This is a genomic window from Kocuria cellulosilytica, from assembly GCF_040981245.1.
GTDB lineage: Bacteria > Actinomycetota > Actinomycetes > Actinomycetales > Micrococcaceae > Kocuria > Kocuria cellulosilytica.
In genome coordinates, this window is the sequence record NZ_JAVFWZ010000005.1 from 111,563 (window position 1) to 168,532 (window position 56,970).

A 56,970-nucleotide genomic window follows, 5' to 3' on the forward strand; every position below is an offset into this window, starting at 1 on the left:
GAGAACGCGACCGGGTTCGAGCCGGAGGAGGACCCCGAGGCGGCCACCGACCCGGACGAGGACCCCGAGGCGGGGGAGGCGGCCCTGGGTCACTCCTGACGTGCCGGGCGGGGGCCGGGCAGACCCCGGTCCTCGAGCTGGGCGACGACGGCGAGCAGCTGCGCCTCCGCGCTCGGGCGGCCGACGAGCTGGACGCCCATGGGCACGACCGGACCGTCGTCGTCGCCCGCCGGACGGGTCCACAGCGTGGGCACGGTCACCGCGGGCAGGCCCACGACGTTGACGACCGACGTCCAGGGCGTGTACCCGCACTGGCGCCGGTAGTCCTGGTCCGCGCCCGCGGGGTCCGCGAGGTCGTAGCCCTCCCAGTACCAGCCCAGGGGGCGCGGGGTCATGGCCAGCGCCGGCGTCAGGACCAGGTCCCAGGCGCCGTAGGCCCGCACCACGTCCTGCTCGACGCGGCGCAGGACGGTCACGGCGCGCGCCAGCTCGACCGCCGACCGGCGCAGGGCGCGGGCCCGGAACTCGCCGGCGAGCCCGGTCAGCCTCCCGGCCTGGTCCTCGTCGAGGGGCGCGGTGCCCATCGCGGTGGTCCACACCTCGAAGAACGCGCCCGGGTACTCGGGGTCGTAGGACAGCTCGGCCTCCTCGACCTCGTGCCCGGCGTCCCGCAGCCGGGCGACGCCGGCCTCGAGGGCGGCACGCGCCTCCGGGGCGACCACGATGTCCTGGACGGTGTCGAACGGGGAGGCGGTGCTCACCCCGATCCGCAGCGGCCGGTCCCCCCAGGGGAGGTCGCCCCGCCGGGCCGCGCGCACGCCGTCGAGGAACGACTCCTGCGGTGCGGCGCGGACCGCCCGCCGCACCACGTTGCCGTGCGCCGGTCCCGGCGCGGGCGAGCACAGGACGTCGAGCAGCAGCGCCGCGTCCTCCGCCGTGCGGGCCAGGGGGCCGTTCACCACGAGCTGCGCGGCGTCCGACTGCGCGTCCGCGGTGGGCACCCGGCCGCGGTTGGGCTTGAGCCCGACCAGCCCGCACGCCGCCGCCGGGATCCGCACCGAGCCCCCGCCGTCGGAGCCCGGCGCCACCGGGAGCATCCCCGCCGCCACGGCCGCCGCCTGGCCGCCCGAGGACCCGCCGGCCCCCGCCGACAGGTCGTGCGGATTCCGGGCGGGCGGGGCCACGAGGTTCTCGGAGTAGCAGTTCAGGCCGAACTCGGGGACCTGGGTCTTGCCCAGGCACACGGCGCCGGAGGCGCCCAGCACGGCCGCGAGGTCGTCGTCGGCCTCCGCCACGGGCGCGCCCCCGGGCCGGCCGGCCACGGCGGCGGAGCCGTAGCCGGTGGGCATCCCCGCGACGTCGTGCAGGTCCTTCAGTGCGAGCGGCACGCCGTGCAGGGGCCCGCGCGCGGCCCCGGCCGGCAGGGCGTCGAGCGCGCGGGCCCGGGCGAGGGCGAGGTCCGCGGCCACGTGGACGAACGCGCCCAGGGCCGGGTTGCGCTCCTCGATCCTGGCCAGGAAGTGCTCGGCGGTCTCGGCCGCGCGCAGTTCTCCGCGCGCCAGCGCGTCCCGCAGCTGCACGGCGCTGAGGTCTCCGATCCGGGTCACGGCTGCTCCTGTCCGACGGCGGTGCGCTGCCCTCCGGGGTCCGCGGGGCGCTGGGCCCAGGCTAGTAGGCTGGCGGCTGCCGGGGCGTGCCCGCCCCCTCGTGTTCCTCGACCCCGCAGGAGATCCCCGTGCCGACAGCCCCTGCGCCCCGTTCCGCGGTGACCCGCGCGGCGACGGCGGCCGCCCTGGTCCTGGCCCTCACCGGCTGCTCCGCCGCCGGTCCCTCCGCTCCCTCCGCCGAGCGGGAGGCCGCGGAAGTCACAGGGCAGGACGGGCCCGCGCCCACCGCCACGAGCGCCCCCGCGGCCTCGGGCGACGCGTCGGAGGCCACCGTCCGGCAGACGTGCGACCGCGTGCTCGAGACCGTCCGCGCCGCCCCGCAGCAGCTGCGGGAGGATCCCGCGGGACTGTTCGCCGAGGTCGACGAGCTCGCCGCCACCGCCCCGGACGAGCTGACCGGGCAGCTGACCTCGGTCCGCGAGGCCGTCTCCGGCTTCCGGCAGGGCGAACGCTCCTTCATCGACGTGGTGCAGGAGGTCAGGGGCCTGCAGGAGCGCTGCTCGGGCTGACGCCGTGCCGGGGGCATCCGTCACCCGGCACGCACGCGGGGCTCCCCCGCCCGACGCGTCCGGCGGGCGGGAGAGCCCCGCGGGAGGTGCCGGTGCTACCGGGCCGCGGTGCGGACGGCCTGGGCGAGCACCCGCAGTCCGTCGCGCAGCAGCTCCTCGCCGATGACGAGCGGGGGCAGCAGGCGCACGACGTTGCCGAAGGTCCCGCAGGTCAGGATGATGACGCCCTGGGCGAGGCACTCCGCGGCGATCGCCCTGGCCGCGTCGGCGTCGGGCTCCGTGCCGCCGGGGCGGACGAACTCGAGCGCCATCATGGCCCCGCGGCCGCGGATCTCGCCGACGATGCCGGTCTCCTCGGCCACCGGGGCCAGCTCCTCGCGGATGATCTCCTCGATCCGGCGGGCGCGGGCGACGAGGTCCCACTCCTCGACGGTCTGCAGCGCGCCCAGGGCGGCGGCGCAGGCCACGGGGTTGCCGCCGTAGGTGCCGCCGAGGCCGCCGGCGTGCACGGAGTCCATGATCTCGGCGCGGCCGACCACGCCGGACAGCGGCATGCCGCCGGCCACGCCCTTGGCCACGGTGATCAGGTCCGGGACGACGTCCTCGTGGTCCACGGCGAACCACTCGCCGGTGCGCGCGATGCCGGACTGCACCTCGTCGACGACGAACACGGCGCCGTTGCCGGTGCACCACTCGGACAGCGCGGGCAGGAAGCCCTCGGCCGGCACGATGAACCCGCCCTCGCCCTGGACGGGCTCGATCACGACGGCGGCGACGTTCTCCGCGCCCACCTGCTTCTCCACCTGGAGCAGCGCGCGGCGGGCGGCCTCGGCGCCGGTCATGCCCTCCGGGTCCCGGAACGGGTAGGACACGGGCACGCGGTAGACCTCACCGGCGAACGGGCCGAAGCCCTGCTTGTAGGGCATCACCTTGGCCGTCATGGCGAGGGTCATGTTCGTGCGGCCGTGGTAGGCGTGGTCGAACACGACGACGGCCTGGCGGCCGGTGTGCACGCGGGCGATCTTCACGGCGTTCTCGACGGCCTCGGAGCCGGAGTTGAACAGCGCCGCCTTCTTCGGGTGGTCGCCGGGGGAGAGCTCGGCGAGCTTCTCCGCGACGGCCACGTAGCCCTCGTACGGGGTGACCATGAAGCAGGTGTGCGTGAAGTGCGCCACGGCCTCCTGCACCTTGGCGACCACGGCGGGGGCGGAGCCGCCCACGGTGGTCACGGCGATGCCGGAGCCGAGGTCGACGAGCTGGTTGCCGTCGACGTCGAGCACGATCCCGCCGTCGACGTCCGCGGCGTAGGCGGGCACGGACGAGGCGACTCCGGAGGCGACGGCCGCGGCACGCCGCTCGGCGAGCTCGCGGGACCTCGGGCCGGGGAGGGTCCCGTCGACGCGGCGGACCTGCTCGAGGCGGTACTGGATCTCGGTCACGGCGAGATCTCCTTTCGGTGGGGAGGGGGTGGGGACAGGGACGTCGAGCGGGCGTGCGCCGACGCGGGGCGGCGGTCGCCGCAGCTGACTGCGACGACCGCCGCCCCGGGGCAGGGAGCGCGGGTCAGGACCTCAGGCGGGGGTGCCGGTGCCGGGGGTCGGGACGGTGGCCCAGGGGTTCTCCACGCCGATGTACTGGGTGGTGGTGTACTCGTGCAGGCCCTCGGCCCCGCCCTCGCGGCCCAGACCGGACTGCTTGACCCCGCCGAAGGGGGCGGCGGCGTTGGAGATCACCCCGACGTTGAGGCCCATCAGGCCGAACTCGATGCGGTCGCCGATGCGCAGGCCGCGGGAGATGTTCTCGGTGAACACGTAGGAGGCCAGCCCGTACTCGGTGGCGTTGGCCAGGGCCACGGCCTCGTCCTCGTCCTTGAACGTCACGACGGGGGCGACGGGCCCGAAGATCTCCTCGGTCACCGCCCTCGCGTCCCGCGGGACGTCGCGCAGCAGGGTGGGGGCGAAGAAGTAGCCGGGCCCGTCCACCCGGGAACCGCCCACGACGACCTTCGCCCCGCGCTCAACGGCGTCGTCGACGAACTCCTCGACGGAGTCCCTCGCCTTGGCCTCGACCATCGGGCCCACGGTGACCCCGTCCTCCACACCGTTGCCCACGGTGAGTGCGGCCATCTTCTCGGCCAGCTTCGCCACGAACTCCTCGACGACGTCCTCGTGCACGAGCAGCCGGTTGGCCGCGGTGCAGGCCTCGCCCATGTTGCGCATCTTCGCGGCCATCGCACCGGCCACGGCCTTGTCGATGTCGGCGTCCTCGAAGACGATCAGCGGCCCGTTGCCGCCGAGCTCCATGGAGGTGCGCAGCACGTTGTCGGTGGCCAGCTTCATGAGCTGCTTGCCCACCGGGGTGGAGCCGGTGAAGGAGACCTTCCGCAGCCTGGGGTCGGCCATGATCGGCTCGGACACCGCCGAGGCGGACTTGGACGAGACCACGTTGAGCACCCCGGCCGGCAGCCCGGCGTCCAGCATGAGCTGGGCGAAGTACTGGGAGGTCAGCGGGGTCAGCCGGGCGGGCTTGAGCACCATGGTGCAGCCGGCGGCCACGGCCGGGGCGACCTTGCGGGTGGCCATCGCCAGCGGGAAGTTCCACGGGGTGATCAGCAGGCACGGGCCCACCGGCTTGTGCGTGACCAGCATCCGCAGGTTGCCCTCGGGGGTGTCGAGGTAGCGGCCGTAGTCGCGCACGGCCTCCTCGGCGAACCAGCGCAGGAACTCCCCGCCGTACTTGACCTCCCCGGCCGCCTCGGCCAGCGGCTTGCCCATCTCCAGGGTCATCAGCAGCGCGAGGTCCTCGGCGCGCTCCTGCACGAGGTCGAATCCACGGCGCAGGATCTCCGAGCGCTCCCGGGCCGGGGTGCGGGCCCAGGACTCCTGGGCGTCGGCGGCGGCGTCCATCGCGGCCTGGGAGTCCTCGCGGGTGGCCGAGGCCATGGTGGCCAGGACCTCGCCGGTGGCGGGGTTCTCGACCTCGAAGGTCCCCCCGTCCGACGCGTCGCGCCACTGGCCGCCGATCAGCAGCCCCGTGGGGGTGGCGGCCAGGACCGCCTCGATGCGCTCCTTCATGCCGGTGGCCGTGCGGGCCTTCTCCGTGATGCTCATGTGTTCAGCCTCTCTGGTCGACGCGCACCGCACCACCGGGCGCCGGTGGTGCCTGCGCTGCGTCAAGGGGTTCGTCGGACGGGCGGGCGACAGCACTGGGCCCGCCGGTCCATCGTAGGACTCCGGCCGGGCTCCTCCGCGGGGACGTCGTCACGGTGTGACGACGAGCCGGGGCGAGACCGGCGCCGGGCGGCCGCTCGACTGCACCCAGGCTAACGCCCGGACGCCCCAGCATGCTGCTGAATCATCGCCGGCAATCTGTGCACTGTGCACACTCGGGCGGAGCACGGTGACCGACTACGGCGCCGACGGATCCGGCCGGTCGGCGAGGCGCAGGGCGAGCCACAGCTCCGCGCGCAGCTGCGGGTCGTCCACGGACCGGCCGAGCGCCGTCTCGATCTCCTGCAGCCGCTGCTGCAGGGTGTTGCGGTGGATGCCCAGGGCGTCGGCCGCTGCGCTCCGGTTGCCGTTGTGCGCGAGGAACGTGCGCAGCAGGCCCGACCGACCGCCCCGTTCCAGGGGCTGCAGCAGCTGCTGCGCCCAGGCCCGGGCGGTCTCGCGCGGCAGGAGGTCGGCGACGCCGCCCGCCACGAGGTCGTCCCACGTGCCGACGGGCCGGCGGTCCGTGGTGCGCTCCAGGGCCTCGCGGGCCCCGCGGTCGCTCGCGTCCGTCCCCCGGACGGTCGACGGTCCGCCGATGCCCGCCCGCAGGCCCGAGGCCTCCGCGGCGGCACGCACCTCGGCCAGCCGCTCCGGGAGGTCCTCCAGCAGCAGCGCGGCCGTCTGCTCGCCGGAGGGCTCCGTGGCCGGTGCGCCGACGAGCACGGGCCGCTCGCCCGGGCCGGTGGCCGCCTCGAGGCGTCGCACGCCGTCCCGGAGCGCCTCGGCGCCGCCGCGCAGGCGGGCCACCCGCACCCGGGGCACCGCCGACCACGTCGTGTCGTCCGCCACCCCCAGCAGCGCGTCCGCCGACCGCGCCTCGCCGTTGAGCAGGAGGGCGAGGGCCCCCGCGCGGACCCGGCGGCGGAACAGCGCCTGCTCCGCCGCGCGCTCCGCGTGCAGGGAGAGCAGGGCCACGGCGGTGGCGATGACGCCCGTCCGGACGGGGTCCGCCGGGCCGGGCAGGGCCACGACGAGGTAGCTCTGGGGGACGCCGTCCACCCCGAGGGGATGGACGACCACCGCGCCCTCCGGGCCGGACTCGCTCAGGGACCCGCGGAGCCCGGCCGGACGCAGCCGGTCGAGGAGCTCGGGGAGCGTCCGGCCCGAGGGGAGCGCGGGCAGGCCGGGCCCGGAGCGCTCCACGATTCGGGCGTCGGCCGCGCAGACGCCCGCCCATCCGCCGCCGAGCACCGCCACCAGCGTGCGCACCACGCGGGCCGGGCCGTTGCGCCCCACGGCCGCCCGGGTCAGGCTCCGCTGCTCGGAGAGCATCGCCTCGAGCGCGGTGCGGGCCTCGGCCGCGCGCATCTCGGCCGCGGCGCGGATGATGCCCAGGAAGGGAGTGCGCTCGGGCACCCGGAACAGGGTCAGCCCGGCGTCCCGGCACGCGGCGGCGAGCGCGTCCGGCACGTCGGGGTAGGACAGGCGCTCGCCCACGCCCAGCCCCAGCGCCACGACGCCACGGTCCGTGAGCCGGCGGACGTACTCCGTCCAGGAGTGCGCCCGGGCGGAGGTGTGGATGCCGGTCAGCAGGAGGACCTCGCCGCCCTCCAGGTACGGGGTGGGGTCGGCGAGCTCGCTGGTCACCACCCAGCTCACCGGCAGGTCGGTGGCCGCCCCGACGACGGGCTCCAGTCCGAGTCCGGGCAGGCCGAGCACCTGGGCGACCGTGACCATGGGCAGTCCTCCTCCTCGTCGGCGCGCCGGGGACAGCCTAGGGCAGCCGTCCCCGGCGCGCGGGGGTCTCAGGCCTGCTGCCGGCGGCGCTCGACCTCGGCGACGAGCCGGTGCTCGGCGTCGGGCCCCGGCCGGATCCCGGTGGGGATGCGCAGCAGGAAGACGAGCCCGAGCAGCCACCACAGGCCGAAGATGGTCCAGGCGGGCGCGCTCAGGAACGCGGGCATGCCGGGCAGGTACAGGCTGATCAGGGCGAGGCACAGGACCACGGAGAGCACGCCGATCGCCGTGCCGCCGTGGCGGCGGCCGCCGATCCGGAAGGGGCGCTCCATGCCGGGCTCGCGCCGGCGCAGGATCACGAAGACCACGGAGACCAGGGCGTAGGCGATCACGATGGACGGGGAGCCGGAGTCCACGAGCCAGCCGAGCATCTCCGCGCCGAAGAACGGCGCCACGAAGGACACGGCGCCCACGAAGAGCAGGGCGTTGGCCGGGGTGCCGTACTTCGGGTGCAGACGGCCGAACCACCGCGGCACCATCCGGGAGTTGCCGAGCGCCCACAGCAGGCGGGACGCGCCCATGAGCAGGGAGTTCCAGGAGGTGAGGATGCCGGCGAGACCGCCCGCGATGAGCAGGTTGGCCACGACCGGGCTGTCGAAGGCGGAGCCCATGGCGTCGGCCACCGCGATGTCCGCGCCGGAGAGCTCCTCGGCGGACATGGACGCGGAGGTGGTGAGCACGACCATCACGTACCAGGCGGCGGCGAGCAGCACGGAGACGATGATGGTGCCGCCGAGCTTCTTCGGCGGGAGGTGCATCTCCTCGGAGACCTGGGGGATGACGTCGAAGCCGACGAACAGGAACGGGACGGTCACGAGCACGAGGAAGAAGCCGGCCGTCCCGGGCGTGAAGAACGGTTCCATGGTGGCGGCGGAGCCCTCGGTGAACGCGCCGAAGAGCATCATGAGGCCCACGATCAGCAGGAAGAGGATCACGAAGATCTGCACCACGGAGGCGTGCTTGACGCCGCGGATGTTGATCCCGGTGATGAGGACGGCGGTCAGCGCCCCCACCAGCGCCCAGGTCAGGTTCACCTCGAAGCCGGCCACCGTCCACAGCGGGATCTGGCTCAGGCCCGGGAAGATGTACTGCGCGGTGCGCGGCACCGCGACGGCCTCGAAGGCCACGATGGTGATGTAGCCGCCCGTGATGGCCCAGGAGCCCACGAACGCCCAGCGCGCGCCCATGCCGCGCAGCAGGTAGTTGTGCTCCCCGCCCGCGTACGGCATGGCGGCGACGAGCTCGCCGTAGACGAGCCCCACGACGGCCATGATGAGCCCCCCGGTGACCAGGGCCAGCACGGCGCCCATGGTCCCGGCCTCGGCGAGCCACTCGCCGGTGAGGATGACCCAGCCGAAGCCGATCATCGCGCCGAAGCCCAGCGCGATCGCGTCGAGGCGGCCGAGGACCTTCTTGAAGCCGTGGTCCTCGCGGTCCGGGGCGAGCGGTGTCGCGCCCCGGGGTTCGGTGGTGCTCATGGGCGTGGTTCCTTCTGTCGAGGGCGCCGGGCAGGGGTGCCCGGTCGGACCGGCCGCGCGGCACTCCCGGCGGCGAGGGCACAATTTATACAGGCAATGTTTCGGCTCTGTGTGCTCCCTGACAGGAACGGGCCGCCCGGGCCGCTCGCGGCGCCGCGTCCCGGCACCGGCGCGCCCCGCTCGCCGCCCGCCGGGGGCGCCACGACCGGGTGCCGAGCCGCCCCGGCCCGGCGGCGCAGGCACGGTGCGCACTAGGCTGGTGCCGAGAGAACCGCCGGTCGCAGGACGGCCGCAAGAGAGAGGACCCGGACGATGGAGAACCTGGACAGCCTGCCCAGCGCCTCGGTGGAGGAGATCCCCGAGGGTGCCCGCATCCTGGACGTGCGCGAGGACGAGGAGTGGGACGCCGGGCACATCGACGGCGCCCAGCACATCCCGCTCCGGCAGCTCCCGGAGCGCTACGGCGAGGTGCCGGTGGACGAGGACGTGTACGTGATCTGCCGCTCGGGCGGCCGCTCGCTGAAGGCGACGGCGTACCTCCAGCAGTACGGCTTCGACCCCGTCAACGTCCTGGGCGGCATGGGGGCGTGGATGGACGCCGAGAAGCCCATGGTGTCCGAGACGGGCGAGACCCCGACCGTCCGTTGAGGTACGCCTACCTGGGTCCCGCCGGAACCTTCACCGAGGCCGCGCTGCTGGGCGTGGAGGGCGCCCGGGACGCGGAGCGCGTCCCCGTGTCCTCCGTGCCCGTCGCCCTCGCGGCCGTCCGCGCCGGCGAGGTCGACGCGGCCATGGTGCCCATCGAGAACTCCGTGGAGGGCGGGGTGACCGCGACCCTCGACACCGTGGCCACCGGCAGCGAGCTGCGCATCGTCCGGGAGGCGCTGGTGCCCATCAGCTTCGTCCTGGTGGCCCCGCCGGGCACGGCGCTCGCCGACGTCCGCACCGTCTCCACGCACTCCCACGCCTGGGCGCAGGTGCGCGGCTGGATGGACGCGCGGCTGCCGGACGTCGACTACGTCCCGGCGTCCTCCACGGCCGCGGCGGCCCTCGCGCTGCTCCCGGGCGGTCCGGGGCGCGGGGCGCCCGCCCGGGACGCCGGCTTCGACGCCGCCGTCTGCTCGCCCGTGGTCGTCGAGCAGCACCCCGAGCTCGAGGTGCTGGCGGAGGACATCGGGGACAACAGGGCCGCCGTCACCCGGTTCGTGCTCGTGGCCCGGCCCGGGGCGCCGCTGCCGCCGCGCACGGGCGCGGACCGGACCACGCTCGTCATCCCGCTGTGGGAGGACCGGGCCGGGGCGCTGATGGAGATCCTCGAGCAGTTCGCGACCCGGGGGGTCAACCTCTCCCGGATCGAGTCCCGGCCCACGGGCAACTTCCTCGGCGAGTACTTCTTCAGCGTGGACGTGGACGGCCACATCCTCGACGCCCGGGTGGCCGAGGCCCTCGAGGGGCTGCGCCGGATCTGTCCCAGCACGCGCTTCCTCGGGTCCTATCCCCGGGCCGACCACAAGGTCGCGACCGTCGCCCGGCAGCACTCCGACGGCGCCTTCCGCGAGGCGGAGGCCTGGGTCGCGGCCCTGCAGGGCCGCGAGGACCGGGCCCCGGCCGCCCCGTCAGCACCGTCCGCGCCGGGCTCCGCGTAACGGGAGGACGCGCCCCGCACCCCCGCTTGTTAGCAATTGCGAATTCATGCACCATGGGGAGTGCGGGCGCGTCCGTGCCCGCGATCTTCAGCCGGTGTCGATCGACCCCCCGGGTCGGGACCGAGCCCGACCGGAGGTGCCACCATGCCTGTCCCCGCCGCCCGCCGACTCGCCCTCGCCGCGGCCCCCGCCCTCCTGGCCTGCGCGCTCGCCGCGCCGCCCGCGGCGGCGGCCGCGCCGCCCGGGCCCACCGAGGTGGTCCGCGTCGAGGCGGGCCCGGGACCCGTCGTCGGCGACCCGACGGCCGCCGACGCGCTCGAGCTCGTGCCGGCCTCCCGGGTGGTCCCGGAGCCGGGCGCCTCCCTTCCGGACCGCGGCCGGGGCCCGCTCGTGGCCACGGGCCTGGCCGTGCTCGCCCTCGTGGGCGCGTTCGTGGCGGGCCTGAGCCGCAGGCCCGACCCGGCCGGATGACCCGCGCCGGCAACGGCGCGGGCGTCAGTCGCCCTGCGTGGGCGGCACCCGCACGGAGAGCGCGCCCGGGAGGATCTCGGACTCGAACCCGGTGATCACCCCGGTGCCGTCCCCGTCCATCTGGGACTCGATGGGCTCGTGGAACTCCACGCGCACCTTCTTCGCGGCGAAGAACTCGATCACGGGCAGGTCGCGCCGCTGCCGGAACACGACCTTGGCGGCCATCAGCGCCCACTCGAGCGTGCTGCGCGGGGACATCACCACGAGGTCCAGCAGGCCGTCGTTGATCTTCGCCTGCGGGACCAGGATCAGGCCCGCGGTCAGGATCCCGCAGTTGGCCGCCATCACGGAGCGGATCCGGCGGCTCTGCCACTCGCCCCCGTCGATCCGGAAGCGGGCCCACCGCGGGGGCGCGAGCAGGTGCCGGACCCCGGCCTCCCCGTAGGCCGCCCAGCCGACCAGCTTCTTCAGCTCGTCCCGGGTGTCCGTCATGATCTGGGCGTCGAAGCCGGCCCCGCCCATGACGCAGAACGCGTGGTCCCGCACCGTCCCGTCCTGGAGCTCCACGCGGAACGAGGCCATGTCGATGGCGCGCTCCGCGCCGAAGAGCGCGATGTCGACGTTGCGGTGCGGATCGCCGAGGTCGGCCCCCAGGTTGCGGGCCAGCAGGTTGCCGGTGCCCAGCGGGATGAGGCCCAGCGGGGTGTCGTGGCCGATCAGGGCCTCCGCCACGGCGCGGACCGTGCCGTCGCCCCCGGCGGCGATGATCAGGTCGGCGTCCTGCTCGAGCGCCCGCCGGGTCATGGCGGCGCCCGGGTCGTCCTCCGCCGTCTCGAAGAACACGGGGTCCGGGAAACCGCCCTTGCGGCAGCCGATGATGACGGCGTCGCGGGCGACGTCCGCGTCGGCCTTGATGGGGTTGATGACGACGGCGACCCGTTTGCGGGCCACTGGAGTGGCGGTCACGGAAGGACTCCTCGGTTCTGCGGCGCCGGGGGACCGGTGCCGCCGTGCGATGGGGGCGGTGGTCCGCGGCGCGGTGCCGCGGGCCCGGGGCGCCGGGCGGATCGCGGCGGGCCTCCACCCTAACCCGGTCGCGCCCCGGAGGACTTGGGTACCCTGTCAGGGTGATCGACATCAACCAGCTCCGTGAGAACCCCGACGTCTTCCGCGCCTCCCAGCGTGCCCGAGGGGCGGACGTCTCCCTGATCGACCGGATCCTGGAGGCCGACGTCGAGCGCCGCCGGCTGATCACCGAGTACGAGTCGCTGCGGGCCGAGCAGAACGCCTTCGGCAAGCAGGTGGCCCGCGCCCGGGGCGAGGAGAAGCAGGCCCTGCTCGCCGAGGTGAAGGACCTGGCGGCCCGGGTCAAGGAGGCGCAGGCGGCGTCGGAGGCCGCCCGGGCCCGGCAGGACGAGCTCGTCGCGGTCGTGGACAACCTCGTCCTCGAGGGCGTCCCCGCCGGCGGCGAGGACGACTTCGTCCTGCTCCGGACGGTCGGGCAGCCCCGCGACTTCGCCGCCGAGGGGCTCGAGCCGAAGGACCACCTCGAGATCGGCGAGCTCGTGGACGGCATCGACATGGAGCGGGGGTCCAAGGTCTCGGGCGCCCGGTTCTACTTCCTCAAGCGGGACGTCGCCCGGCTCGAGACCGCGCTGCTGCTCATGGGCCAGGACCAGGCCGTGGACAACGGGTTCGTCCCCATGACCACCCCGAACCTCGTGCGCCCCGAGATCATGAGCGGCACGGGCTTCGACGTCGCGCACTCCGACGAGATCTACCACGTGGGCAAGGACGAGCTCTACCTCGTGGGCACCTCGGAGGTGCCCCTCGCCGGGTTCCACGCCGACGAGATCCTCGACCTCTCGGAGGGACCGCTGCGCTACGCCGGCTGGTCCTCCTGCTACCGCCGCGAGGCCGGCTCCGGGGGCAGGGACACGCGGGGCATCATCCGCGTGCACCAGTTCAACAAGCTCGAGATGTTCGTCTACTGCTCCCCGGAGGACGCGGAGGCCGAGCACGCGCGGATGCTCGCGTGGGAGGAGGAGATGCTCGCCAAGTGCGAGCTCGCCTACCGGGTGATCGACACCGCCGCCGGGGACCTCGGCACCTCCGCCGCCCGCAAGTTCGACTGCGAGGCCTGGGTGCCCACCCAGGGCAAGTACCGGGAGCTGACCTCGACGTCGAACTGCACCACCTACCAGGCGCGGCGGCTCAACATCCGGGAGCGGCTGCCGGAGACCACGGACGCCGCCGGCGCGGTCCGCAAGGGCGGCACCCGCACCGTGGCCACCCTCAACGGGACCCTGGCCACCACCCGGTGGCTGGCGGCCATCCTCGAGACCCACCAGCAGGCCGACGGCTCGGTGCGCGTGCCCGAGGCGCTGCGGCCCTACCTGCGCGGCCAGGAGGTCATCCCGGTCCGCCGCTGAACCGTCGGACGGCGTTCGGCTCCCGTTCAGCTCACGTCGAAATCTCGGCCATCCTGTCGGTGTGATGTGGCACCATGTCCCGCATGACAAAAGAAAAGACCGCTGGCACCGAGGACCAGCACGAACTCGTCGGCATCAACTCCACCGTCCCGCTGAAGGTCGATCACTCGGAGGACCTCAGCGACTCCGTCGGCGGCACCACCGCCCCCGCGCGCTCCGCCGCCGACGTCCGGATCCCCCTCAAGGTCCAGCCTCCCCGCTCGAACGGGTGGAAGAAGGAGGCGGGCGTCCAGTACCTGGTGGCCCTCGACGTCGACGGGACGCTCGTCGACCACGACGGCCACATGTCCCGCCCGGTGCGCGAGGCGGCCCGGGCCGTGCTCGAGGCCGGCCACCACGTGGTCATCTCCACCGGCCGCTCCAAGGGGGCGACCCTGCCCGTGGTCGAGCTGATCGGCCAGGAGCGCGGCTACGCCGTGTGCTCCAACGGGGGCATGACGCTCGAGCTGGACCCGGAGCTGCCGGAGTACCACCGGGTGCTCGAGTGCGTCTCCTTCGACCCCGGCCAGGCCCTCGACGCCCTCGAGCAGCGCCTGCCCACGGCGAAGTTCGCCCTCGAGACCGAGGACGGGTCCTTCTACTCCACGGAGCGCTTCCAGGACGCGTCCTTCGGCATCGAGGCCATCGGCGTGGACCTGCACGAGCTGGCGCGGATGAAGGCCGTGCGCATGGTGGTGTACAGCACCGAGCACACCCCGGAGGAGTTCGCCCTGGCGATCGACGAGGCCGGGCTGCACGGCGTCACCTACTCGGTCGGCTGGAGCGCCTGGCTCGACATCGCCGCCAACGGCGTCTCCAAGGCCAGCGCCCTGGAGCAGGTCCGCCGCCGGCTCGGCGTGGACCCGTCCCACACGGTGGCGGTCGGCGACGGCCGCAACGACATCGAGATGCTCGACTGGGCGGCCCGCGGTGTGGCCATGGGCCAGTCCCCGGACGAGGTCGCGGCCGCGTGCCACGAGGTGACGCACACGGTCTACGAGGACGGTGTCGCCCGCATCCTGCGCTCGCTGCTCTGAGGCCGCACGACCGTCACGCACCCCCGTTCCTGTGATCTGGATCACATTCATGCGGATGGGATGATAGGGTTTCGGCAGACCGGGTGACGACGTCATCGACGACGACCGAGAGGTGTGCCGTGATCGAGTACGTGTCCGACCGGTGGGAGCAGATCCTCTTCTCCAGCTGGCAGCACTTCTCCCTGGTGGTCCAGTGCCTGATCCTGGCCACCGTCCTCGCCGTGGGCATCGCGGCGCTGTGCTACCGCTCGCCGCGGCTCACGACCGCGGCCAACAACGTCTCCGCCGTGGGGCTGACCATCCCGTCCTTCGCGCTCATCGGCCTGCTGATCGCCCCGCTCGGCTTCGGGGTGACCCCCGCGGTCGTGGTCGTCACCTTCTTCGCCGCCCTCCCCGTGCTCCGCAACGCGGTCGTCGGGCTGGCCGGCGTCCCGCAGGCCACCGTCGAGGCCGCGCGCGGGCTCGGCATGGGGAGGGCGGCGACCTTCCTGCGGGTGGAGCTGCCGATGGCCTGGCCGGTCATCCAGGCCGGCATGCGGGTCTCGGCGCAGATGGTGATGGGCGTGGCCGCCATCGCCGCCTACGTGCTCGGCCCCGGTCTGGGCGGGTTCATCTTCTCGGGGCTCTCGCGGCTCGGGGGCGCCAACTCCTTCGCGTCGGTCGTCACCGGCGTCGTCGCCGTCATCGTCGTCGCACTCATCCTGGACGGGCTGCTCGTGCTGCTCGGCCGACTCACCACATCGCGAGGTATCCGTGTCTGACTCCGTGACCACCACCAGCACCGACTCCTCCGTCACCGGGGCCCGGATCCTCCTGGAGAACGTCTCCAAGCGCTATCCCGGGCAGGCCAAGGCCGCGGTCGACGGCCTCACCCTGGAGATCCCCGCCGGCAGCATCGTGATGCTGGTGGGCCCCTCCGGCTGCGGGAAGACCACCACGCTGAAGATGATCAACCGGCTCATCGAACCCACCGACGGGCGGATCGTCATCGACGGCCAGGACGTGACCTCGATGAACGGCGACGAGCTGCGCCGCGGCATCGGCTACGTGATCCAGGCCGGCGGGCTGTTCCCGCACATGAGCGTGGCCACCAACATCGGCATGGTCCCGAAGATGCTCGGCTGGGACCGGAAGCGCATCGCCGCGCGGGTGGACGAGCTCCTCGAGCTCGTCTCCCTCGACCCCGCCGTCTACCGCGACCGGTACCCCCGGGAGCTCTCCGGCGGGCAGCAGCAGCGCGTCGGCGTGGCCCGGGCGCTGGCCGCGGACCCGCCCGTGCTGCTCATGGACGAGCCGTTCGGCGCCGTGGACCCCATCACCCGCCAGCGGCTCCAGGACGAGCTCATCAACATCCAGCACGAGCTGCAGAAGACCATCGTGTGCGTGACCCACGACTTCGACGAGGCGGTCAAGCTCGGCGACTGGATCGCGGTCTTCGACGAGGGCGCCCGGATCGTCCAGTACGACGCCCCCGAACGGATCCTGGCCGAGCCGGCCGACGAGTTCGTGGAGGACTTCATCGGCTCGGGCGCGGGCCTCAAGCAGCTCACCCTCACCCGGGTCCGGGAGGTCGACCTCGTCCCCGCCGTGACCACCCGTCCCGGTGAGGACGTCCGGGCGGTGCTCGGGCGGATCGAGGAGGCGGGCACCCGGGACGTGGTCGTCGTCGACGACCGGGACAGGCCGCTGTCCTGGCCCTCCCGCCGGCAGCTGGAGCGCTTCGACACCGTTCCGGGGGAGCGCAACGAGCGCCTTCCGCTGGTCGGCACGAGCTCCACGCTCAACGACGCGCTGGACACGATGCTCGTCTCCAGCACGGGGGCCGCCCTCGTGGTGGGGGCGCGGGACCGGTTCGAGGGCGTCATCTACGTGGAGACCGTCATGGCCGCGATCACCGAGGCCCGCCGGGCCGTGGCCGCGGAGGACGCCCCGCTCGGCCACAACACGGGCGAGATGCCCGCGGTGAGCGCGACCTCGGAGGGCGGGGACCGATGAGCACGCAGACCGAGCGTCCCGCCGCCGCGGAGCAGGACCCCGGCGACGCCCCGGAGTCCCGCCCGTCCCCGGCCGACCCGGACCAGCGCACCTGGAAGGGCCTGCTGCTGCAGCCGCTCGCGATCCTCGGCGCGCTGGGCCTGCTCGTGCTGTGGCTGTCCACGGCGGAGCTGACGGAGACGGAGGCCGTGACCCTGAGCCCCGGGTCGCTGTGGAGCTACACCGTGGAGCACCTGCAGCTCACGGTCGTGGCCACGGTGGTGGTCCTGCTCATCGCGATCCCCGTGGGCGTCCTCCTGACCCGCAAGCCGCTGCGCTTCCTCACCGGCCCCGTGATCGCGCTGGCGAACATCGGCCAGGCCGCTCCGGCGGTGGGCCTCATCGTCCTGTTCGCCTTCTGGTTCGGCTTCGGCTTCCAGGCGGCCGTGGTGGCCCTGATCGTCTACGCGATCCTGCCCGTCCTGAAGAACACCATGGTCGGCCTCGACGGCGTGGACCGCAGCCTCGTCGAGGCCGGGCGCGGCATGGGAATGAGCGCCGCCTCGGTCCTGTTCCGCGTCGAGCTGCCCCTGGCCGTGCCCGTCATGCTGGCCGGCGTGCGCACCGCCCTGATCCTGGTGGTCGGCACCGCGACCCTGGCGACGTTCGTCAACGGCGGCGGACTCGGTCTGCTGATCACCACCGGGGTCAACCTCAACCTCGTGCGGGTGCTGATCGCCGGCTCGATCCTCGTGGCGCTGCTCGCGCTCGCCATCGACTGGATCGGCCGCGTGGTGGAGCACGTCGCACGCCCGAAGGGACTGCGATGAGAACCTCCCGTGCCGCCGGCGGCGCCCTGCTGCTCTCCTGCGCCGGCCTGCTCCTGACCGGGTGCGGGCTCGAGCCCTCCACCGCCTACGTCCCCGCCGCCGAGCCCGGATCCATCGAGCCCGTCGAGGGCGCCGAGGACACGGAGGTGCGGGTCACGTCCAAGAACTTCACCGAGCAGCTGATCCTCGGCAAGATCGCCGTGCTGGCCATGGAGGCCGCGGGCTTCGAGACCGAGGACATCACCAACGTGCCCGGCTCCCAGCCGGTGCGCGAGCTCATGCTCAGCGGGGACGCGGACCTCACCTACGAGTACACCGGCACGGCGTGGCTGACGTACCTGGGCAACGAGAGCGGCATCCCCGACCAGCAGGAGCAGTGGGAGGCCGTGCGGGAGGCGGACCTCGACAACGGGCTGACGTGGGGTGAGCCGGCCGCGCTGAACAACACCTACGCCATGGCCGTGCGCTCCGAGTACGCGCAGGCCAACGACCTGGAGACCGTCTCGGACATCGCGAGCCTGCCGAGGGAGGAGCGCACGTTCTGCGTCGAGTCCGAGTTCAACTCCCGCAGCGACGGGCTCACGCCCCTGCTCGCCCACTACGGCCTGGACCGCGGCAGCGAGGTGCCGGAGGACAACATCGGCATCTACGACACCGGCGCCATCTACTCGGCCACGGACGACGGGGAGTGCAACTTCGGGGAGGTCTTCTCGACGGACGGCCGGATCCCCGCCCTGGACCTGACCGTGCTCGAGGACGACCGGCAGTTCTTCCCCGCCTACAACGCCGCACCGGTGTACAACACCGAGCTGCTGGAGGAGTTCCCCGGGATGACGGAGGTCATGGAGCCCATCTCCGCGGCGCTCACCGACGACGTGATGCAGGAGCTCAACCGGCAGGTGGACGTCGAGGGGCGGGACCCGGCCGACGTCGCCTACGAGTGGATGATCTCCGAGGGGTTCATCGTCGAGCCCTGAGCCCCGCCGCCGGCCGGTGCGTCCCGGGCCGGCTCGCACAGGCCCAGCAGCCGGGCCGCCGCGGGGCGGGCGTCCCACTCCTCCTGCCACAGCGAGCGCGCCACCGCCTTGGAGACGGCCTGCGGGGAGATGCCGAGCTCCGCGGCCACGACCTTCTGCTGGCCGCGGGCCCCGGGCACGAGCAGGTCCACCACGCGCCACTCGGCGTCGCTGCGCTCCGCCACGATCCGGCCCAGCAGCCGCAGCACGGCCTGCGCCTGTGCCGCGGCCGGCCCGTCGTCGGCGGCCACGTGCACGGGCACCCGCCCGCCGGGACCCGTGGCGGCCTCCGCGGCGCGGCGGCCGTGCACGGTCCCGGGGCCGTCGGCGCGCAGGCCCGTCCGGCCCTCCGGGTCGGTCGCGGTCTCGAGGCGGACCGGCCCCACCCCGATCCCCGCGCTCCAGGCCCCGCCGCGCAGCCCGGCGAGCACGGCCTCGACCGCGGCGCCGGGATCGGCGGTGATGCCCTGGACCGCGTGCGCCCGGGCACGCTGGAACGGCACCACGGTCCCGAGGTCCGCGAGGCGGCGCAGGAGGCCCGGCACGAGGTCGCCCGCCTCGCGGCGGCGCTGCTCCAGGGTCACGACGTACACGGTCCCAGTATCGGGCACGGAGGCCGCCGGGGAGCGGGGGCGCGGCCGGGACTCACTCCCAGAACCGCGGTTCGATGTCGACGCCCTGCACGATGAGCTCGTCCTCGAGGGGCTCCCGGCACACCACGGGCAGGCGCAGGCAGCCGATCCGGTCGTCGGGGCCGAAGTAGGCGGTGAGCCGGTCGAAGCCCTGCCGGAACCCCGCCAGCTCCTTGGCCGTGGCGGCGACCTCGGCCAGGTCGGCGTCGGAGCCGAGCACCCAGAAGGAGTCCGGGTCGGTCAGCTGGAGCAGTCCCACGGGCGCCCCGGCGTCGTTGTTCTCGGTGCCCGCCCAGCCCGGCGCCCGCAGCCACCCGCCCGGGGCCGCCGCGCCCAGGGCCGGCGCCACGGGATCGTACTCCCACGCCCGGGCCCGCTGCAGCCACCCGGGCGGGACCGGGAGGTAGAGCGGGCCGTCGAGGTCCACGGGCCACCGGGCGGCGGCGAACGCCCCGGCGTCCACGCGGTCCCAGAACTGCCCGGCGGTGAGGTCGGTGCCCACGCTGTTGAGCGCCGCCCCGGGGTCCTCCTGCCGCATGCCGTGCCAGTAGGTCGGGCGGGTGGGGACGTCGGCGCGGCGCAGCAGGGCGTCCAGCTCCTCCAGGTGGGCCGGCTCCCCGAGCACCACCGTCCTGGACTCGAAGTGCAGGACGTAGGGCACGCGCTCGGGGCTCACGGCAGCCCCGCGGACCGTCCGCGGCGGCACAGCCGTGTGAAGCGGCCGAGCACCTGCAGGGCCTCCGGGGTGGCGGGCAGGTAGTCCGTCAGGGCGGGGGAGCGGACCAGGACGGCGCACCACTGCCCCCGGGAGACCGCCACGTTGAGCCGGTTGGGGGAGAGCAGGAACTCCATGCCGCGCGGGCCGTCGGCGGCGGAGGCGGCCATCGACACGATCACCACGGGGGCCTCCTGGCCCTGGAACCGGTCGACGGTGCCCACGCGGACCCCGCCGCCCTCCTCGTCCCGCAGCCCCGCGTCGGCGAGCGCGCGGCCGATCAGCTCGACCTGGGCGTTGTACGCGGCCACCACGAGCACGTCCTCGGGCGTCAGCGCCGCGGGGAGGGCGTCCGGGCCGGAGCGCCACGGGGTGCCGACGAACTCGTGGACCAGCTCCACGACGCGCCGGGCCTCCTCGGGCGAGGCCGTGCGGTTGCCGGCGTGCTCGACGTAGCAGGTGCGCAGGCCCGGGGCCACGCCGGTGAGCTCGCGCCGGCCGGCGGCCGGCGCGGAGCCGAGCCGGCCCGCGTAGGACAGCTCGGAGACCGGCTCGCACAGGGCCGGGTGCATCCGCCAGGTGCGGTCCAGGAAGTAGCCGTGCTCGGCGGGCAGGGTGGGCGACCCGCGGGAGAGCCAGCCCAGTGCCGACTCGTCCACGGGCAGGGGGTGGGTGCCCTGCGAGACCTGCGGCAGCTGCTGGGGGTCGCCCAGCAGCAGCAGGCGCCGCGCGGCGCGGGACACGGCCAGGGTGTTGGCGAGCGAGTACTGCCCGGCCTCGTCGACGACGAGCAGGTCCAGGGCCTCGTCCTCGAGGTTCCGGGCACTGGAGAAGTCCCACGCGGTACCGCCCAGCACGGCGCCGCCGTCCGCGAGGAACGTGGCGAAGTCCTTGCCCTGCACCTCGCGCCACGGCACCGCCCGGTCCGCGGGCCGGGCGGAGGACGGCTTCTTGCCGACGCGCTCCGGGGCGACCCCGCCCTTCTCGAGCACCCCGGTGAGGAGGTTCTCGACGACGGCGTGGGACTGCGCCACCACGCCGATCCGCCAGCCGGCCGCCACGAGCCGGCCGATGACGTGGGAGCCGAGGAACGTCTTGCCGCTGCCCGGCGGGCCCTGCACGGCCAGGAAGCTGCGGTCGAGGGAGTGCAGGGCCCGCACCACCGCGTCGATCGTGCCGTCGGGGCCCTCGTGCGGGCGGGGCAGGGGGCCGCCGTCCGCCGGCCGCGGCGCCCGGCGCCGGAGCAGCTCGAGGCCCGGCTGCCCGGGCAGGTCCGGCAGGGCGTCGGCCGTGCGCGCGGCGAGGTCCTGCAGGGACTCCTCGAGGGAGCGCGTGGCGATCGGCTGGGCCGGGCCCAGCGCCATCGGCAGCTCCGCCCAGGGCTCGGGGGCGGGGCCGTCCCTCGGCTTCCTCAGCCGCTCCCGCACCGTGAGCACGGCCGTGCCGTCCTCGTGCTCCTCGAGCTCCTCGAGCGCGGCGGTCCAGTCGCCGGCGCGGCCGCTGCCGCGCGCTCCGGCGTCCTCGGCCAGGTGCGCGGGGACGGGGGCCCCGTACATCAGGAACAGCCCGGCGGTGCCCGGTCTCGCCGTCGAGCCCTCCCCGAAGCGGCCCGCGAGCCGCAGGAGCCGGGTGGGGGCGGCGCTGCGGCGCTTGGCCGGGTCCTGCGCCCAGTCCTCGAGCACCTCCGCGCGCTGGACCACGAACACGTCGCGGGTGTCCTCCCAGTCCTCGACGGGGCCCTCGAGGCGGTCGAAGTGGGACCACCAGTACTGCTTGCGCTCGCGCCGGTGGTAGCCGGTGGCGGAGGCGACCATCGCGACGGCCGTGCGCTCCTCCTCCGTCAGGGCGTCCCGGGTCCCCGGGTCCGCCAGGTGCTCGTGCAGGCGCTGCTCGGCGCCGGTCGCTGCCGCGCCCGGCAGCTCCTCGGCCGGCCCGAGCCGGCCCTGGGCGGGGCGCGGCGGGTGGTCCGCCGGGTCCGGGGAGATCCCGGCGAGGCCCAGCAGCCAGTCCCGCAGCCGCAGGGTCGAGAGGCAGTCGTACTCGTTGTAGTCGGCGATCCCGGCCAGCAGCCGCTGCGCGGCGTCCTCCCGACCGGCCTCCCGGGCCGTGCACCAGTCGGCGTAGGCCACCACCGACGCCCCGGCGTCCACGACGTCCCCGGTGCGCAGGTGCTCGCCCATGTAGAGCGGCTCCAGCTTCTTGATGGAGTACGAGCTCTCCGACAGCCGCAGGCTGCCCCGCACGGTGTCGTAGAGGTCCACCAGGACGTTCTCGCGCAGCAGCTCGTCCACGGCGTCCTCGCCCACCGCGTGCACGAGCGAGAGCCGGCGCAGGGCCGCCTTCTCGTAGTCGGCGTAGTGGTACACGTGCATCCCGGGGAAGCGGGCGCGGCGCTCGGCCACGTAGTCCAGGAACGCCCGCAGCGCCTCCCGCTCCTCGGCCCGGGAGTGCGCCCAGAACGGCCGGAAGACGGGGGCGGCGCCGGGGGCGGGCGGCTGCTCGACGACGCCGAAGAGGTACTCGAGCCCCCAGGACGTCGGGTCCTGGGGGTCCTGCCACAGCGGGTCGCCCTCGAAGTCGAAGAACACGTCCCCCGGGTCGGGGGCGGGCAGCCGCCGCACCGGCTCCGTGGCCGTGACCCGGTAGGCGACCCGGCGGGTGCCCCCGTCCTTCGAGTACTCGACCGCGCCGTCCTCCCCGCCCCGGCCGGTCTGCATGGCGGCCTGGTCCCGCAGCCGCCGCACCGCGGCGGGGAGCCCCCGGTCCGGCAGCGCCGCGAGCTCGTCGACGGTGCGCACCCCGTGCCGGTCGCGCAGCGTGCGGCGCATCCGCACGGACAGGCCCGCCGTCAGCAGCAGGTCCCGGTGCCCGGCCACGGCCCGGGTGCAGTGCTCGCACCGGCCGCAGCGGGCGACGTCGTCGTCCTGCCAGTCCACGGGGCCCGTCCGCGCCCGGTGCGCGGCGGCGGCCGCGACGAACCGCTCCCGGCGCTCGCGGTAGACCGCCAGGTGCTCGGAGACGGGGAAGACCGCCTCCCGCTGGTCGCCGAGGACCAGGGTGACCTCGGGGGCCACGTCCACCCCGGCCCGTTCGAGCTGGTCGGCGTAGGCGGCGAGCTGGAGCAGGGCGGTGACCTTGGCGTGCCGGGCGAGCTTCGTGTCGTGCACCGCGTACGCGCCGTCCGGCCGGCGGACGAGGAAGTCGGCGCGGCCGTGGAAGGCGCCGTCGAAGAAGGAGGCCTGGAAGACCACGTCGGCGCCGGCGCGCAGGGCGCCCAGGGACTCGGCGTGCTTGGCCGTCAGCTCGTCCCGGTCCATGCGCCGGGCCGGTTCGACCTCGTGCACGCCCCGTCCGGTCGCCTCGTCCCAGGGGCCGAACGCCTCCAGGTGGCGGGCCAGGACCCGGAGCTCGTGGGCGTCGCCCAGCTCGGCCGTGCGGGCGAGCATCGCGTCCCGCTCCGGGGTCCGCCGGGGCGCCCGGCCGAGCTTCTCGTCCAGGACGCACAGGCTCGCGTAGGGGCACTCGGCCGCGCGCACCAGGTCGCTCGCGGAGAAGACGAGGTCCGCCTCGGGGCCCAGCAGGAACATGCGCATCCTTCCGACGGCGCCGGGTCCGTCCCGGCTCCGGGTCCATCGAACCACAGGGACCGGACGTCACAAGGAGGCGGGAAGGACAGCGGGAACGGACGAGGGGAAGGGCGGGGAAGGCAGCGGGAGCGGACGAGCGGGGAGGGGACGAGCGGGGAGGGGGTGAGGGGAAGGACAGTGAGCACAGCGGGTGCGAACGAGCGGGAGGGAACAAGGGGGAGGGGAGAGAGGGGGGGAGGGGGACGAGGATCGGCCGGCAGGTCCGGGGGACCTGCCGGCCGACTCCCGGCGGGCCGGCTTCCGGCCCGCCGGGATGGACCGGGAGAGATCGATGGGATGCGGCGCGGGTGGGGGGACCCCCGCCGCCACCGGGCACCTCGCGGGTGCGCTCCGGCGACCTCGATCCCGGTCGGCGGCCCGGATGCCGATGGGGGGATGCATCCCGGGGCCGTCGGGCCGGCTGAGCCGGCCGCCTCCAATATAACGAAAATCATGGATTCTCTGTAGGGTGCCCGTCACGTCCGCGCGCGCCGGGCACGCGCAGGGGCCGGGGACCGCCCGGTCCCCGGCCCCTGCCGTCGCGCCCGTCCGCTCAGTCGGTGGAAGGCGCCTTCTCCTCGGCCTCGGCGGCCGACTCGTACTGGGACTGCTCGAAGCGCTCGCGGGCCTCTTCGACGAGGCGCTCCGCGGTCTCCCGGCCCTCCCAGCCCTCGCCCTTGACCCACTTGTTGGGCTCCAGGTCCTTGTAGCGCTCGAAGAAGTGCTGAATCTCCTTGAGCTTGAACTCGTCGATGTCGTCCAGGCCCTGGATGTGGTCGTAGCGCTTGTCCGTGGACACGCAGAGGATCTTCGCGTCCCCCCCGGCCTCGTCGTTCATGTTGAACACGGCGATGGGGCGGGACTCCACGAGCACGCCCGGGACGATCTCGAAGTCCAGGAGCACGAGCGCGTCCAGCGGGTCGCCGTCCTCGCCCAGGCTGTCCTCGAAGTAGCCGTAGTGCGCGGGGTACTGCATCGACGTGAACAGGACGCGGTCCAGGCGGAGGCGGCCGGTCTCGTGGTCGATCTCGTACTTGACGCGCGATCCCCGGGGGATCTCGATGGTGACGTCCAACTCCATGGTGTTTCTCCTCGTGCTGGGAAGGCCTGGAAGGGCCGGAAAGGGCTGACAGCGGCCGAGCACGGCCGCACCACCCGGTGGGGTGGGCAGATCCGACACCCACGATAGCGGCGGCCCCGCGGGCGGCGGTAACCGCCCGGGCCGGGGCGGCACCGGCCCGGGTCCCGCGCAGGGGCGGCCGCGGGACCCGCGCGGGGGCCGCCACCGGGCCGCCACCGGGCGGCCGCTGCGCCGCCGCCGGGCCGGCGCGGGCCACAATGGGCGGCGTGAAGAGTTCCCGACGCCACGGTCCCCCCGCCGGGCAGCGGCGGCCGCGGTCCCGCGGCGACCGCGGCCGGCGCGCCCTGACGGCGCTGCTCGCCGCCGGCTGCGTGGGCGTGGCGGGCTGGCTGCACCCCCACTGGGTCCCCGCGCCGGGGCCGGGCGGCGACGACCTCCCGGCCGCCCGCGTCCTCCCGGCGGAGGCGCCCGCCCCGGCCGGAGCCGTGCGCCCCGACCCGGCCGCCCCCGTGCCCGGCGCCGCGGAGGTGGCCGCGGCCGTGGGCCCCGCGCTCGCCGGCGCGCCCGCCGGGCGGCGCTCCGTCCTGGTGGCCGACGCCCTCACGGGGACGCCGCTGCTCGAGCGGGACCCGGACGTGCCCCTGGTCCCCGCCTCCAACCAGAAGCTCGTCACGGCGCTGTCCCTGCTCACCCACGCCGATCCCCGGCAGCGGCTGCGCACCACGGTGGTGCAGGGGCAGGAGCCGGGCACGGTGGTGCTGGTGGCGGGCGGGGACACCCTGCTGGGCCCGGGCCGCTCCGACCCGGACGCCGTGCTGGGCCGTGCCGGCGTCGGGACCCTGGCGGAGGCCACGGCCCGGGCCCTCGCCGAGCGCGGGGCCGGCGGGCCCGGCACCGTGCGGTGGGACGCGAGCCTGTTCACCGGCCCGGCCCTCAACGGGGCCTGGGCCGCGGGCGACGTCGCGGCGGGGCAGATCGGGCCCGTCGCGCCCATGGCGTTCTGGTCCCACCGCGTGCCCGCGGGGGAGGGCCCCTCCGCCGCGCGGCCCGCCGACGCGGCGCGCGACGTCGCCGAGGTCTTCGCCGCCGAGCTCGCGGCCCGGCTCGCCGCGCACGGGGTGCCCGCGCCCGTCCCCGAGGTCGCGCCCGGCCGGGCGCCCGAGGGAGCGGCCGAGCTGGCCGCCGTCGAGTCCGCGCCGCTCGCCGAGCAGGCCGGGCTGATGCTGCGGGACTCCGACAACCACCTCGCCGAGGTCCTCTCGCGGCTGGCGGCCCGGGCCGCGGACCGGCCCGCGAGCATCGCCGGCGGCCGCGCCGCCGCGGCCGAGGCGCTCGAGGCGCACGGCGTCGGCACGGCCGGCGTGGAGCTCTCCGACGCGTCCGGGATGTCCCTGGGCAACCGGATCCCCGCCCGAGCGCTGGAGCAGGTCGTGCGGGCCATGGTCACCGACCCCACCGGAGCACTGGTCCCGGGGGCCCGGGCCCTTCCGGTGGCCGGGGGCAGCGGGACCCTCGCCGACCGGTTCGACGACGACGCCGAGCGCCCCGGGCGGGGCCTGGCGCGGGCGAAGACGGGCACGCTGAACTCCGTGGTCTCCCTCGGCGGCCACGTCACCACCGACGGGGGGCGGCTGCTGACGTTCTCCGTGCTGCTCAACGAGGTCACCGACCCGGCCGCGGCCCGGGACGCCGTGGACCGCGCGGTGGCGGCCCTGGCCCGACTGTGACGGGCCGCGGCGGGCGCTCCCAGGCGCGTGTGGTTGCATGAGGCCATGAGCGCAGCACAACGACCCCCGGTGACCCCGGAGACGGAGGCGCCCGGGATCGTCCGGTGGGACCTCGCGGCCTCCGCCGCCGCCCGGCTCACCCCGCCGGGGCCGCGGATGTCCGCCCGGGCCATGCAGGCGGCCGTGGCCTCCCTGCGCCGGCACGCCGAGGCGTCCGTGGACCACGTCCACCGGATCACCGGTCTGGAGGCCGCGCGGGACCTGCGGGACTCCACGGTCCTGGTCGTGGACCGGGCCGGCTGGTCCAAGGCCAACGCCCAGGCCTTCGAGGTGCTCATGGAGCCGGCGGTGGAGGCCCTGCGCCGGCGCCGCCCGGAGCAGTTCGGCGCGGCCGCCACCGCGCTCGGCGGCACGGCCACCGCCATGGAGATGGCCGCGGTGCTGGGGTTCCTCTCGGCGAAGGTCCTCGGCCAGTACGACCCGTACGCCGGGCTCGTCTCCGCCGTGGCCGCGCAGCGGCACCCCGGCGGACGGCTGATGCTCGTGGCGCCCAACATCCTGACGGTCGAGCGGGAGCTCAACGTCGAGCCCGAGGACTTCCGGCTGTGGGTCTGCCTGCACGAGCAGACCCACCGCGTCCAGTTCGCCGCGGCACCGTGGCTGCGGGAGCACATGATCGAGCAGATCAACGAGCTCGCGGACTCCCTCATGGGCCACGCCGAGACCCTCGGGGCGCGGCTCACGGAGGCGGTCCGGTCCCTGCCCGGGCGTGGCTCGGCGGGAGAGCCCAAGGCCTCCCTCGGCGTGGTGGGGCTGCTCATGGGGAGGCGGGAACGGGAGGTGCTCTCCCACCTCACCGCGGTGATGAGCCTGCTCGAGGGGCACGCGAACTTCGTGATGGACGGGGTGGACGCGTCCGTGGTGCCCTCCGTGAAGACGATCCGGCGGCGCTTCGAGCGGCGCTCCGAGCTGCAGGGCAGCCTCGACCGCTTCATCCGGCGCCTGCTCGGGATGGACGCGAAGATGCGCCAGTACAGCGACGGCCAGCAGTTCGTCTCGACCGTGGTGGAAGCCGTGGGGCTGGAGCGGTTCAACCGCATCTGGGAGGCCCCGGAGCACCTGCCGACGGAGGCGGAGATCCACGCCCCCGAACGCTGGATCGAGCGCGTGCTGGGCCCGGCCTGAGCGCGTCCCCGGACCGGTGCCGCCACACGGGCGCCGAAAGTGTGGTAGGGAAGACGCACCCCCGGTTGACATGCACATTCATTGAAAAAGTGACCGGAGTGACCCGCCCGTGAGGTCCCGGTCACAGCGCGACACGCGGTAGGCCGGATCACCATTGTGTGACAAAATCTTTACGTGAGCACAGAGAATATCGAACAGCAGGTCAAGCTGTACGGCCAGCCCCTGTCGGAGCGCTTCGGCACGGTCGTCCAGGCCTACGGCATCACCCAGCGGCGGCTGGCCGAGGTCCTCGGCCTCTCCGCCCCCATGCTGTCGCAGCTCAACAGCGGCCGCCGGATCAAGATCGGCAACCCGGCGGTCTACGAACGCCTGGTGATGCTGGAGCAGCGCATCGGCACCCCGGACATCGAGGAGACCCTCTCCGCGGTCGAGGCGTCGCAGCCCGTGCTGTCCACCACGCAGATCCAGGCCGGCATCCACAGCGAGACCAACGCCGTGGCGGCCCTGGCCCACGTGGTCCCGCGGCACGAGCTCGAGGCGGCCCTGGACCTGCTCGGCGAGACCGCCCCGACCCTGGCCAAGGTCGTGCGCCTGGCCGTGCGGGAGTCGCAGAACCAGCAGGCCGCGAGCGACCGCGAGGACGCCCGCCGGTGACCCAGTTCGCCCGCCGCGGCCGACTGTCCCCGGACGTCGCCGCGGGGCGGCGCCGTGTGCTCGACTCCGTCCGGCGGCACGTCCCCCGGGGCTCCGGGGAGCCGCCGCTCGTGCTGGTCGCCTGCAGCGGCGGGCCGGACTCCCTCGCGCTGGCCGCCGTGGCGGCCCACTTCGCCCGGCGCGGCACGCTGCGCGTGGGCGCGGTGGTGGTCGACCACGGCCTGCAGGAGGACTCCGCGGCGGTCGCGGCGCGCACCGCCCGCACGCTCGAGCGGACCGGGCTGGGGCCCGTCGTCGTCACCGCCGTGACCGTGCGCCGGGACGCCGGCGGACCCGAGATGGCCGCCCGCACCGCCCGCTACGCGGGCATCGCGGAGGCCGTGGCCCGCACGGGCGCCGACGCCGTCCTGCTCGGCCACACCCTGGACGACCAGGCGGAGTCCGTGCTGCTGGGCCTCGCCCGCGGCTCCGGCACCCGCTCGCTGGCAGGGATGCCGCCCGTGCGCGAGCTCGACGGCGTCACCTACCTCCGTCCGTTCCTGGACCTCTCCCGCGCGCAGACCCTGCAGATCTGCGCCGCCGAGCAGCTCGAGCCCTGGCACGACCCCACGAACCGGGACACCACCCTGATGCGCTCGCGGGTCCGCCACCGCGTGCTCCCGCTGCTGGAGGACGAGCTCGGCCCCGGCCTGGCCCGCGCCCTGGCCCGCTCCGCGGCGATCCTCGGCCCGGACGCGGACTACCTCGAGGGCGCGGCGGCCGAGCTGCTCGAGCGCGCCCGCGCCGCGGCCCCGGCGCTGCCCGGCTCCCTGGCCCTCGACCTCGCGACGCTCCGGGCCGCGCACCCCGCGCTGCGCCGCCGCGCCCTGTCGGCCGCCGTGGTCGCCGCCGGCGGGCAGACCCCCGCCTACGAGCGGCTCGGCGCGCTGGACGAGTTCGCCGCGGGGCACGGCGCCGCGGGGCCCGTGCAGATGGCGGGTAAGGTGTCCGTGTGGCGCCGCCGCCCGGCGGCGGGCACCCGTGGCCCGGGGCACCTGGAGCTCGTCCGCCCGCGGCCCGCGGTCCCCGCGAGCGCCACCCGACCCGCATCCGCATCGTACGAGGAGCGCCGTGAAGGCTGAGGACGTCCAGGGGGATCTCACCGAGGTCCTGTACACCAAGGAAGAGATCGACACGAGGATCGCCGAGCTCGCGGCGGCCGTGGACGCCGACTACCGGGACCGGGACGTCCTGCTCGTGGGCGTGCTCAAGGGCGCGGTGATGGTCATGGCGGACCTGTGCCGGGCGCTCCAGGGCCAGTACCCCATGGACTGGATGGCCGTGTCCTCCTACGGCTCCGGGACCAAGTCCTCGGGCGTGGTCCGCATCCTGAAGGACCTCGACACCGACCTCACGGGGCGGGACGTGCTCATCGTCGAGGACATCATCGACTCCGGGCTGACCCTGTCCTGGCTGCGGGCCAACCTGGAGTCCCGCGGCACCGCCTCGGTGGAGATCTGCGCGCTGCTGCGCAAGCCGGAGGCGGCGAAGACCTCCATCGACGTCAAGTACGTGGGCTGGGACATCCCCAACGAGTTCGTCGTGGGCTACGGGCTCGACTACGCGGAGAAGTACCGCAACCTCGACTGCATCGCGACCCTGGCCCCCCACGTCTACGAGTGAGCCGAGGCCCCGGCAGGCGTCCCGCGGCGGTTCCCGGGCGGGCTGTCCGCTGACAGGGAACTCCCGGCCCGTCCGGGGCGGGAGCCGGAGTCCGGGCTGTACATTGTAGGTCTGCGTCCCCTGGACCCCCGGCCCTGGGCGGGCCCCGGCTCGAGGGGGCCGGACAACCATCCACGGGAGGATCAGCGGCTTGGCCACGGCGAAAAAACCCAACAACTTCTTCAGAGGACCCTGGTTCTGGGTCCTGCTGGCCGCTCTGATCCTGTTCCCCCTGGTCGGGACGCTGACCACGGGCTCCTCCGGGCGCGTGGACACCAACGTCGGGCTGCAGCTGCTCCGGGACGGCCAGGTCTCCGAGGCCAAGATCTACGACGGCCAGCAGAAGGTCGAGCTCCAGCTGGAGGAGGACCTCTCCCTCGACGGCCGGGACCTCGGGCGCAGCGTGGAGTTCTACTACGTCACCCCGCGCGGGGAAGAGGTCGTCGACGCGATGAACGCGGCGGACCTCGAGGGGTTCACGGACCAGCCCGTCGAGTCGAACTGGTTCACGAACCTCCTCGGCTTCATGCTGCCGTTCCTGATCATCCTGGCCATCTTCTGGTTCGTGTTCTCCCGGATGCAGGGCGGCGGGTCCCAGGTGATGCGCTTCGGCCGCTCGAAGGCCAAGATGTTCGACAAGGACAACCCCACGGTGACCTTCGCCGACGTCGCCGGCGCCGACGAGGCCGTGCAGGAGCTCGACGAGATCAAGCAGTTCCTGGTGGAGCGCGAGCGCTTCACCGCCCTCGGCGCGAAGGTGCCCAAGGGCGTGCTGCTCTACGGCCCGCCCGGCACCGGCAAGACCCTGCTCGCGCGGGCGGTGGCCGGTGAGGCCGGTGTCCCGTTCTTCTCGATCTCCGGCTCCGACTTCGTGGAGATGTTCGTGGGCGTGGGCGCCTCGCGGGTGCGCGACCTGTTCCAGCAGGCCAAGGAGAACGCGCCCGCCATCATCTTCGTGGACGAGATCGACGCCGTGGGCCGCCAGCGCGGCGCGGGCATGGGCGGGGGCAACGACGAGCGCGAGCAGACCCTCAACCAGCTGCTCGTCGAGATGGACGGCTTCGACGCCACGACCAACGTCATCCTGATCGCCGCGACCAACCGGCCGGACGTGCTCGACCCCGCCCTGCTGCGCCCCGGGCGCTTCGACCGGCAGATCGGCGTGGACGCACCGGACATGAAGGGCCGCCTGCAGATCCTCCGGGTGCACTCCCAGGGCAAGCCGCTCGCGGACAACGTGGACCTCGCCGCCGTGGCCAAGCGCACCCCCGGCTTCACGGGCGCGGAGCTCGCCAACGTGATGAACGAGGCGGCCCTGCTGACCGCCCGCTCCCACGCCCAGCTCATCGACGACCGCGCCGTGGACGAGGCGATCGACCGCGTGATCGCCGGCCCGCAGAAGCGCAGCCGGATCATGAAGGAGCTCGAGCGCAAGGTCACCGCCTACCACGAGGGCGGGCACGCGCTCGTGGCCGCGGCCCTGCGCAACACGGACCCGGTCACGAAGATCACGATCCTGCCCCGCGGCCGGGCCCTGGGGTACACCATGGTCATGCCCATGGACGACAAGTACTCGACCACCCGCAACGAGCTGCTCGACCAGATGGCCTACGCCATGGGCGGGCGCGCGGCGGAGGAGATCGTGTTCCGGGACCCCTCCACCGGCGCGTCCAACGACATCCAGAAGGCCACCGACACGGCCCGCAAGATGGTCACCCAGTACGGCATGAGCGCCCGCGTGGGCTCGATCAAGCTCGGCGGGGACAGCTCCGAGCCGTTCCTCGGCCGGGACGCCGCCGGCTCCGGCCGGGAGTACTCCGAGCGCACCGCCGCGATCGTGGACGAGGAGGTGCGGGCCCTGCTCGAGCAGGCCCACGACGAGGCGCACGCGATCCTGATGGACAACCGTCCCGTCCTGGACCGGCTGGCCCTCGAGCTGCTCGAGAAGGAGACGCTCAACGAGGCGCAGATCGCCGACATCTTCCACGACATCCGCAAGCGGGACCTGCGGCCCGTGTGGCTGTCCAAGGACACCCGTCCGCTCTCCGAGGACCCGCCCGTGGTCACGCAGGCCGAGCGCGAGGAGGCCCGCCGGATCCACGCCCAGGACCCTGCCACGCTGGCCCCGCAGGACCAGGCGGCCGCCGCCAAGCCGGAGCACCCCCTCGAGGTCCCCGAGCGCGGGCACTCGGTGCCGCCGGAGGAGGGCACGGGCTCCTCGAGCGGCACCCGGACCACCCCGGCGCCGGGCACGGACTGAACCGGCCTAGGATGGAGCGACAGCCGGTCGCGTCCGCCGACCCCCGTTCCGCCCGGCAGACCCGGTCGACCCCGAAGGAGGGCGCGTTGCCCCACGAGGCCCGCACGAAGCAGACGACCGCGCACGACCCGCGCGCGGAGGCGTTCGAGCCGCCGTACCCCGACCCCGCCCCGGCGCTGGAGGCCGGCGCCGGCGCGGTGGACCAGCCCCGGGTGGCCGCGGCCGTGCGGGAGCTGCTGCTGGCGATCGGCGAGGACCCCGACCGGGACGGACTGCAGGGCACCCCGGGGCGCGTGGCGCGGGCGTACGCGGAGATGTTCGCGGGACTGCACCAGGACCCCGCCGAGGTGCTCGGGACCACCTTCGACATCGGCCACTCCGAGATGGTCCTCGTGAAGGACATCGCCTTCTACTCGACCTGCGAGCACCACCTCGTCCCGTTCCACGGCCACGCCCACGTGGGCTACATCCCCGGCCACGACGGGATGGTCACCGGTCTGAGCAAGCTCGCCCGCCTCGTGGACCTCTACGCGCGCCGGCCCCAGGTCCAGGAGCGGCTGACCACCCAGATCGTGGAGGCCATCGTGGAGCACCTCCAGCCGGCCGGGGTGATCGTGGTGATCGAGTGCGAGCACCTGTGCATGTCCATGCGGGGGGTGCGCAAGCCCGGCGCGATGACCGTGACCTCGGCCGTGCGCGGCCAGCTGCGCGAGACCGCCACCCGCGCCGAGGCGATGAGCCTCATCCTGGGGCGCTGAGCACGTGCCGACCCCCCGCCGCACCGACCCCGCGCACCGGCCCCCGGGCTGGGGCTCCTTCGAGGACCTGCCCACCGGGCGCACGCTGGTCATGGGCATCCTCAACGTCACCCCCGACTCCTTCAGCGACGGCGGGGAGCACGCCGGGCACGAGGCCGCGATCGCGCACGGGCTGCGCATGATGGCCGAGGGTGCCGACATCGTGGACGTCGGGGGCGAGTCCACGCGGCCCGGCTCCGAGCGGGTCGACCCCGCCGAGGAGCGGCGCCGGATCCTGCCCGTGGTCGAGGCCCTCGCCGCCGCGGGGGCGGTGCTCAGCGTCGACACGCTCCACGCAGCGACCGCCGAGGCCGTCCTGGACGCCGGCGCGCACATCGTCAACGACGTCTCGGGACTCGCCGCCGGCCAGGACATGATCGACCTGGTCGCCGAGCGGCAGGCGCCCTACGTGCTGATGCACGCCCGGGGGCTGCCCGACGTGCAGGACTCCCGGGCCGTCTACGACGACGTCGCCGGGGAGGTGCTCGGGGAGCTCGGGGCGCTGCGGGAGCGCTGCCTGGCCGCCGGCCTGGCCCCCGAGCGGCTGATCCTGGACCCCGGGCTGGGCTTCGACAAGCGGGGGGCGCAGAACTGGGAGCTGCTCCGGGCGCTGCCGCGCTTCACGGCGGGAGGCCACAAGGTGCTCGTGGCCGCGTCCCGCAAGCGCTTCCTCGGCACCCTGCTCGAGCAGGACGGGGTGCCGCGCCCGGCCGCCGGGCGGGACGCGGCCACGGCCGCGATCAGCGCGCTCTCCGCGCACGCGGGCGCGTGGTGCGTGCGCGTCCACGACGTGCGCGCGAGCGCCGACGCCGTGGCCGCCGCGCACGCCTGGCGCGGCGTTGAGCCGGCCCTGCTGCGCCCCGGGGCGGACACCGGCACGGACAGCGGCACGGGCACCGGCGCGCCGGCCGCGGGCTTCCCGGGAGGGCACCGGTGAACCGGGCGCCGCAGGAGGGCCCGGACGCCGCCCGGATGCGCGCCGGGGACCGGGCGGGCCGCCAGCACGTCCCGGCGTCCTCCACGCGGTCCCCGGACCGCCGCGACCGGATCAACCTCCTGGGGGTCGGCGCGGTGGGCTACCACGGGGTCTTCGACCAGGAGAAGCGCAGCGGGCAGCCCTTCTTCGTGGACCTGGTCATGTACCTGGACCTGTCCGCGGCGGGGGCCTCGGACGACGTCGCCCTGACCGCCCACTACGGCGAGGTCGCCGAGGAGGTGCGGGACATCGTCATCGGCCCCAGCGTGAACCTGCTCGAGACCCTGGCCGACCGCATCGCCCGGCGGCTGCTCGAGCGCTTCCCGCTCGAGGCGGTGGAGGTCACAGTGCACAAGCCCAAGGCGCCCATCGAGGTGACGTTCTCCGACGTGTTCGTCACGATCTACCGGGAGCGCTGAGATGGGCACCCTGGCCGTCCTCGCCCTCGGCGCCAATCTCGGCGACCGGGAGGCCACCCTGCGCCGGGCCGCCCTCGACCTGGCCGCCCACCCGCGGATCACCCTGACCCGCGCCTCGCCCATCGTGCGCTCCAAGCCGGTCGGCGGGCCGGCCGGGCAGGGGGACTACCTCAACGCCGTCGTGGAGGTGGAGACCGACCTGAGCCCCTTCGGGCTGCTCCGGGCCTGCCAGGAGGTGGAGGAGCGCCACCACCGGACCCGGACCCAGCGGTGGGGTCCGCGCACCCTCGACGTCGACATCGTGGTCTACGGCGAGCTCCGCCTGGACGAGCCCGACCTCACCGTGCCGCACCTGCGCGCCGCCACCCGCGCGTTCGTGCTCGTGCCGTGGGCCCTGATGGACCCCGGCGCGACGCTCGAGGGGCGCAGCGTCGCCGAGCTGGCCCGCCGGGCGGGCGACCTCGGGGGCCTGGGGCCGGACACGACCCCCCTGCTCGACGAGCTCCCCGCCCCCGGTGGGGACGAGGACTGAGGAGGAGCCGCCGTGCACGTGCTCACGGTCCCCGCGCTGCTGATGTGCGCGGCCGCCGCCGGCGCCGTCGGCTGGACCGCCAACCGGCTGTCCACCGGGGCGGGCGGACCGCTGCTGATCCTGCCCTGGGCCTCGCTCGCGGCCCTCGCCGCGGTCGCCGCGGCGCTGCTGGTGCTCGGCGTGCGGGTCAAGCGGCACCAGGAGGGGGAGCACCCGGAGCGCTTCGACCCCCTGGTCGCGGCCCGCACCGCGGCCGGCGCGCAGGCCGTGGCCTGGGCGGGGGCGATGCTGACGGGCTGGCACGCCGCCGTCGCCGTCGAGCAGGCGGCCCTCGTGGCCGTGCGCTCCGACCAGGGACCGCTCTGGGCCAGCCTGGTCCACGCCGGGGCCGGGCTCGTCCTCGTGCTGGTGGGCTGGGTCGTGGAGGGCTTCTGCAAACTGCCGCCCGACGATCCCGACGCGGAGGAGAGCGCCGAGTACGGTAGGGGACGGCAGAAGGAGCGCCCCGAGGGAGAAGGTGGTTATGCGCGAGAGATCCGCCCCCGGGCCCGTCGGCGGCCCCGGGGCCGCGACGTCCGGTGACCGGGTGCCCCTGCGCAACCCCGCGATCGACCCCGAGGGCCTGGCCTGGACCCGGGTCTCGCCCCGGCACCTCACCGTGGTGGTCCTCTCCACCCTCCTCTCCACCCTGTTCTGGCTCGTGGCCCTGGGCTGGCCGGCGGTGCTGGCGGTCACGGGCGTCTGGGGCGGCGCCCCCCTGGGGCTGCTGCTGCTCCCGCCCGGGGCCGCCCTCGCGGCCGGCCTGCTCTCCGTGCTCCTGGCCCCGCGCCGGGTCCGGGCGATCGGCTACGCCGAGCGCGGCGAGGACCTGCTCGTGCGGCGAGGCCTGCTCTACCAGCGGGTCACGATCATCCCCTACGGGCGGATGCAGTACGTGGACGTGTCGGTCTCCCCGCTGCAGCGCAGCTTCGGCCTGGCCACCGTGAAGCTGCACACCGCCGCCGTGGGCAGCCACGCCGAGATCCCCGGCGTGGAGCACGCCGAGGCGTCCCGGCTGCGCGAGCGGCTCACCGCGCGCGGCGAGGCCCTCCTGGCGGCCCTGTGAGCGCTGCGCCCGCCCCCGCGGCGGCTCCGCAGTGGCACCGTGTCCACCCGCTGACGCCGGTGGTCAAGGGGTGGCTCGCGATGCTCGTGATCGCGGGGGCCGTCGTCAACATCCTCCTCGACGACTTCCTCAACGCCGTCCTCGGCCGCGGGGCCGCCGGGCCGCCCCAGGACTTCGACCCCGCCCGGATGGGCGCCGTCTTCTGGTGGGCGCTGGCCGGGCTCGTGCTGGTCGTGCTCCTCGTGTTCGCGGCGGCCGTGCTGGTCTCCTGGTGGTTCACCCGCTACCAGGTGACCCCCGAGCACGTGCGGATCCGCTCCGGGGTGCTCTTCCGGCAGGAGCGCCAGGCCCGGCTGGACCGGGTGCAGGCCATCGACATCCACCGCCCGTTCCTGCCCCGGCTGCTGGGGCTGGCGGAGCTGAAGTTCGAGGTGGCGGACGCCGGGCAGTCGGCGGTGTCCCTGTCCTACCTCACCCACCCCCAGGCCCGTGCGCTGCGCGGTGAGCTGCTGGGCCGGCTCGGCCTGGCCGCCCCGCAGCGCGCCCCCGCACCCCCCGTGCCCGACGCGCCCGCCCGGCGGCCGGCGCCGTGGGCGGTGACGGGGGACCAGGAGCGCCCGGTGCTCGGGGTGCCGGTGCCGCGGCTGATCGGCTCCGTGCTCGCCTCGGGCTCCGCCGTCGCCCTGGCCGTGCTGCTGGCCGCCGCACCGGTCGCCCTCCTGGTCGACCCCCGCACCGGGCCGGCGATGCTGGCGGCCTGGCTGCCCGGTCTGCTCAGCTTCGGGGCCATCTCCTACCGCCGCGTGGAGCAGGGCTGGTCCTTCCGGCTGCTGCGCGTCCCCGAGGGCATGCGCGTGCGCTACGGCCTGTTCGACGTCCGCTCCCAGACCGTCCCCGCCGGGCGGATCCAGGCGGTGGGCGTGGACCAGCCGCTGCTCTGGCGGCCCTTCGGCTGGTACCGGGTGCGGGTCAACGTGGCCGGCTACGGCCCCGCGGCGGGGGAGAGCGACGCCATGCGCTCCACCCTGCTGCCCGTCGGCACCCTCCCGCAGGTGCACCAGGTCCTGCACCTGGCGCTGCCCGGCGCCCGGGACGGGGACCTCCCGGCCCTGCTGCGGGAGGGCCTGCACGGTTCGGGCGCGCAGGGCCGGTTCACCACCTCCCCGCGCCGGGCCCGGTGGCTCGACCCCCTCGTGCACCGCCGGACCGGCTTCGCCGCGACCGGCGACGTCCTCGCCGTGCGCTCCGGGCGGCTGAGCCGGCGCACCGCGGTGCTGCCCCACGAGAAGACGCAGTCGGTGGCCGTGAGCCAGGGGCCGCTGGAGCGGGCCCTGGGCCTCGCCGACGTCCACCTGCACTCCACGCCGGGGCCGGTGGCCGTGACGGTCCCGCACCTCGACACCGGGGACGCCCGGGCGCTCGCCGCCGCCCAGGCGGTGCACGCCGCCGGTGCCCGTAGACTGGCCGACGGCCCGAGCGACCCCCAGACCTCCCGGCAGGAGCGAGCATGACCCATCCGTCCGAGCGCCCCGGACGCCTCGGCGTCGGGGTCGTCAGCGCCGGGAAGGTGGGCGCCGTCCTGGGGGCCGCGCTGCGCGCCGCCGGCCACGCCGTGGTCGGCGTGAACGCCGTCTCCGAGGCCAGCCGGGACCGGGCCGAGGCCCTCCTGCCCGGGGTGCCCGTCCTCGACGTCCCGGCCGTGCTCGAGCGCGCGGAGCTCGTGCTGCTCGCGGTGCCCGACGACGAGCTGCCGGGGCTCGTGCAGGGCCTCGCCGACGCCGGGCTGTGGCAGGCCGGCCAGCTCGTGGTGCACACCGCGGGCCGCTGGGGCACCGGCGTGCTGGACCCGGCCCGCCGGCTCGGCGCGATCCCGCTGGCGATCCACCCGGCGATGACGTTCACGGGCATGAGCCTGGACCTGGCCCGGCTGAGCGACTGTTCGTTCGGGATCACGGCCCCGGCCCCGGTGCTGCCCATCGCCCAGGCGCTGGTGGTCGAGATGGGCGCCGAGCCCGTGGTGGTCGCGGAGGCCGACCGCGCGCTCTACCACGCCGCCCTCGCCCACGGCGCCAACCACCTGATGACCGTCGCGGGCCAGTCCATGCAGGTGCTCCGGGACATCGGGGTGGAGCACCCCGCCCGCACGGTCGGGCCCCTGCTGCGGGCGACCCTGGACAACGCCCTGGCCGCGGGGGAGTCGGCGCTGACCGGTCCCGTGTCCCGCGGCGACGCGGGGACCGTGGCCGCCCACCGGGACGCCCTCGACGAGTACGCGCACGGCCACGGCGGCGACGACGTCCTGCTGGCCTACCTGGACCTCGCCCGCGTCACCGCCCGCCGCGCCCTGGACCGCGGGCTGCTGGACCGTCCGCGCTACGACGCCGTGCTCGCCGCCCTCGAGCTCACCCGCGGCACCGACGGCACCGACGGAGAGGACACCCCATGAGCGAGCCCACCACCGTGCCCCGCGTCTGCCGGGGCATCGGCGAGTTCCGGGCGGCCCTCGCCGACCGGCTCGGCGCGGTGCCGCGGCAGCCGTCGCTGGGGCTCGTGCCCACCATGGGCGCCCTGCACGAGGGGCACGGCCACCTGGTGCGCCTCGCCCGGCAGGAGAACGCCGTGGTCGCGGTCTCGGTCTTCGTCAACCCGCTGCAGTTCGGCCCGGACGAGGACCTCGAGCGCTACCCGCGCACGCTCGAGGCCGACGTCGAGCTGCTCGCGCGGTTCGGGGCCGACCTCGTGTTCGCCCCGTCCGAGGCGGAGATGTACCCGGACGGGGAACCCCTCGTGCGCGTCACCTCCGGCCGGCTCGGCTCCGTGCTCGACGGCGCGAGCCGCCCCGGCCACTTCGACGGCGCCCTGACGGTGGTCAACAAGCTCCTGAACATCACCGCCCCGCCCGTGCCGGCCGCGTTCCGGGCGTACTTCGGGGAGAAGGACGCCCAGCAGCTGCTCCTCGTGCGCCGGATGGTCGCCGACTTCGACCTGCCCGTCACCGTGCGGGCCGTGCCCATCGTGCGCGACGACGACGGGCTCGCCCTGTCCTCCCGCAACCGCTACCTCGACGCCGCGCAGCGCCGGGCCGCGCTGGTGCTCCCGCGCACGCTCCGTGCCCTCGCCGCCGGGGAGCTGGACCTCGGGGCCGCCCGGCGGCGGATCGACGCCGAGGACCCGGTCCGGCTCGACTACCTCGTCGTCGTCGACCCCCGCACCCTGGCGCCGGTCGAGCCGGCGCCCGGCGCCCTCGCCCTCGTGGCGGCCCACGTGGGCAGCACCCGGCTGATCGACAACCTCGTGCTCTGAGCCGCCCGGCCGGGATTTGACCCCTCCCGTTATCCTGGACAACTGTGACCAACGCGCAGAACACCTCCCCGACCGCCCAGGACGAGGCCGAGCAGGCCGAGCTCTCGGACCAGATGCAGTTCCGGCTCGCCAAGCGCGCCCGGCTGCTCGACTCGGGCCGGGAGGCCTACCCCGTGGGCGTGGAGCGCACGCACACCCTCGCCGAGGTGCGAGAGGCCCACGGCCACCTCGAGCCCGGCGAGGAGACCGGCCGGTTCGTCGGCGTGGCCGGGCGCGTGGTCTTCGTGCGCAACACCGGCAAGCTGTGCTTCGCCACCCTCCAGGAGGGGGACGGCACCCGGCTGCAGGTCATGCTCTCCCTCGCGAAGGTGGGGGAGGAGTCCCTGGCCGAGTGGAAGTCCCTCGTGGACCTCGGCGACTTCGTGGCCGTGCACGGCGAGGTGATCGCCTCCCGCCGCGGCGAGCTCTCCGTCATGGCCGACACCTGGTCCATGGCCTCGAAGGCGATCCGGCCCCTGCCCACGCTGCACAACGAGCTCAGCGAGGAGACCCGGGTGCGCCGGCGCTACCTCGACCTCATCGTCCGGCCCGAGGCCCGCGAGGTGGTCGTGCAGCGGGCGCGGATCATCCAGACGGTGCGCAACGTCCTGGTGGCCCGCGGCTACGTGGAGATCGAGACGCCCATCCTGCAGCTCGTGCACGGCGGGGCCACGGCCCGGCCGTTCGAGACGCACCTCAACGCGTTCGACCAGGACATGACCCTGCGCATCGCCACGGAGCTCTACCTCAAGCGCGCCGTGGTCGGCGGGATCGAGCGGGTCTTCGAGATCGGGCGGGTCTTCCGCAACGAGGGCGTCGACTCCTCGCACAGCCCCGAGTTCACCACCCTGGAGGCCTACGAGGCCTACGCCGACCAGTTCACGATGGCCGAGCGGATCAAGGAGATCATCCTGGCGTGCGCCGACGCCCTGGGCGTCGACACCATCGAGACGGAGCGGGGCACGATCGACCTGCGCGGGGAGTGGCGCTGGCTGTCCGTCTATCCCGCCCTGTCCGAGGCCGTGGGCCAGGAGATCACCCCGCAGACGCCCGTGCCGGCCCTGCACCGGATCGCCGAGGAGCACGGGGTGGCCGTCGGCCCGATGTGGGACGCGGAGAAGTACGTGCTCGAGCTGTTCGGCGAGATCGTGGAGCCCACCCTGGTCCAGCCGACCTTCGTGTGCGACTACCCGCCCTCGGCGCAGCCCCTCGCCCGCCAGCACCGCTCCGAGCACGGGCTGATCGAAGCCTGGGACCTGATCATCGGCGGGATGGAGCGCGGCACGGCGTTCTCCGAGCTGATCGACCCCGTGGTCCAGCGCGAGCGGCTCACGGAGCAGTCCCACCGGGCCGCGGCCGGCGACGCCGAGGCCATGCGGCTCGACGAGGACTTCCTGCGCGCCCTCGAGCACGGCGCCCCGCCCATGGGCGGCCTGGGCCTCGGCCTGGACCGGCTCATCATGCTCTTCACCGACCTGGGGATCCGGGAGACCATCCTGTTCCCCCTCATGAAGCCGGAGCAGGACTGAGCCCGGGGTCGCGGCCGTGCCGCGGCCCCGCACCGTCCTCAGCCACCGCCCAGATCTCCCCGGGAGAATCGCACCCATGGAATACATCGCTGTCCTGCTGCCCTCGATCAGCATCGGCATCATCTTCTGGTTCGTCCTCCGCTGGATCTTCCGCGGCGACCGCACCGAGCGCGCCGTCGAGTCCCGCTCGCAGCAGGACGCCGAGCGCTGGTACGAGGAGCTCAAGCGGCGCGACGGCGAGGACCTGCCGTTCGGCCCCTCCCCGCGCCGCGACCGCGGGACGGAGCGCTGAGCTCCTCCGCCGGCGATACCCGGGTCTTTCCGATGAATTCGAATTGGCGCCGGATTGTCCGCTTTTTCGTGCTGTTGAATTCCGTTCCGGAATCGTAGGATAAACTCGACGGCGCCGGGAGTTCGTTCTCCCGGCGGTCGCCGGAATTCACGATCCGGATCAACCGGTCCGACACGGGGGAATCAGCACCGCCTCAGGACGCGCCGTTCACCGGCGCGCCCGGGGAAAGACGAGCGCCGAGAGGCGGAGGAGAGTTTCAGCTATGGCACAGACCGTGAAGATCATTCTCGAGGACGACCTCGACGGCGGACCCGCCGAGGAGACCGTGCGCTTCGGCCTCGACGGCGCGCAGTACGAGATCGATCTCTCCGAGGAGAACGCGGCCAAGCTGCGCGACGCCGTGCGGCCGTTCATCACCAAGGCCCGGCGCGCCCAGAGCAAGCAGACGGCGAAGCAGGCCCGCCCCACCGGGAAGTCCAACCCGGACACCGCGGCCATCCGGCAGTGGGCCCGGGAGAACGGCCACCCGGTCTCCGACCGCGGCCGCATTCACCAGGACGTGCAGAAGGCGTACTACGACGCGCACCAATAGGAACGCGCCCGGCGCCGTGGAACAGGCCGCCGGAGAATAGGAGGAGGGACCGGTCCGCCGGTCCCTCCTTTTCTCTTTCCGGCGCCCCTTTCCGGGTCCCCTTTTCGGGGCGGGGAGGACCCCTGTCGGTCCCGGGCGGGTCCCGGCGGGAATTCTCCGGCATTCTTTTGATGACCTGCGCTTTTGCCGGTGCGGAAGCGAACGGCGGAAATTGTCGGGTCCCGTTCCGGGGCCGTCCGCGCCCCGGTGCGCCGGTCTTCTCGCCGGTGGCGAACAGCCGCCCGTTCGTCGGTGCGGGTGCGTAGCATCGGGTGCAGACATCGACTGAGGAGTATCCATGTTCGAACGCTTCACCGACCGCGCCCGCCGGGTCGTGGTGCTGGCCCAGGAAGAGGCCAGGATGCTCAACCACAACTACATCGGCACCGAGCACCTGCTGCTCGGGCTGATCCACGAGGGCGAGGGAGTGGCCGCGAAGGCGCTCGACTCGATGGGCATCACCCTCACCGGCGCCCGCGAGCAGGTCCAGGACATCATCGGGCCGGGCCAGCAGGCCCCGTCCGGGCACATCCCCTTCACCCCGCGGGCCAAGAAGGTCCTCGAGCTCTCGTTGCGCGAGGCCCTGCAGCTCGGCCACAACTACATCGGCACCGAGCACATCCTGCTGGGCATCATCCGCGCGGGCGAGGGCGTGGCGGCGCAGGTGCTGACCAAGCTCGGCGCGGAGCCCCAGAAGGTGCGCTCCACCGTGCTGGAGCTGATCTCCGGCTACCAGGGCGGGGGCACTCCGGAGAAGGAGGGCGCCGGCGTGCGCTCGGCCGGCCAGTCCGAGGGCACCCCCGCCGGCTCGGCCGTGCTGGACCAGTTCGGCCGCAACCTCACCGCGGCGGCCCGCGAGGGCAAGCTGGACCCGGTCATCGGGCGGTTCCGCGAGATGGAGCGGGTCATGCAGATCCTCTCCCGGCGCACCAAGAACAACCCGGTGCTGATCGGCGAGCCCGGCGTGGGCAAGACCGCGGTGGTCGAGGGCCTCGCCCAGGCCATCGTGCGCGGGGACGTCCCGGAGACGCTCAAGGACAAGCACCTCTACACCCTGGACCTCGGGTCCCTCGTGGCGGGCTCCCGCTACCGCGGTGACTTCGAGGAGCGGCTCAAGAAGGTGCTCAAGGAGATCCGCACCCGCGGGGACATCATCCTGTTCATCGACGAGATCCACACCCTCGTGGGCGCCGGCGCGGCCGAGGGCGCGATCGACGCCGCCTCCATCCTGAAGCCCATGCTGGCCCGGGGCGAGCTGCAGACCATCGGCGCCACGACCCTCGACGAGTACCGCAAGCACATCGAGAAGGACGCGGCCCTCGAGCGCCGCTTCCAGCCGATCCAGGTGGACGAGCCCTCCGAGGCGCACGCCGTGGAGATCCTCAAGGGCCTGCGCGACAAGTACGAGGCGCACCACCGCGTGTCCATCTCGGACGACGCCCTCGAGGCCGCGGTGCACCTCGGCGCCCGCTACGTCTCCGACCGCTTCCTGCCGGACAAGGCGATCGACCTGATCGACGAGGCCGGCGCGCGCCTGCGGATCAAGCGGATGACCGCGCCGCCGGAGATCAAGGAGCTCGACGACCGCATCACCGAGGTGAAGCGGCTCAAGGAGGCCGCGATCGACGGCCAGGACTACGAGAAGGCCGCCTCGCTGCGCGACACCGAGCAGAAGCTCATCGCGGAGCGGGACGACAAGGACCGTGCCTGGCGCGAGGGCGGCGACGAGCTCGCCGAGGTGACCCCCGAGGTCATCTCCGACGTCCTCTCCGCCTCCACGGGGGTGCCCGTCTACAAGCTCACCGAGGAGGAGACGGGCCGCCTCCTGCACATGGAGGACGAGCTGCACAAGCGGATCATCGGCCAGGACGACGCCATCAAGGCCCTGTCCCGGTCGATGCGGCGCACGCGCGCGGGGCTGAAGGACCCCAAGCGCCCGGGCGGGTCGTTCATCTTCGCCGGGCCCACGGGCGTGGGCAAGACCGAGCTCGCGAAGGCCCTCGCGGAGTTCCTGTTCGGGGACGAGGACGCCCTCATCACCCTGGACATGTCCGAGTACCAGGAGAAGCACACCGTCTCCCGGCTCTTCGGTGCCCCTCCGGGCTACGTCGGCTACGAGGAGGGCGGCCAGCTCACCGAGAAGGTGCGCCGCAAGCCGTTCTCCGTGGTGCTCTTCGATGAGGTCGAGAAGGCGCACCAGGACCTGTTCAACTCGCTGCTGCAGATCCTCGAGGACGGCCGCCTGACCGACTCGCAGGGCCGCGTGGTGGACTTCAAGAACACCGTGATCATCATGACCACGAACCTGGGCACCAAGGACATCTCCCGTGCCGTCCCCGTCGGCTTCCAGACCGGCGTGGACCCCGCGTCCAACTACGAGCGCATGCAGGCGAAGGTGCAGGACGAGCTCAAGGAGCACTTCCGGCCCGAGTTCCTCAACCGCGTGGACGAGATCATCGTCTTCCCGCAGCTCACCGAGAACGAGATCGTGCAGATCGTGGACCTGTTCGTGGCCCGGCTGCAGGAGCGGCTGCGCGACCAGGGGATGTCGATCGAGCTCTCCGACTCCGCGAAGCGGTGGGTCAGCCGCAAGGGCTACGACCCGTCCATGGGCGCCCGCCCGCTGCGCCGCACCATGCAGCGGGAGATCGAGGACCAGCTGTCCGAGAAGATCCTCTTCGGGGAGATCAGCACCGGGGAGAAGATCTTCGTGGACACCGACGGCGAGGGGGACGAGCAGAAGCTGGTCTTCTCCTCCACCCCGATGTCCGACCTCACGGGCGACGGCATGGTCGACCCGATGGGCGGTCTGGAGGACGTCGACGTATCCCGCGGTGACGGCGAGAACCGTTCCGAGGGCTGAGCCCGTCCGACTCCGCCGAGGGGCCCGCCGCGCGTCCGCGCGGCGGGCCCCTCGGCGTCCACCCAAGTGGGGACGGACCCGGAGGGCAGCTCCCGCGGGGCGCCGGCGTTCGCAAGCGTACACTTGCGGCGTGACCGACCTGCGCCTGCGACCAGCCCGCACCTCCGACGTCCCCGCCATCAAGGACCTCGTGGCCCCGCTGGCGCGCGCCGGGGTGCTCATCAACAAGGACACGGTCGCCTACTACGAGGGCATCCAGGAGTTCCTGGTGGTGGAGGCGGTCGGCGACGAACAGGCCGGTCTCGTGGGCTGCGGCGCCCTGCACGTGATGTGGGAGGACCTGGGCGAGGTCCGCACGCTGGCCACCTCCGACGCGTGGCGGGGCCGCGGGGTGGGCCGCACCCTGCTGGCCGGGCTGATCGAACGGGCCCGCGCCGTGGGCGTCTCGCGGGTGTTCTGCCTGACCTTCGAGGTGGACTTCTTCAGCCGCTACGGCTTCGAGGTCATGCCCAACCAGAACCAGGTGGACCCCGACGTCTTCGCCGAGCTGCTGCGCTCGCACGACGAGGGCGTGGCCGAGTACCTCGACCTGGCCCGCGTGAAGCCCAACACCCTCGGCAACACCCGGATGCTGCTGGAGCTCAGCCCGGAAGACTGACCCCGGCGGGCCCGGCGACGGCCAGCCCGTCCCGCACCAGTCCGTCCAGCGCGCGCCGGCGCTGCTCCTCCGGGGCCTCCAGCCCGTGCAGCGCGTCCAAGGCCCGGAGGGCCTCCGGCGGCAGGCCCGCGCCCGTCGCGACGTCGACGGGGCCCGTGAGGTGGTGGGCCGGCACCGGCGCGGACCCGGCCCGTAGCACCGCCATGACCGCCCCGCGGACCTGGCGGTCCGTGCCGTGCCACCGCTGGCCCCGGGGGGCCTCCTGCGGCTCCGGCCGGCCCGCGGCGACCCACGCGCACGCCGTCCGCACCGGGCACTGCTCGCACCGGGGGGAGCGGGCCGTGCAGACGAGGGCGCCGAGCTCCATGACCGCCTGGTTCCAGCGCACGGCCAGGGCGTCGTCGGCCGGCATCAGCTCCTCCGCGAGCCGCAGCTCGGCGGCCGTCAGGGACCGGGCCGGCAGGGCCCGGCCCGTGACGACCCGGGCGTGCACGCGGCGGATGTTCGTGTCCACCACGGTCTGCCGGTCCCCGAAGGCGAAGACCGCGATCGCGGCAGCCGTGTAGGCGCCCACGCCGGGCAGGGCCAGCAGCGCGTCGTGCGCGGCCGGCACCCGGCCCCCGTGCTGCTCGGTGATCTCGACGGCGGCCGCGTGCAGGCGCAGGGCCCGCCGCGGATAGCCGAGCCGGCCCCACGCGCGCACGGCCTCCCCGGCGCTCTCGGCCGCGAGGTCGGCGGGCCGCGGCCAGCGCCGCAGCCACGCCTGCCACACGGGCAGCACGCGCGCCACCGGAGTCTGCTGGAGCATGAACTCGCTGACCATGACCCCCCACGGGGTGCAGGCCGGGTCCCGCCACGGGAGGTCCCGGGCGGCGCCGTCGAACCAGTCGGTCACGGCCCGGTGCAGGTCCGGCAGGCCGGCGGCCGGGACGGGGGGCGGGGCAGCGTGCGGGGAGCTCATCGGAGTCCACTGTAGCCTGGGAGCATGGCGCAGAAGGGTTCCGGGAGCATCCCCCACGGACGGTCGGGGAACGGTCACGACGACGACGGACGAGCTCCCCGCCACCCCGGATCCCGGCGCGAGAGCCCCGAGGTGTACCGGCGCCGCCGGCTCGTGGCGGCCCTCGCCGCGGGCGTGCTGCTCGTGCTCGTGGCCGTGGGGCTGGTCTCGGCCGTGGCGGGCATGCTGGGCCCCGAGGAGACGGAGGGCGTCCCGGCTCCGGACACGGCCACCGCGTCCGCCGCCGCGGCCTCGCAGGAGCCCTTCGCGGACTTCACGCCGCGGCCGGACGAGAGCGCGTCCGCGGCGGCGTCCGCGCCCGCCACGGAGGGCCCGGTCGAGGAGTGCGGTTCCGAGCTGGCCGTGCGGGCGTCCACGGACCGGGAGAGCTACGCCGAGGACGCGCAGCCGGTCCTCGTGCTGAGCCTCGAGAACACGGGGGAGGACCCCTGCCGCGTCAACGCGGGCACCTCGCAGATGGTGTACGAGGTGACCTCGGGGTCGGACACCGTCTTCGACAGCAGGCACTGCCAGGCCGGCTCCGAGGACGCGGAGGTGGTGCTCGAGCCCGGACAGGAGCAGAGCGCGCGGCTGGGCTGGAACCGGGTGCGCACCGCCGAGGGCTGCACGGAGGCGGGGGGCGAGGCCCAGCCCGGCTACTACCGGCTCGAGACCTCGCTCGGGGAGCGCACGTCGGACCCCGTGCCGTTCGTCCTGGAGTGAGCGCGCCGCGCGCGGCTCACATGAAGCGTTCGAGCAGGCTGGTCTCGGCCATCCGGGAGAGGGACTCGCGCACCGTGCGGGCCCGCTGCTCGCCGATGCCCTCGACCGCCTTGAGGTCCTCGAGGTTGGCGGCCATCAGGGACTGCAGGCCGTCGAACTGGCGCACCAGCCGGTTGGCCACCGCGCGCGGCATCGACTTGATGCCCTCCAGCAGCCGGTAGCCGTGCGGGTGCAGGTCCGTCTCGAGGCTGCCCTGGGGTTCGACGAGGCCCACCGACACCGCGATCCGCTGCAGGTCGATGAGCTCCGTGGGGGTGAGCTCGGCGAGGCGCGCCAGCCCCTCCTCGATGCCCTCCGCGGGGGTGCCGTCGGGCAGGTAGTCGCGCAGCACCACGTCCGGCCCGGGGCCGGTGCCCGCGGTGAGCTCCTCGAGCTGCAGGGCGATGAGCCGCCCGTCCACGCCGAGCTCGAGGACGTACCAGCCGATCTCGGAGGAGATCCGCCGGACCATCTCCATCCGCTGGAGGGTCAGGGCCACGTCCCGCGCCGTCACGGACGCCTCGATCTCGAGCGAGGACAGGTTCCCGAGCACCTGCTCCATCCGGTGGCTGTAGTGCTCGAGCGTCTGCAGGGCCTGGTTGGCGCGGGCCATGATCGACTGGGAGCCCTCGATGGCGTACCGGGTCTCGCCCACGTAGATCGTGATGACGCTCATGGACTGGCTCACGGAGATCACCGGCACCCCGGTCTCCTTGGCGGTGCGCTCCGCGGACCGGTGCCGGGTGCCGGACTCCGTGGTGCCGATGGAGGGGTCGGGCACGAGCTGCACCCCGGCCTTGAGGATCCGGGTGGCGTCCCGGTCGCAGATGATGGCGCCGTCCATCTTGGCCAGCTCCCGCAGCTTGGGCGCGGAGCAGTCGGTGTCGATGTCGAAGCCGCCGGAGCAGATGGTCTCGACGGAGCGGTCGAAGCCGAGGACGATCAGCCCGCCCGTGCGCCCGCGCAGGATCCGCTCGAGACCGGTGCGCAGCTCGGTGCCGGGCGCGATGCGGGCCAGCGTCTTGCGCAGTGCGTTCTCAGGGGTCTTCGCCACGGTCACATCATACGGCCGCGGCGGTCTGCCGCTTCCGGGCGGGAGCCGCGGCGGAGGCCGGGAAGAGCAGCTCCATGGCGTCGTTGATGGTGGTCACCTCCCGGACGGTGAACCCCGCCGGGACCGGGCCCGGCCCCGTGGGGCTCGCGGGCACCACCGCGTGCGTGAAGCCCAGCCGGGCGACCTCCTGGATGCGCCGCCCGATGCCCGGGACGGGCCGCACCTCGCCGGCCAGGCCCACCTCCCCGAAGCACACCAGGCGCTGCGGCAGGGGCCGGTCCTGCGCGGCCGAGGCCAGCGCCATGGCCACGGCGAGGTCGGTGGACGGCTCGGTGAGCTTCACGCCGCCGACCGTGGAGACGTAGCAGTCCAGGCCGGCCAGGTTCACGCCGGCCCGGCGCTGCAGGACGGCGAGCAGCATGGCGACCCTCGAGGAGTCGAGGCCGGCGGTGGCCCGCCGGGGCTGGGCGGTGGAGGAGCGGTCCAGCAGCGCCTGCACCTCGGCGAGCAGGGGCCGGCGGCCCTCGAGGGTCACCGTGAGGCACGTGCCGGACACCGGCATGGCCGTGCGGGAGACGAACAGGCCCGAGGGGTCCTCCACGCTCGTGATCCCGGTCTCGGTGAGGTCGAAGCAGCCGACCTCGTCCGTGGGGCCGTAGCGGTTCTTGACCGCCCGCAGCAGCCGGATCCGGGAGTGCTTCTCGCCCTCGAACTGGCACACGACGTCCACCAGGTGCTCGAGCAGCCGCGGCCCGGCGATGGAGCCGTCCTTCGTCACGTGCCCCACGAGCAGCGTGGTCATGTTCCGCTTCTTGGCCGCCGCGATCAGGGACGCGGCGACCTCGCGGACCTGCGTCACCCCGCCCGCGGAGCCCTCGACCTCGGCGCTGGCCAGCGTCTGCACGGAGTCGACCACCAGCAGGCGGGGGGAGATCGTCTCGATGTGGCCCAGGGCCGTGGCCAGGTCCGTCTCGGCGGTGAGGTACAGGGTGGGCGCCACGGCGTCGATCCGGTCCGCGCGCAGCTTCACCTGCGCGGCGGACTCCTCGCCCGTGACGTAGAGGACGTCGCGGGTCCCCGAGCCCGTGCCCTCCGCGAAGCGGGCGGCGACGTCGAGCAGCAGCGTCGACTTCCCGACCCCGGGCTCGCCCGCCATCAGCACGACCGCGCCGGGGACGAGACCGCCGCCGAGGACGCGGTCCAGCTCGGGCACCCCGGTGGGGGCAGAGGTCGCCACGGTGGCGTCCACCTGGGCGATGGGGCGGGCGGGCTCGGCGATGGACCGGGCGGCCGTGGTGCGGGCCCTGTGCTCGCCGATCTCCTCGACCGTGCCCCACGCCTGGCACTCCCCGCACCGGCCCACCCACTTGGCGGTGCTCCAGCCGCACTCGGTGCAGCGGTAGGCGGGGGAGTTGCGGCGGGTGCGGGTGCTCATGGCGTCCAGGCTAGCCGCCGGGTCGGACGGCCCAGGCCTGGAGAACTTGCGGACCGTGCTCAGGCGCGGTCCCAGCCCTCGAGCCGGGGGAGCTGGGCGCGCGCCTCCTCGTGGGTCATCCCGGCGGCCTCCAGGAGGTCCACGACCATGGGGCGCAGGTCCAGCACCAGGGTCTCGCCCTCCATGGTGCGCACCCCCATCCGTCCCGGGTGCAGGCGCCCGGCCACGTCGGCCAGCTCGTTGCGGGCCTGGCGCAGATAGCTCTCCCGGGAGCCGGGGGAGGCCACGGCGAGCGCGTTGCCCAGCGTGGTGACGGCGTCGGCGAGGTCGTCGAGGGCCGTGCCCATGGAGGCCACGGCCTCGTCCGAGAGCGTCACGTGGTTGAGCACGGAGGCGAGGCGGCGGGCGAGGACCCGCGCGTTGCGCACGGCGAGGTCCAGATAGCGGATGGAGTGCGCGATCCCCTCGATCTCCGCCCGGCGACCGCGGTACAGCGGTGAGGCCGTGGCGATCTCGAGGGAGGACTTCAGCCCGGACGTCACGGAGTCCACGAGCGGCTGGGTCTGGCGGGCGCGCACGAGCGCGTGCCAGGCGGCGGTGGCGTCGTAGTCCTCCATGGCCCGGCTCGCCTCCCGGAGGACCCCGGAGAACTCGTCGACGAGCGCCCGCAGCCCCTGGCGCGGCTGGCTCCGCGGGTCCGTGGGCACGAAGTACGCCATGGCCAGGGCGCAGAGCCCACCCACGACCGCGTCCGTGGAGCGGGCGAAGACCCCGTCCTGGGACGGCGGCAGCAGGACCACGAGCACGGACTGCAGCCCCATCTGGGTGGTGAACAGCGTGCCGTTGTCCAGGAAGCGGGCCAGCAGGATCGAGGTCATGAGCACCACGCAGGCCTGCCACACGCCCGTGCCCAGGACGTGGATCAGCGTGTCCCCCACGGCGATGCCGAGGGTGCAGCCGATGGAGACCTCCAGGACGCGCCGGTAGCGCAGCCCGTCCTTCGCGAAGCCCAGCGAGACCAGGGCCGCCGTGGCCGCGAAGATGGGCCCGGAGTGGCCCAGCAGCTGCTCGGCGATCACGTAGGCCCCGACGCTGGCCACCGTGATCTGGAAGCTCTGGAGCAGGCCCGTGCGGACCCGGGTGAGGCCGACCCGGGTGCGGCTGCGCACCGCGCGGGCCGCGGCTCGCGCACGGTTGCCTGGCTGCATGGGGCCATCCTAGGCGAGCGGCACGGGACCGCCGACGCGCGGGCGGGGCCACCGTGCCGGCCCGGGAACGGGCGGCCGCGGTGTGAGATCCGCAACTCCGGCACGGCCCCGGAGGCCGGTGTTCACCCTCCGTTCATCTTGCCGGGTCAATCTGGCCACCTGCGCTCCCTAGCGTCTTCCGGAGAGAGGTTCGCGGGTCGACCGCAGATCCACCTCTTGCACCGGCCCGGAGATCCCCCGGCGCCACGACGGACCACGGCCCCGTGACGGGCCACGACTGTGATTTGAGGGGCAACAAGTGAAGGCATCCCACCTCGGCCGTTCTGCGGCCGTCCTGGCCATCGGCACGCTCGCGCTCACTGCGTGCGGCTCGGACAACGCCACGGGCGGAGGCTCCGGCTCCGCCGAGACCTCCGCCGCCGGTGTCTCCGGCACGCTGACCGGCATCGGGTCCTCGGCCCAGAACGCCGCGATGACGGCGTGGCAGAACGGCTTCCAGGAGGCCAACCCCCAGGCCACGGTGCAGTACTCCCCGGACGGCTCCGGCGCGGGCCGCGAGGCCTTCACCGCCGGCGGCGCCGACTTCGCGGGCTCCGACGCCTACCTCGACGAGGAGGAGTACGAGGCCTCCAAGGAGGTCTGCGGGCCCGAGGGCGCGTTCCACGTGCCGGCCTACATCTCCCCGATCGCGGTGGCGTTCAACCTGCCGGGCGTCGACACCGTGAACATGGACGGCGCGACCATCGCCCAGGTCTTCACCGGGGAGATCACCGAGTGGAACGACCCCGCCATCGCCGAGCAGAACCCCGACGCGGAGCTGCCGGACACCCCGATCACCGTGGTGCACCGCAACGACGAGTCCGGCACCACCGAGAACTTCCAGGAGTACCTGGCCGCGGCCGCCCCCGAGGTGTGGACCGAGGAGGTCTCCGGCAACTGGCCCTCCCAGTGGGCCGCCGAGAACAACAAGGGCACCGCCGGCGTGGTGCAGTCCACCAACGCCACCGAGGGCGCCATCACCTACGCCGACGCCTCCGCCGTGGGCGACCTCGGCACCGTGGCCGTGGGGGTGGGCGAGGAGTACGTCGAGTACTCCTCCGAGGCCGCCGCGAAGGCCGTCGAGGCCTCGTCCCCGGTCGAGGGCCGGGCCGAGTACGACATGGCGATGGACCTCGAGCGCGACACCACCGAGTCCGGGAGCTACCCGATCGTGCTCGTGTCGTACGAGATCTTCTGCCCGCAGTACGATTCCCAGGAGACCGCTGACCTCGCGAAGGCGTTCGGCGAGTACGTCATCAGCGAGGAGGGGCAGCAGGCGGCGGCCGAGGCGGCCGGCTCCGCCCCCATGTCCGAGAACCTGCGCACCTCCGCGCAGGAGGCGATCGACCGGATCACGGTCGCCGGCTGATCCAGTTCTGCTGGTCCCGTTCGGTGCGGGCCCGGGCGCTCCCGCCCGCGCCCGCGCCGAACGGGACATTCGTGTGTGAGGCGACCTCCTCGTGAGCCGCGTCACCGGACCCACGCGCGGGGACACCACCGCGTCCCCGCACCACCCGTGTCAGGCAATCGAAGGGGCACCCGACATGTCCACCACCGTCACCACCAGGAAGACCGCCGCCGGCGGCAAGGCGGGCGACTCGATCTTCTCCGGGCTCAGCCTCGGGGCCGGCGTGCTGATCCTCGCCGTCCTGGCGGCCGTGGCGCTGTTCCTGTTCCTGCAGGCGCTGCCCACCTTCCAGGCCCCCGCCGAGGAGATCTCCGGCGGCGCCGGCTTCTGGTCCTACATCTGGCCGATGGTCATCGGCACGGTGATCGCCGCCGTGATCGCGCTGGTGATCGCCACCCCGATCGGCGTGCTGGTGGCCCTGTACATCTCCCACTACGCGCCGGCGCGGATCGCCAAGCCCGTGGGCTACGTCATCGACCTGCTGGCGGCGATCCCGTCGGTGATCTACGGAGCCTGGGGCACCACCGTCCTGGCCTCCTCCGTGGTGCCCTTCTACGACTGGCTGTCGACCAACCTCGGGTTCATCCCGATCTTCAGCGGCCCGGCGTCCCAGACCGGCAAGACCATGCTCACGGCCGGAGTGGTGCTGGCCATCATGATCCTGCCGATCATCACGGCGATGTCCCGGGAGCTGTTCGTCCAGACCCCGAAGCTCCACGAGGAGGCCGCCCTGGCCCTCGGGGCGACCCGGTGGGAGATGATCCGGATGACGGTGCTGCCCTTCGCCCGCCCGGGGATCATCTCCGCGGTGATGCTCGCCCTGGGCCGCGCGCTGGGCGAGACCATGGCGGTGGCCCTGGTGCTCTCGAGCGGGCCGCTCACCTCGTCCCTCGTGCAGTCCGGGAACCAGACCATCGCGGCGGAGATCGCCCTCAACTTCCCGGAGGCCTACGGCCTGCGGCTGTCCGAGCTCATCGCCGCGGGCCTGATCCTCTTCGTGATCACCCTCGTGGTGAACATCATCGCCCGCGCCATCGTCGCCCGCTACAAGGAATTCTCGGGAGCCAACTGATGTCCTCCACCGCCTTCCGCAATCCCACGCCGGTGCGTCCCTCCTCGCCCCGCCGGTCGATGCTCACCCGCAACCAGAGGCCGGCGTGGCTGGTCCCCGTGATCGGCGCCGCCGCCGTCGTGGTGGGGGCGGCCCTCGCGGCCCTCCTGGGCTTCTCCACGGCCCTCTGGGCCGTCCTCGCCGCCGCGGTCTTCCTGGTCGCCGCACCGGTCGTCGTCTCGGTGATCGAGGGCGGGCGCAAGGGGGCCGACTCGCTGATGACCTACCTCGTCTACACGGCGTTCGTCCTGGCGGTGATCCCGCTGATCTCCGTGATCTGGACGGTGCTCGCCAACGGCCTCCCGGGCCTGACCTCCAACCTGCTGCTGACGTCCATGAACGGTGTCACCGGTGCCACGGACAACGCCGCGGCCGCGGGGGACGGGCCCGTGCTGGGCGGCGCGTACCACGCGATCGTGGGCACGGTGTCGATCACCTTCTGGGCCACCCTGCTCTCGGTCCCCATCGGCCTGCTGACGGCCATCTACCTCGTGGAGTACTCGAAGGGCGGCTGGCTGGGGCGCGGCATCACCTTCTTCGTGGACGTCATGACGGGCATCCCGTCCATCGTGGCGGGCCTGTTCGCCGCGGCCTTCTTCGGGCTGCTGCTCGGCCCGTCCACCCGCTTCGGCTTCGTGGCGGCCGTCGCGCTGACCGTGCTGATGATCCCCACGGTCGTGAAGAACACCGAGGAGATGCTGAAGATCGTCCCCAACGAGCTGCGCGAGGCGGCCTACGCGCTGGGCGTGCGCAAGTGGCGGACGATCATCAAGGTGGTGATCCCCACCGCGATCTCCGGCATCGCCTCCGGCGTGACCCTGGCGATCGCCCGGGTCATCGGGGAGACCGCCCCGCTGCTCGTCACCGCGGGCTTCGCCACCGCCATCAACTGGAACTCGTTCTCCGGGTGGATGACCACGCTGCCCACGTTCATCTACTACCAGATCATGACGCCCACGTCCCCGACGAACCCCGACCCCTCGCAGCAGCGCGCGTGGGCCGCGGCGCTGCTGCTGATCCTGATCGTGATGCTGCTCAACCTCGTCGCCCGACTGGTCGCGCGGGCCTTCGCGCCCAAGACCGCCGGCCGCTGACGCGCGCCGCGCTCCCACCGGACCTCCGCACGCACCTCCCGCACGCACCTCTGCGAGAAAGAAGCAAGGAACACACATGTCCAAGCGAATCGACGTCGACCACCTCAATGTCTACTACGGCGACTTCCTGGCCGTCGAGGACGTCAGCATGGGGATCGACGCCCGGTCGGTGACCGCGTTCATCGGCCCGTCCGGCTGCGGCAAGTCGACCTTCCTGCGCACCCTCAACCGCATGCACGAGGTCATCCCCGGCGCCCGCGCCGAGGGCCAGGTGCTCCTCGACGGGGAGGACCTCTACGGCCCCGGTGTGGACCCCGTGGTGGTGCGCTCCATGATCGGGATGGTCTTCCAGCGCCCCAACCCGTTCCCCACCATGTCCATCCGCGACAACGTGCTCGCGGGCGTCAAGCTCAACAGCAAGCGGATCTCGCGCGGCGACGCCGACGCGCTCGTGGAGAGCTCGCTGCAGGGCGCGAACCTGTGGAACGAGGTCAAGGACCGGCTGGACAAGCCGGGCTCGAGCCTCTCCGGCGGCCAGCAGCAGCGCCTGTGCATCGCCCGGGCGATCGCGGTGAAGCCCGAGGTGATCCTCATGGACGAGCCGGCCTCCGCCCTGGACCCGATCTCCACCCTGGCGATCGAGGACCTGATCAACGAGCTGAAGCAGGACTACACCGTGGTCATCGTGACCCACAACATGCAGCAGGCCGCGCGCATCTCGGACCGGACGGCGTTCTTCAACATCCAGGGCACCGGCAAGCCGGGCAAGCTCATCGAGTACGGCCCCACGTCCGAGATCTTCAGCAACCCGCGGGAGAAGCAGACGGAGGACTACGTCTCCGGCCGCTTCGGCTGAGCCGTTACGCCCCCCGGACCACGGGCGCCGGTCACCCCGCGGGGTGACCGGCGCCCGTCGTCGTCGGCACCCTCGACCGCGTTCCGGAGCCGGCGGCGGAGCCCGCGCGGCGCACCTGCGGCAGCGTCCTGGGCGTGGTTCCCCGGCCCTAGAGCAGCGGTGAGAGGGCGAGCAGCAGGGTGCCGGAGATCGCCGCGCACGCCGGGACGGTGAGGACCCACACGAGCAGGACCCGCTGCACCACCCGGACGTTGACGGTGTGGAAGCGCTGCTGCCGCCCCGCCCCCAGGATCGCCGCGGCGGTGGTCTGGGACGTGGACATCGGGACGGGGATCAGCGTCCCGCCCAGGAACAGCAGGGCTCCCGCGACGCCCTGGGCCACGGCGCCGCGGAACGGGTCGATCGTGATCATCCGGGAGGAGAGGGTGTAGGCGATCCGCCAGGCCCCGAACAGGGTGCCCGTGGCCAGCCCGGCCGCGATGAGCAGGAACAGCCACGGGGTGGAGCCGGCGAGCGGGTCCGCGACCCCGGCGCACAGCAGCAGCGTCGCGAGGATCCACGCGGCTCGGCGGCCGTGGTGGATGCCGTGCCCGAAGGAGACGGCCGCCGCGCCGCCGGCCAGGACGAGCCGGGAGCGGAACGTGGTCGTGTCCGGCTCGGAGTGCCGCAGCAGGTGCAGCAGGGGCACTACGAGCACCCAGGCCACGGCGTAGGCGGACAGCGGCGCCAGCACGAGGGGCACGACGACCTGGTACAGGGCCTCGGCCGTCAGCGGGTTCCCGTCGACGAGGTCCACGGCGTGGGCGCCCATCAGCGCGCCGAGCAGCCCGCCCGACAGCGCCGTGGTCGAGGAGCTCGGCATGCCCCACCACCAGGTGAGCAGGTTCCAGCCGATCGTGGTCACCAGGGCGCAGACGATCGTCGCGGAGCCCACCACGTCGTGCGGCACGGGCACGCCCGTGATGATCCAGTCCGCGAGCAGGTACGCGGCGGCCCACACGCCGGCGGCGTTGACGAGCGCGGTGAACACCAGGCCCACCTGCGGCGTGAGCGCGCGGAAGCGCACGGGCAGGGCCAGGGCGTTGGGGGCGTCGTGGAAACCGTTGACGAGCACGTGGGCCACGGCCAGGACGATCCCGAGAACTGTCAGGGCCGTCAGCACGGGGTCAGGACTCCGCCACGACGATGCGGCCCACCTCGGTGGAGACCCGGACCAGGGCCCGGGCGGCCCCGGCGAAGCGCCGGACGGCGCGCTCCCGCCGCATCGCGGCGATCGCCTTGTGGTGCTCCAGCAGGTGGGCCATGTGCAGCTGGTGGATGCGCTCCGCCTGCTTGCCCAGCCGCAGCATCTCGTACCAGTAGTCGTCCAGGCCCTGGAGGCTGCCGAGGTCGCGCATCGCCCGGGTGGTCAGCTCGGACATCCGCTCGATCACCCCGAGCTGGTCCGTGGCGTACGAGGGCGGCCGGGTGAGGGCGTAGGCGACGTGGGCCTCCCCGACGGCCAGCAGCTCCTCGGCGGCCTTGTTGAGCCAGTGCCCCAGGATGTAGACGTCCTGCCGGGGAATGGGGATCACGAACGTGGAGCGCACCGTGGTCATCACGGAGAAGTACAGGTCCGTCGACCGGGCCTCGCACTCGCGGATCGCGTCGAGGGTCGTGGTGTCGACCTCGGGGGAGCCCAGCAGCTCGGACAGGAGCCGGACGGCCTCCGTCACCTGTCCCGACATGTCCGCCAGCAGGTCCAGGACCAGCTCGTCCTCCGGGAAGATGCGAAGCGCCATGTGGTGACCGTCCTGGGCGTGGGGACCTGCGCCGCGGAGCACGGCGGATCCCACTGTACATGGGGGCGTCGGGCGGCCCGGGGGCGCCCGGTGGTCCCCGGGAGGAAGGAGGGGGCGGTGCCGGACCGGGAGCGCCTCTCGGCGGAAGGCCGCTCGTGGCGGCTATGTGATGGAGCCCGGGGCTGCCGCGGCCCGGCACCTGGCTCCCATGGTAGTCGACGTGCACGCGAGGCCAAGTCCTGCGGCTGTGCGCTCCCGCACGGCCGGGCTCACGGGGCCGGTGCGGCGGAGCTCAGTCGAGGTGTCCGCGGCGCCACTGGTTCGCCGCGGCCTCGAGCTCCTCCGCGGTCCGTTCGAGCCGCTGGGTGAGGGCCACGGTGCTCGGGGGC

53 protein-coding genes (2 of these 53 only partly in view) are annotated in these 56,970 nt (G+C 74.0%); 36 read left to right on the forward strand and 17 right to left on the reverse strand.

The window, feature by feature from the left end:
• On the forward strand, positions 1 to 99 hold the 3' portion of the coding sequence (locus tag RCG67_RS09750) for a hypothetical protein (RefSeq protein ID WP_368825934.1). It extends 96 nt beyond the left edge of the window; only the last 99 of its 195 coding nucleotides appear in the window; its start codon lies off the left edge, out of view; it ends in the stop codon at positions 97 to 99.
• Here the strand turns inward: RCG67_RS09750 and RCG67_RS09755 are convergent.
• Positions 90 to 1,607, reverse strand: coding sequence for an amidase (locus tag RCG67_RS09755; RefSeq protein ID WP_368825935.1), 1,518 nt, complete (start codon positions 1,605 to 1,607; stop codon positions 90 to 92). The two genes, RCG67_RS09750 and RCG67_RS09755, sit on opposite strands and share 10 nt — an antisense overlap.
• Positions 1,608 to 1,735: 128 nt before the next feature.
• On the opposite strand from RCG67_RS09755, the gene RCG67_RS09760 reads away from it, so the two are divergent.
• A complete protein-coding gene (locus RCG67_RS09760; protein WP_368825936.1) occupies positions 1,736 to 2,176 on the forward strand; it encodes a hypothetical protein in 441 nt (146 codons plus the stop codon).
• A 95-nt stretch (positions 2,177 to 2,271) separates the two neighbouring features.
• Here RCG67_RS09760 and gabT read toward each other — a convergent pair whose 3' ends face one another.
• The 4 genes from gabT to RCG67_RS09780 form a co-directional block, all read right to left on the reverse strand.
• Complete coding sequence (gene gabT, locus RCG67_RS09765; RefSeq protein WP_368825937.1) at positions 2,272 to 3,615, reverse strand: 4-aminobutyrate--2-oxoglutarate transaminase; 1,344 nt, start codon at positions 3,613 to 3,615, stop codon at positions 2,272 to 2,274.
• 132 nt (positions 3,616 to 3,747) lie between these two features.
• Positions 3,748 to 5,286, reverse strand: a complete 1,539-nt coding sequence (locus RCG67_RS09770; RefSeq protein ID WP_368825938.1) for an NAD-dependent succinate-semialdehyde dehydrogenase — start codon at positions 5,284 to 5,286, stop codon at positions 3,748 to 3,750.
• A gap of 297 nt (positions 5,287 to 5,583) precedes the next feature.
• Complete coding sequence (locus tag RCG67_RS09775) at positions 5,584 to 7,125, reverse strand: PucR family transcriptional regulator (protein ID WP_368825939.1); 1,542 nt, start codon at positions 7,123 to 7,125, stop codon at positions 5,584 to 5,586.
• A 68-nt stretch (positions 7,126 to 7,193) separates the two neighbouring features.
• Positions 7,194 to 8,663: an APC family permease gene (locus tag RCG67_RS09780; protein ID WP_368825940.1), complete on the reverse strand. Its 1,470-nt coding sequence runs from the start codon at positions 8,661 to 8,663 to the stop codon at positions 7,194 to 7,196.
• 312 nt (positions 8,664 to 8,975) lie between these two features.
• On the opposite strand from RCG67_RS09780, the gene RCG67_RS09785 reads away from it, so the two are divergent.
• The 3 genes from RCG67_RS09785 to RCG67_RS09795 all read left to right on the forward strand — a co-directional run bounded on the left by RCG67_RS09785 (position 8,976) and on the right by RCG67_RS09795 (position 10,780).
• Entirely contained in the window at positions 8,976 to 9,311 is a 336-nt protein-coding gene (locus tag RCG67_RS09785) for a rhodanese-like domain-containing protein (protein WP_058875265.1), read from the forward strand.
• The gene (pheA, locus tag RCG67_RS09790) at positions 9,308 to 10,309 is read left to right on the forward strand and encodes a prephenate dehydratase (protein WP_368825941.1); all 1,002 of its coding nucleotides are present in this window, start codon (positions 9,308 to 9,310) and stop codon (positions 10,307 to 10,309) included. Before RCG67_RS09785 ends, pheA begins: the two co-directional genes overlap by 4 nt.
• Positions 10,310 to 10,453: 144 nt before the next feature.
• Positions 10,454 to 10,780 (forward strand): hypothetical protein, encoded by a 327-nt coding sequence (locus tag RCG67_RS09795; protein WP_368825942.1) that lies wholly within the window; start codon positions 10,454 to 10,456, stop codon positions 10,778 to 10,780.
• 24 nt (positions 10,781 to 10,804) lie between these two features.
• Here RCG67_RS09795 and RCG67_RS09800 read toward each other — a convergent pair whose 3' ends face one another.
• Entirely contained in the window at positions 10,805 to 11,746 is a 942-nt protein-coding gene (locus tag RCG67_RS09800; RefSeq protein ID WP_368825943.1) for a diacylglycerol/lipid kinase family protein, read from the reverse strand.
• Between the two features lie 161 nt (positions 11,747 to 11,907).
• Between RCG67_RS09800 and serS the strand changes: the two genes are divergently transcribed.
• The 6 genes from serS (at position 11,908) to RCG67_RS09830 (ending at position 18,069) form a co-directional block, all read left to right on the forward strand.
• Positions 11,908 to 13,212, forward strand: a complete 1,305-nt coding sequence (gene serS, locus RCG67_RS09805) for a serine--tRNA ligase (RefSeq protein WP_368825944.1) — start codon at positions 11,908 to 11,910, stop codon at positions 13,210 to 13,212.
• A gap of 74 nt (positions 13,213 to 13,286) precedes the next feature.
• Positions 13,287 to 14,288 (forward strand): HAD family hydrolase, encoded by a 1,002-nt coding sequence (locus RCG67_RS09810; protein WP_368825945.1) that lies wholly within the window; start codon positions 13,287 to 13,289, stop codon positions 14,286 to 14,288.
• 119 nt (positions 14,289 to 14,407) lie between these two features.
• Positions 14,408 to 15,049, forward strand: coding sequence for an ABC transporter permease (locus RCG67_RS09815; RefSeq protein WP_368825946.1), 642 nt, complete (start codon positions 14,408 to 14,410; stop codon positions 15,047 to 15,049).
• Positions 15,042 to 16,283: an ABC transporter ATP-binding protein gene (locus RCG67_RS09820; protein ID WP_368825947.1), complete on the forward strand. Its 1,242-nt coding sequence runs from the start codon at positions 15,042 to 15,044 to the stop codon at positions 16,281 to 16,283. Before RCG67_RS09815 ends, RCG67_RS09820 begins: the two co-directional genes overlap by 8 nt.
• The gene (locus RCG67_RS09825) at positions 16,280 to 17,092 is read left to right on the forward strand and encodes an ABC transporter permease (protein ID WP_368825948.1); all 813 of its coding nucleotides are present in this window, start codon (positions 16,280 to 16,282) and stop codon (positions 17,090 to 17,092) included. The genes RCG67_RS09820 and RCG67_RS09825 overlap by 4 nt, the downstream gene beginning before the upstream one ends.
• The gene (locus RCG67_RS09830; protein WP_368825949.1) at positions 17,089 to 18,069 is read left to right on the forward strand and encodes a glycine betaine ABC transporter substrate-binding protein; all 981 of its coding nucleotides are present in this window, start codon (positions 17,089 to 17,091) and stop codon (positions 18,067 to 18,069) included. The genes RCG67_RS09825 and RCG67_RS09830 overlap by 4 nt, the downstream gene beginning before the upstream one ends.
• On the opposite strand, the gene RCG67_RS09835 is transcribed toward RCG67_RS09830, so the two are convergent.
• The 4 genes from RCG67_RS09835 to RCG67_RS09850 form a co-directional block, all read right to left on the reverse strand.
• Complete coding sequence (locus RCG67_RS09835) at positions 18,027 to 18,701, reverse strand: hypothetical protein (protein WP_368825950.1); 675 nt, start codon at positions 18,699 to 18,701, stop codon at positions 18,027 to 18,029. The genes RCG67_RS09830 and RCG67_RS09835 overlap by 43 nt on opposite strands.
• Positions 18,702 to 18,753: 52 nt before the next feature.
• A complete protein-coding gene (locus RCG67_RS09840; protein WP_368825951.1) occupies positions 18,754 to 19,416 on the reverse strand; it encodes a hypothetical protein in 663 nt (220 codons plus the stop codon).
• Positions 19,413 to 23,042 carry a TM0106 family RecB-like putative nuclease gene (locus RCG67_RS09845; protein WP_368825952.1) on the reverse strand — a complete coding sequence of 1,210 codons (3,630 nt, stop codon included), beginning with the start codon at positions 23,040 to 23,042 and terminating at the stop codon, positions 19,413 to 19,415. Before RCG67_RS09845 ends, RCG67_RS09840 begins: the two co-directional genes overlap by 4 nt.
• A gap of 592 nt (positions 23,043 to 23,634) precedes the next feature.
• On the reverse strand, positions 23,635 to 24,162 hold the full coding sequence (locus tag RCG67_RS09850; protein ID WP_058875276.1) for an inorganic diphosphatase: 528 nt from the start codon (positions 24,160 to 24,162) through the stop codon (positions 23,635 to 23,637).
• 266 nt (positions 24,163 to 24,428) lie between these two features.
• Between RCG67_RS09850 and dacB the strand changes: the two genes are divergently transcribed.
• The 20 genes from dacB (at position 24,429) to RCG67_RS09950 (ending at position 44,833) form a co-directional block, all read left to right on the forward strand.
• Positions 24,429 to 25,889 (forward strand): D-alanyl-D-alanine carboxypeptidase/D-alanyl-D-alanine endopeptidase, encoded by a 1,461-nt coding sequence (dacB, locus tag RCG67_RS09855; protein WP_368825953.1) that lies wholly within the window; start codon positions 24,429 to 24,431, stop codon positions 25,887 to 25,889.
• A 45-nt stretch (positions 25,890 to 25,934) separates the two neighbouring features.
• On the forward strand, positions 25,935 to 27,074 hold the full coding sequence (locus RCG67_RS09860) for a zinc-dependent metalloprotease (RefSeq protein ID WP_368825954.1): 1,140 nt from the start codon (positions 25,935 to 25,937) through the stop codon (positions 27,072 to 27,074).
• Positions 27,075 to 27,248: 174 nt separating this feature from the next.
• Positions 27,249 to 27,728, forward strand: coding sequence for a hypothetical protein (locus tag RCG67_RS09865; protein WP_058875279.1), 480 nt, complete (start codon positions 27,249 to 27,251; stop codon positions 27,726 to 27,728).
• Positions 27,725 to 28,849 carry a tRNA lysidine(34) synthetase TilS gene (gene tilS, locus RCG67_RS09870; protein WP_368825955.1) on the forward strand — a complete coding sequence of 375 codons (1,125 nt, stop codon included), beginning with the start codon at positions 27,725 to 27,727 and terminating at the stop codon, positions 28,847 to 28,849. The genes RCG67_RS09865 and tilS overlap by 4 nt, the downstream gene beginning before the upstream one ends.
• Entirely contained in the window at positions 28,839 to 29,390 is a 552-nt protein-coding gene (gene hpt / locus RCG67_RS09875; RefSeq protein WP_368825956.1) for a hypoxanthine phosphoribosyltransferase, read from the forward strand. Before tilS ends, hpt begins: the two co-directional genes overlap by 11 nt.
• A 190-nt stretch (positions 29,391 to 29,580) precedes the next feature.
• Positions 29,581 to 31,689, forward strand: coding sequence for an ATP-dependent zinc metalloprotease FtsH (gene ftsH, locus RCG67_RS09880; RefSeq protein ID WP_368825957.1), 2,109 nt, complete (start codon positions 29,581 to 29,583; stop codon positions 31,687 to 31,689).
• 11 nt (positions 31,690 to 31,700) lie between these two features.
• Complete coding sequence (gene folE, locus RCG67_RS09885) at positions 31,701 to 32,447, forward strand: GTP cyclohydrolase I FolE (protein ID WP_368825958.1); 747 nt, start codon at positions 31,701 to 31,703, stop codon at positions 32,445 to 32,447.
• A 4-nt stretch (positions 32,448 to 32,451) separates the two neighbouring features.
• A complete protein-coding gene (gene folP, locus RCG67_RS09890; protein ID WP_368825959.1) occupies positions 32,452 to 33,423 on the forward strand; it encodes a dihydropteroate synthase in 972 nt (323 codons plus the stop codon).
• On the forward strand, positions 33,420 to 33,881 hold the full coding sequence (gene folB / locus RCG67_RS09895; RefSeq protein ID WP_368825960.1) for a dihydroneopterin aldolase: 462 nt from the start codon (positions 33,420 to 33,422) through the stop codon (positions 33,879 to 33,881). Before folP ends, folB begins: the two co-directional genes overlap by 4 nt.
• A gap of 1 nt (position 33,882) precedes the next feature.
• Complete coding sequence (gene folK, locus RCG67_RS09900) at positions 33,883 to 34,413, forward strand: 2-amino-4-hydroxy-6-hydroxymethyldihydropteridine diphosphokinase (protein ID WP_368825961.1); 531 nt, start codon at positions 33,883 to 33,885, stop codon at positions 34,411 to 34,413.
• 12 nt (positions 34,414 to 34,425) lie between these two features.
• Positions 34,426 to 34,995 carry a DUF3180 family protein gene (locus RCG67_RS09905; RefSeq protein WP_368825962.1) on the forward strand — a complete coding sequence of 190 codons (570 nt, stop codon included), beginning with the start codon at positions 34,426 to 34,428 and terminating at the stop codon, positions 34,993 to 34,995.
• A complete protein-coding gene (locus RCG67_RS09910) occupies positions 34,937 to 35,518 on the forward strand; it encodes a PH domain-containing protein (RefSeq protein ID WP_368825963.1) in 582 nt (193 codons plus the stop codon). Before RCG67_RS09905 ends, RCG67_RS09910 begins: the two co-directional genes overlap by 59 nt.
• Positions 35,515 to 37,029, forward strand: a complete 1,515-nt coding sequence (locus RCG67_RS09915) for a PH domain-containing protein (protein WP_368825964.1) — start codon at positions 35,515 to 35,517, stop codon at positions 37,027 to 37,029. Before RCG67_RS09910 ends, RCG67_RS09915 begins: the two co-directional genes overlap by 4 nt.
• Positions 37,026 to 37,964, forward strand: coding sequence for a Rossmann-like and DUF2520 domain-containing protein (locus tag RCG67_RS09920; RefSeq protein ID WP_368825965.1), 939 nt, complete (start codon positions 37,026 to 37,028; stop codon positions 37,962 to 37,964). The genes RCG67_RS09915 and RCG67_RS09920 overlap by 4 nt, the downstream gene beginning before the upstream one ends.
• The gene (gene panC / locus RCG67_RS09925; protein ID WP_368825966.1) at positions 37,961 to 38,821 is read left to right on the forward strand and encodes a pantoate--beta-alanine ligase; all 861 of its coding nucleotides are present in this window, start codon (positions 37,961 to 37,963) and stop codon (positions 38,819 to 38,821) included. The genes RCG67_RS09920 and panC overlap by 4 nt, the downstream gene beginning before the upstream one ends.
• Before the next feature lie 44 nt (positions 38,822 to 38,865).
• The gene (gene lysS / locus RCG67_RS09930) at positions 38,866 to 40,389 is read left to right on the forward strand and encodes a lysine--tRNA ligase (protein ID WP_368825967.1); all 1,524 of its coding nucleotides are present in this window, start codon (positions 38,866 to 38,868) and stop codon (positions 40,387 to 40,389) included.
• A gap of 76 nt (positions 40,390 to 40,465) precedes the next feature.
• Positions 40,466 to 40,681, forward strand: a complete 216-nt coding sequence (locus RCG67_RS09935) for a hypothetical protein (protein WP_368825968.1) — start codon at positions 40,466 to 40,468, stop codon at positions 40,679 to 40,681.
• A 262-nt stretch (positions 40,682 to 40,943) separates the two neighbouring features.
• Positions 40,944 to 41,273, forward strand: a complete 330-nt coding sequence (locus tag RCG67_RS09940) for a histone-like nucleoid-structuring protein Lsr2 (RefSeq protein ID WP_368825969.1) — start codon at positions 40,944 to 40,946, stop codon at positions 41,271 to 41,273.
• A gap of 337 nt (positions 41,274 to 41,610) precedes the next feature.
• On the forward strand, positions 41,611 to 44,175 hold the full coding sequence (locus RCG67_RS09945; RefSeq protein ID WP_368825970.1) for an ATP-dependent Clp protease ATP-binding subunit: 2,565 nt from the start codon (positions 41,611 to 41,613) through the stop codon (positions 44,173 to 44,175).
• 130 nt (positions 44,176 to 44,305) lie between these two features.
• Complete coding sequence (locus RCG67_RS09950) at positions 44,306 to 44,833, forward strand: amino-acid N-acetyltransferase (RefSeq protein ID WP_058875292.1); 528 nt, start codon at positions 44,306 to 44,308, stop codon at positions 44,831 to 44,833.
• Here RCG67_RS09950 and RCG67_RS09955 read toward each other — a convergent pair.
• On the reverse strand, positions 44,817 to 45,794 hold the full coding sequence (locus RCG67_RS09955; protein ID WP_368825971.1) for an iron-sulfur binding domain-containing protein: 978 nt from the start codon (positions 45,792 to 45,794) through the stop codon (positions 44,817 to 44,819). The genes RCG67_RS09950 and RCG67_RS09955 overlap by 17 nt on opposite strands.
• Before the next feature lie 24 nt (positions 45,795 to 45,818).
• On the opposite strand from RCG67_RS09955, the gene RCG67_RS09960 reads away from it, so the two are divergent.
• Positions 45,819 to 46,556: a hypothetical protein gene (locus tag RCG67_RS09960; protein WP_368825972.1), complete on the forward strand. Its 738-nt coding sequence runs from the start codon at positions 45,819 to 45,821 to the stop codon at positions 46,554 to 46,556.
• 16 nt (positions 46,557 to 46,572) lie between these two features.
• On the opposite strand, the gene disA is transcribed toward RCG67_RS09960, so the two are convergent.
• The 3 genes from disA to RCG67_RS09975 are packed head-to-tail and all read right to left on the reverse strand — an operon-like array spanning position 46,573 to position 50,292.
• Positions 46,573 to 47,649: a DNA integrity scanning diadenylate cyclase DisA gene (gene disA, locus RCG67_RS09965; protein WP_058875374.1), complete on the reverse strand. Its 1,077-nt coding sequence runs from the start codon at positions 47,647 to 47,649 to the stop codon at positions 46,573 to 46,575.
• Between the two features lie 7 nt (positions 47,650 to 47,656).
• Entirely contained in the window at positions 47,657 to 49,084 is a 1,428-nt protein-coding gene (gene radA, locus RCG67_RS09970; protein ID WP_058875295.1) for a DNA repair protein RadA, read from the reverse strand.
• A gap of 59 nt (positions 49,085 to 49,143) precedes the next feature.
• Positions 49,144 to 50,292: an FUSC family protein gene (locus tag RCG67_RS09975; RefSeq protein ID WP_368825973.1), complete on the reverse strand. Its 1,149-nt coding sequence runs from the start codon at positions 50,290 to 50,292 to the stop codon at positions 49,144 to 49,146.
• Positions 50,293 to 50,590: 298 nt separating this feature from the next.
• Here RCG67_RS09975 and pstS point away from each other — a divergent pair, with 298 nt between their 5' ends.
• The 4 genes from pstS to pstB all read left to right on the forward strand — a co-directional run bounded on the left by pstS (position 50,591) and on the right by pstB (position 54,800).
• A complete protein-coding gene (pstS, locus tag RCG67_RS09980) occupies positions 50,591 to 51,700 on the forward strand; it encodes a phosphate ABC transporter substrate-binding protein PstS (protein ID WP_368825974.1) in 1,110 nt (369 codons plus the stop codon).
• Positions 51,701 to 51,875: 175 nt separating this feature from the next.
• Complete coding sequence (gene pstC / locus RCG67_RS09985; RefSeq protein WP_368825975.1) at positions 51,876 to 52,811, forward strand: phosphate ABC transporter permease subunit PstC; 936 nt, start codon at positions 51,876 to 51,878, stop codon at positions 52,809 to 52,811.
• The gene (gene pstA / locus RCG67_RS09990) at positions 52,811 to 53,944 is read left to right on the forward strand and encodes a phosphate ABC transporter permease PstA (RefSeq protein WP_368825976.1); all 1,134 of its coding nucleotides are present in this window, start codon (positions 52,811 to 52,813) and stop codon (positions 53,942 to 53,944) included. The genes pstC and pstA overlap by 1 nt, the downstream gene beginning before the upstream one ends.
• 76 nt (positions 53,945 to 54,020) lie before the next feature.
• A complete protein-coding gene (pstB, locus tag RCG67_RS09995; RefSeq protein WP_368825977.1) occupies positions 54,021 to 54,800 on the forward strand; it encodes a phosphate ABC transporter ATP-binding protein PstB in 780 nt (259 codons plus the stop codon).
• A gap of 148 nt (positions 54,801 to 54,948) precedes the next feature.
• Here the strand turns inward: pstB and RCG67_RS10000 are convergent, their stop codons facing one another.
• From RCG67_RS10000 to RCG67_RS10010, 3 genes are all read right to left on the reverse strand, one after another.
• Entirely contained in the window at positions 54,949 to 55,962 is a 1,014-nt protein-coding gene (locus RCG67_RS10000) for an inorganic phosphate transporter (RefSeq protein WP_368825978.1), read from the reverse strand.
• A 4-nt stretch (positions 55,963 to 55,966) separates the two neighbouring features.
• Positions 55,967 to 56,581, reverse strand: a complete 615-nt coding sequence (locus tag RCG67_RS10005; protein ID WP_368825979.1) for a DUF47 domain-containing protein — start codon at positions 56,579 to 56,581, stop codon at positions 55,967 to 55,969.
• A 292-nt stretch (positions 56,582 to 56,873) separates the two neighbouring features.
• A protein-coding gene (locus tag RCG67_RS10010) for a hypothetical protein (RefSeq protein ID WP_368825980.1) crosses the window boundary here: on the reverse strand, positions 56,874 to 56,970 show its end. 548 nt of this gene lie beyond the right edge of the window; 97 of the gene's 645 nt are visible here — the last part of the coding sequence; its start codon lies off the right edge, out of view; the stop codon is at positions 56,874 to 56,876.

Bases quoted from the DNA above. Each gene is read 5' to 3' on its own strand.
- folE (WP_368825958.1), top strand. From the start codon at position 31,701: ATGGAGCGACAGCCGGTCGCGTCCGCCGACCCCCGTTCCGCCCGGCAG.
- RCG67_RS09945 (WP_368825970.1), top strand. From the start codon at position 41,611: ATGTTCGAACGCTTCACCGACCGCGCCCGCCGGGTCGTGGTGCTGGCC.
- RCG67_RS09795 (WP_368825942.1), top strand. From the start codon at position 10,454: ATGCCTGTCCCCGCCGCCCGCCGACTCGCCCTCGCCGCGGCCCCCGCC.
- RCG67_RS09960 (WP_368825972.1), top strand. From the start codon at position 45,819: ATGGCGCAGAAGGGTTCCGGGAGCATCCCCCACGGACGGTCGGGGAAC.
- RCG67_RS09830 (WP_368825949.1), top strand. From the start codon at position 17,089: ATGAGAACCTCCCGTGCCGCCGGCGGCGCCCTGCTGCTCTCCTGCGCC.
- RCG67_RS10005 (WP_368825979.1), bottom strand. From the start codon at position 56,581: ATGGCGCTTCGCATCTTCCCGGAGGACGAGCTGGTCCTGGACCTGCTG.
- folK (WP_368825961.1), top strand. From the start codon at position 33,883: ATGGGCACCCTGGCCGTCCTCGCCCTCGGCGCCAATCTCGGCGACCGG.
- RCG67_RS09850 (WP_058875276.1), bottom strand. From the start codon at position 24,162: ATGGAGTTGGACGTCACCATCGAGATCCCCCGGGGATCGCGCGTCAAG.
- RCG67_RS09785 (WP_058875265.1), top strand. From the start codon at position 8,976: ATGGAGAACCTGGACAGCCTGCCCAGCGCCTCGGTGGAGGAGATCCCC.
- RCG67_RS09940 (WP_368825969.1), top strand. From the start codon at position 40,944: ATGGCACAGACCGTGAAGATCATTCTCGAGGACGACCTCGACGGCGGA.
- radA (WP_058875295.1), bottom strand. From the start codon at position 49,084: ATGAGCACCCGCACCCGCCGCAACTCCCCCGCCTACCGCTGCACCGAG.
- RCG67_RS09780 (WP_368825940.1), bottom strand. From the start codon at position 8,663: ATGAGCACCACCGAACCCCGGGGCGCGACACCGCTCGCCCCGGACCGC.
- RCG67_RS09975 (WP_368825973.1), bottom strand. From the start codon at position 50,292: ATGCAGCCAGGCAACCGTGCGCGAGCCGCGGCCCGCGCGGTGCGCAGC.
- RCG67_RS09860 (WP_368825954.1), top strand. From the start codon at position 25,935: ATGAGCGCAGCACAACGACCCCCGGTGACCCCGGAGACGGAGGCGCCC.
- RCG67_RS09825 (WP_368825948.1), top strand. From the start codon at position 16,280: ATGAGCACGCAGACCGAGCGTCCCGCCGCCGCGGAGCAGGACCCCGGC.
- RCG67_RS09955 (WP_368825971.1), bottom strand. From the start codon at position 45,794: ATGAGCTCCCCGCACGCTGCCCCGCCCCCCGTCCCGGCCGCCGGCCTG.
- RCG67_RS09770 (WP_368825938.1), bottom strand. From the start codon at position 5,286: ATGAGCATCACGGAGAAGGCCCGCACGGCCACCGGCATGAAGGAGCGC.
- RCG67_RS09910 (WP_368825963.1), top strand. From the start codon at position 34,937: ATGCGCGAGAGATCCGCCCCCGGGCCCGTCGGCGGCCCCGGGGCCGCG.
- RCG67_RS09935 (WP_368825968.1), top strand. From the start codon at position 40,466: ATGGAATACATCGCTGTCCTGCTGCCCTCGATCAGCATCGGCATCATC.
- RCG67_RS09845 (WP_368825952.1), bottom strand. From the start codon at position 23,042: ATGTTCCTGCTGGGCCCCGAGGCGGACCTCGTCTTCTCCGCGAGCGAC.
- pstB (WP_368825977.1), top strand. From the start codon at position 54,021: ATGTCCAAGCGAATCGACGTCGACCACCTCAATGTCTACTACGGCGAC.
- pstC (WP_368825975.1), top strand. From the start codon at position 51,876: ATGTCCACCACCGTCACCACCAGGAAGACCGCCGCCGGCGGCAAGGCG.
- panC (WP_368825966.1), top strand. From the start codon at position 37,961: ATGAGCGAGCCCACCACCGTGCCCCGCGTCTGCCGGGGCATCGGCGAG.
- RCG67_RS09920 (WP_368825965.1), top strand. From the start codon at position 37,026: ATGACCCATCCGTCCGAGCGCCCCGGACGCCTCGGCGTCGGGGTCGTC.
- RCG67_RS09810 (WP_368825945.1), top strand. From the start codon at position 13,287: ATGTCCCGCATGACAAAAGAAAAGACCGCTGGCACCGAGGACCAGCAC.
- RCG67_RS09775 (WP_368825939.1), bottom strand. From the start codon at position 7,125: ATGGTCACGGTCGCCCAGGTGCTCGGCCTGCCCGGACTCGGACTGGAG.
- pstA (WP_368825976.1), top strand. From the start codon at position 52,811: ATGTCCTCCACCGCCTTCCGCAATCCCACGCCGGTGCGTCCCTCCTCG.